The organism is Brevundimonas sp. P7753, from assembly GCF_013386595.1.
Taxonomy (GTDB): Bacteria; Pseudomonadota; Alphaproteobacteria; order Caulobacterales; family Caulobacteraceae; genus Brevundimonas; species Brevundimonas bullata.
The window spans coordinates 1-46,441 of the sequence record NZ_JACARP010000001.1 but is presented as its reverse complement, the minus strand read 5'-3'; the positions used below and the strand labels follow the sequence as shown (position 1 = coordinate 46,441).

Genomic DNA, 46,441 nt, shown 5'->3' with positions numbered 1-46,441 from the left:
GCCCCGCCCCCCACAGGCGACGACGACGGCCCCAAGGTCGTCTCCCTGGACCAATTCCGCAAGAAATAGGCGGCGAAGGCCGGCGCTCGTGCGCCTTGGCTGGACAATGTCGGGATAAGCCCTGGCGCGCCCTGCAGGACTCGAACCTGCAACATCCCGCTTAGAAGGCGGGTGCTCTATCCGGTTGAGCTAAGGGCGCATTGAGCCGGAAAGCGTTGCTCAGTAAGGGGTTTCGCGGCGCCGGGCAAGAGAACCAATGCCCAAGATCAGGTTCGCGTCAGACCGTCCCTTCGGCCACGGTGCACACGGCGCTTTCAGCGCCCCCTTCCTCTCAGCGTTCATCGCCACGCGGCGGTCGTGCGGCAGGATTCGGCTCCGAGCCGAGCCACGAAAAAGCCGCCCGGATCGCTCCGGGCGGCGCTTTTGTCCAAGCCGACGGCTGAGAACCCTTAGTGGGTCCAGGATTGCTTGCGGTTGGTGGCGAAGTTGTCGGCGTAGGCCTTGAGGATCAGCGGCGCGTCTTGCGGCTCGTGCAGGCGGAAGGCGATGCCGTGGCGTTCGGCGTATTCGACCGCCTCTTCCTTGGTCTCAAAGCTCAGCCGCACCTGACCGTTCATGTCGGTGGTGCTGGTCCAGCCCGTCAGCGGGTCCTGGGTCCGCGCCGAGGCCGGTTCGAACTCCAGACGCCAGTCGTGGGTCTTGGCCTTGCCCGACTGCATCGCGGTCTTGGCCGGGCGATAGATGCGAGCGAGCATGGGCGTAATCCTTCGGCGACGTGTCTTGGCCGGGTCCATAACCCGACCTCGCCGCCCGGTCCAGCCGTCCGCCGCGACTTCAGGCGGCGAGCGTGGTCGAACCGGCGTCGATCCAGCGACGCGCGGCGCGCTGCGCCTCGGCGATCTCGTCGTGCTCCATCTCCTGGCTCAGGTCGCGGCGATATTCCCGCGCCTCGATCGAGCCCTTCATGGCCGCCAGATTGAAGATCATGTGAGCCGAGACCCGGTCGATGGGACAGCCGTCCAGACCGGCCGAATAAGCCAGCCCCAGTCGGAACAGGGCGTCCCCGTCCATGTCGACGGTCGGCAGCGGCAGGGCCGCAGTCTCAATAGCCTCAGGCGCGGTTTCGTGCGCGGTCATAGCCAGTCCTCCGGGCGTCGGTCATTCTGACCCTGCCTTTCGAACCCTATTCAAATACCGCCGGTTTGAAATTAGAGTTAACGCCCGCGCTGACCGAACAGAACAGCGCGGGCCGCCTCCGCCGCCTGGCCCGATGCGGCCAGATTGGCGCGCTGTTCCTCGCCCACCGCCCTACCCGCCTGAACCGCCGGTCGCGCCCCGACCCGCTCCATCCAGGCGGCCAGATGCGGAAACTCGGCCAGGTCCTGCCCCTGATGCTTCGGCAGGACCCACGGCCAGATCGCCATGTCGGCGATGGAATAGTCGCCCGCGACATAGTCCCGGTCCGCCAGACGCCGGTTCAACACGCCATACAGCCGATGCGTTTCGTTGGTGTAGCGCTGGACGCCATAGGCGATCTGGCGCTGATCCTTGATCATGGCCGGGGCGTACTGGCGGAAATGGTGCGTCTGGCCCGCCATCGGCCCCAGGCCGCCGACCTGCCAGAACAGCCACTGATCGACCTCGGCCTTGGCGCGCACGTCGGAGGGATAGAAGCGCCCCGACTTGGCGCCCAGATATTGCAGGATGGCGCCGGATTCGAAGATCGACAGCGGTCGGCCGTCCGGGCCTTCCGGATCGACGATGGCGGGCATCCGGCCGTTCGGGCTGATGGCCTGAAAGGCGGATTCGAACTGTTCTCCAGCCCCGATGTTCACGGGCTTGACCACATAGGGCAGCCCCATCTCCTCCAGCGCGATGGAAATCTTCCAGCCGTTCGGCGTGGGCCAGTACCAGAGCTCGATGGGCTGGGTCATCGCTGTCGCCTTTGCTCGTGTCGGGGCCTCAGAGATGGCGCGTGGGCCGGGAACAGACAAGGCTGAAAGCTGACATCGTCATTCAGGAGGAGTTCATGCGCCAGGACCGACCCTGGGCTCCTGTTCAACGGGCCGTCCGAAGCTTCCCTCCGGCGCCCAGACCATGGAGACGTAAGGATGAACCGCCTGACCAAGGCCGCCGTCGTCGCCCTGGCGCTGGCCACCACGGCCGCGCCGCTGGCGGCCCAGGCCCAGAACCGCGATCACCGCGAGTATCGCCAGGAGCGCCGCGAGGACCGACGCGATGATCGCCACGATCGCCGTGAGTGGCGTCAGGATCGACGCGATGATCGTCGTGAATGGCGCCAGGACCGCCGCGATGACCGTCGCGACTATCGCCAGGATCAACGTCGCGCCGACCGCTGGGACCGCAACAACCGCGACTGGTGGCGTGGCCGGCCCGAGTTCCGCGACTATCGCGGCGCCCGCAACGGCTACTGGTACGCGCCGGGTCGCGGCTACTACCGCGTCGATCCGCGCTATCAGAGCTATCGCTGGCGTCAGGGCGCCTATCTGCCCTCGGCCTATCGCGGCTACTACGTGAGCGACCCCTATTATTACAACCTGCGCCCGGCGCCGCGCGGCTATCGCTATGTCCACGCCAACAACGACATTCTGTTGATCGCGGTCGCCACCGGCCTGATCGCCAGCGTTCTGCACGACGTCTACTAGGCCTCGCGCAAGACTTTCAATCAGCCCCGCAGAGCTTGGCTTTGCGGGGCTTCTTCTTGGAATTTTCCTGCTTCCATCGACCGGCGTTCAGCCGTGGTTCATGGCGATCGCGTCAGATTGATGCTCAAGTCGCCAGTCTCGGCGTGCGAGGAACAAGACCATGAAACGTTCCCTGATGGTGTTCACGGCCATCGCCAGCTTTGTCCTACCAGCGCTCGCGCCGGTGGCGACCCTGGCGCAGTCGCGCGAGGTTCAGTCCGACGACAGACCGCGCCAGCGCCCTCAACATCGCGCAGAACGCAGCGAGCCGTCCGCCTCGCCTCAACAGAGGCGTGACAGTCCTCGCCCGGAGGCGCGTCCTGAGCGCCCTGACAGGCCGCGTCCGTCGCGCCCTGCCCGCCCGGATGGCGAACGTCCCGACCGGCCGACGCGCCCCACGGATCAGGGCCGCCCCCAGACGCCCCGTCCCGATCAGCCGCACCGCCCCAGCCGTCCAGAGCGGCCTGATCGTCCGGATCGGCCCGATGTGCGGCCAGACCGTCCCGGTTCGCAGCAGCCTGGTCGTCCGAACCGCCCGGATGGCGACCGGCCCGACCGGCCCAATCGCCCCGATCGACCGAACCGGCCGGACAGGCCGGACAGGCCTGACTGGAATCGTCCCGACCGCCCCGGCAACCATCAGCCCAATCGTCCCAACAGGCCTGATCGCCCGGATTTGAACCGACCGGATCGACCCAACCAACCGAACCGTCCCGACCGGCCCAACCGCCCGGATCGTCCGGATCGTCCGAACTGGAACCATGACCGCGACTATCGCGACTTCCACAATCGCTGGAACCGTGACCAGTGGCGGCGGGACTGGGATCGTCGCCACCGCAGCGACTGGTGGCGCAATGACAGCCGCTTCCGGGGCTGGAACGGCGTGCGGCTCGGCTTCTATTTCGCGCCGGGTTACGGCTACTACAGCGTGCCGCGGACCTACTGGAACCGGCAGTACCATGTCGGCCAGTATCTGCCCGAGGTCTTCTGGCGCTATCAGGTCAACGACTGGCGGACCTATGGCCTGGGCTACCCGCCGCCGGGGACGCGCTGGGTCTATGTCGACAACACCATCTACCTGATCGACGACCGCGACGGCTACATCATCGAAGTCGTCCGCGACGCCTGGAACTGGTAGCCGGGTAAACAGAAAGGCCCCGAGGATCGCACCTCGGGGCCTTTTCCATATCCGTCACCCATATCGCTCAAGCAGCGAGCGACCGCGTCGCGAGCGTTAGCGACCAACGGGGGTCTGGGGGCCAAAGCCCCCAGGTAAGGCTCTTAAATCAAAGCCCGAGCTTTGATTTAAGGATGTCGTTGACCGCCGCCGGGTTGGCCTTGCCGCCCGTCGCCTTCATCACCTGACCGACGAACCAGCCCAGCGCCTGCGGCTTCTCGGCCACGGCGGCAGCCTTGTCCGGGTTGGCGGCGATGATGTCGTCCACGGCCTTCTCGATGGTGCCGGTGTCCGTCACCTGCTTCAGGCCGTGCTTCTCGACAACCTCGGCGGGCGAGCCTTCGCCGTTCCAGACGTAGTCGAACACTTCCTTGGCGATCTTGGACGAGATGACATTGGTCTCGATCAGTTCGACCAGCTGGGCGACATGCGCCGCCGGCAGCGGGTTCTCGCTGAAGTCCTTGCCGTCGGCGGCCAGACGCGCGGAGACCTCGTTCGTCACCCAGTTGGAGACCAGCTTGGCGTCGCGGCCCTTGGCGGCGGCCTCGAAGTAATCGGCCTTGGCCTGCTCCGAGATCAGCACCACGGCGTCGTATTGCGACAGGCCGTAATCGGCCATCAGACGACGGCGCTTCTCGTCCGGCAGCTCGGGCAGGTTGGCCTTGATCTCGTCGATCCAGGCCTGTTCCAGCTCCAGCGGCAGCAGGTCGGGGTCGGGGAAGTAGCGATAGTCCATCGCCTCTTCCTTGGACCGCATCGAGCGCGTTTCGCCCGCCGTCGGATCATACAGACGGGTTTCCTGAATGATCGAGCCGCCGTCCTCGAGGATCTCGATCTGGCGACGCGCCTCGTAATTGATCGCCTGAGAAATGAAGCGGAAGCTGTTGACGTTCTTGATCTCGCAGCGCGTGCCCAGGAAGCCGAAGTCGCCGGTTTCCTTGAACTTGGCGTAGTTGCCGACGCGGCAGACCGAGACGTTGACGTCGGCGCGCAGGTTGCCCTTGTCCATGTCGCCGTCGCAAGTGCCGAGATAGATCAGGATGGTGCGGATCTTCTTGACGTAGGCGACCGCCTCTTCCGGCGTGCGGATGTCGGGACGCGAGACGATCTCCATCAGCGCCGTGCCCGCCCGGTTCAGATCGACGTAGCTTTCGGTCGGCGACAGGTCGTGGATCAGCTTGCCCGCGTCCTGCTCCAGGTGCAGGCGCTCGATGCCGACGTTGAAGAACGAACCGTCCTCAGCCTCCACCTCGACCACGCCCTCGCCCACGATGGGGTGATACAGCTGGCTGATCTGATAGCCGGTCGGCAGATCGGGATAGAAGTAGTTCTTGCGGTCGAACTGGCTCTTCAGATTGATCTGCGCCTTCAGGCCCAGACCCGACTTCACCGCCTGCTCGACGCAGTGCTTGTTCAGGGTCGGCAGCATGCCGGGGAAGCCAGCGTCGACCAGCGACACCTGCTCGTTCGGACCCGCGCCAAAACCGACAGCGGCGCCCGAGAACAGCTTGGCCTTCGACGCCACCTGGGCGTGGATTTCCAGCCCCATGACGATTTCCCAGTCGCCGGTGCGACCTTTAATCAGTGTTTTGTTGTCAGACATGCTCACCACCACTTGGCCGGTTTGGCGACGAAACCGGCGGAGTCTTCCAGTGCGGCCGCGACCTGGAAGACGGTCGCCTCATCAAGGGCCTTGCCGATGACCTGAAGGCCCAGCGGCAGACCATCGCTGCTCAGACCCGCAGGCACCGAGATGCCCGGCAGACCGGCCAGGTTGGTCGTCACCGTGAAGACGTCGTTCAGGTACATGGTCAGCGGGTCGATCTGCTTGTCGCCCAGCTTGAACGCCGCCGTCGGGGTCGACGGGGTCAGGATGGCGTCCACCTTGCCCCAGACATTGTCGAAGTCCTCCGCGATGCGGCGACGCACCTTCAGCGCCTTGACGTAGTAGGCGTCATAGAAGCCCGCCGACAGGACATAGGTGCCGATGGTCAGGCGGCGCTGAACCTCCTTGCCGAAGCCCTCGGCGCGCGAGGCGGCGTAGAGGTCGTCCAGCGACGAGAACTCCTCGGCGCGGTGGCCGAAGCGCATCCCGTCATAGCGGGCCAGGTTCGACGAGGCCTCCGCCGGGGCCACGATGTAATAGGCCGGCAGGGCGTATTGGGTGTGCGGCAGGCTGATCTCGACGATCTCGCAGCCCGCGGCCTTCAGCCACGCAACGCCCTGTTGCCACAGCGCCTTGATCTCTTCGGACATGCCGTCGATCAGGTATTCCGCCGGGACGCCGATGCGCCGGCCCTTGACCGACTGGCCGACCGACTGGGCCCAGTCAGGCGTCGGGATGTCGAGGCTGGTCGAGTCCTTGGCGTCGAACGAGCACATGGACTTCAGCAGGATGGCGGCGTCCGTCACCGTCTTGGTGATCGGGCCGGCCTGGTCCAGCGAGCTGGCGAAGGCCACCATGCCGAAGCGGCTGGCGCGGCCATAGGTGGGCTTGATGCCGACCGTGCCGGTGAAGGCGGCGGGCTGGCGGATCGAGCCGCCGGTGTCCGAGGCCGTCGCGGCCAGGCACAGATCAGAGGCCACAGCCGAAGCCGAACCGCCCGACGATCCGCCCGGCGTCAGCTCGGCGTCCGAACCCTTGGCCTTCCACGGGTTCTTCACCGGACCGAATGCCGAGGTCTCGTTGGCCGAGCCCATGGCGAACTCGTCCATGTTGAGCTTGCCCAGCATGACCGCGCCTTCGCGCCACAGATTGGCGGTGACGGTGGATTCATAGGGCGGCACGAAGCCGCGCAGCATGTTGGAGCCGGCGGTCGTCTGCACGCCCTCGGTGCAGAACAGGTCCTTGATGCCCAGCGGCGCGCCTTCCAGGTCGCCGCCCTCGCCCTTGGCCAGCTTGGCGTCGGAGGCGCGCGCCTTTTCCAGCGCCTTGTCCGCCGTCACCTCGACATAGGCGTTCAGCGCCGGGTTCGAGGCTTCGATATTGGTCAGGAAGGCGCGGGTCAGCTCTTCCGACGAGAAGGTCTTGGCCTTCAGACCGTCGACGGCGTCCTTGAGGGTAAGCTTGGTCAGATCGCTCATGACTTAATCCACGACCTTGGGCACGACGAAGAAGCCGTCCGCCGACTTCGGGGCGTTCGACAGGACCGCATCCACCTTGGCGCCGTCGGTGACGACGTCTTCACGCAGACGCAGGGGCTGGGCGACGTTGGAGGTCATCGGCTCGACACCCTGCACGTCGACCTCGTTTAGCTGCTCGATCCAGTTCAGGATGCCGTTCAGCTCCTGGGCCAGCGGCTCCAGGCGGTCCTCGGGGGTCTTGATGCGGGCGAGGTGGGCGACCTTGCGCACCGTCGCGGCGTCGATAGCCATGGAAATCTCCGAAATTCATCCAGCCGGGGCGCGCGGGAGTCGCCCGGACTGACTCCTGTCGTGGGTTAACCGCCCGATGCGGCTTCGACAAGCGTTCCGCATTGCAATATGGGGAGGCCGTGCCCGTATTCGACCTGACAGACCTGCCCGCCGCCTGCCCGCCCGACACCCCCTGGATGGGGCTCGATCTGGGCGAGAACACCATTGGCGTGGCCGTGTCCGACACCAGCCGCATGATCGCCAGCCCGCTGCAGCTGATCCGCAAGGTGAAATTCAGTCAGGACGCCGAGCAGCTGATCAAGCTGATGAACGGCCGCAACGTCTCGGCCCTGGTCATCGGCCTGCCGCTGAACATGGACGGCTCCGAAGGCCCGCGCGCCCAGTCCTGCCGCGCCTTCGCCCGCAATCTGGAACGCCTGCGTCCCGTCAACGTGGCCTTCCAGGACGAGCGCCTGTCCACCAGCGCCGTCGAACGCTTCCTGATCGAAGAGCTGGACCTGAACCGCAAGCGCCGCGCCAATGTCGTGGACCGCACCGCCGCCGCCTGGATTTTGCAGGGCGCGCTGGATCGCCTGCGTCTCTGATCCCCGCCTGATCTTCCCTACCTGATCTTCCCCTCAGGCAGAGTCGGCTCTATAGCGGCGTCTCGATGACCCATGCCGCTTCCGTCACCGAAACCATCGAGGAGCGACTGACGCCGTTCCCCCGCGATCACTTCCTCGCCGCCGGCGATTTGAACCCGCCCGCCGCCCTGGCGCTGCTGGATCTCGCCGACGCCTTCGTCGATTTCAACCGACAGTCGGCCAAGGGCATCGACCTGATGCGCGGCCAGACGGTCGTGAACCTCTTCTTCGAGAACTCGACCCGCACCAGTTCCTCGTTCGAGATCGCCGCCAAGCGGCTGGGCGCCGATGTGGTGACCATGCCGGTCTCGGCCTCCTCGGTCGCCAAGGGCGAGACCCTGATCGACACGGCGGTGACGCTGAACGCGATGAAGCCCGAGATTCTGGTGGTTCGTCATGCGTCCTCGGGCGCCGTGGACCTGCTGTCTCAGAAGGTCGGCTGCGCGGTCGTCAACGCCGGCGACGGTCGTCACGAACACCCGACGCAAGCCCTGCTCGACCTGCTGTCCTTGCGCCGCGCCTTTGGCGACGTCGGCGGACTGACGGTCGCCATCTGCGGCGACATCGCGCACAGCCGCGTGGCCCGTTCCAACGTCGCCCTGCTGTCGATGATGGGGGCGCGGGTGCGCCTGATCGGCCCGCCGACCCTGGTCCCCGGCGACGCCGACCGCTGGGGCTGCGAGGTCTTCCACGACATGAAGGAAGGCCTGGCCGGCTGCGACGTCGTCATGATGCTGCGCCTGCAACTGGAACGCATGACCGGCGCCCTGATCCCTTCGACGCGCGAGTATTTCCGCTTCTGGGGTCTGGACCGCGAGAAACTGGCCTGGGCCGCGCCGGGCGCCAGGGTCATGCACCCCGGCCCGATGAACCGGGGCGTCGAGATCGATTCCGACGTAGCCGACGACCTGACCGTCTCCCTGATCCAGGATCAGGTTGAGATGGGCGTCGCCGCCCGCATGGCCGTCCTGGCCGCCCTCGCCCACCGCCGCGCGGGAGCCGCCGCATGACCGCCGCTTCCAATACGCTGGCCATCATCAACGCCCGTCTGCTCGATCCCGCCAGCGACTATGACGGTCCTGGCGCGGTCCTGATCCAGAACGGTCGCATCGTCGAGGTCGTCCACGGCCAGGCGACCCAGCGCCCTGACGGCGTCACCGTCATCGACGCCCAGGGCCGCTGCCTGGCCCCCGGCCTGATCGACATCCGGGTCAAGACCGGCGAGCCGGGCAATGAGCCCAAGGAAACCCTGAAGTCGGCCAGCCTGTCGGCGGCGGCGGGCGGCGTCACCACCATCGTGGTCCAGCCCGACACCGACCCGGCTATCGACGACCCCGCCCTGATCGACCACATCCAGCGACGCGGCGCGGCCCTCGACCTGGTCAACGTCCGCGCAGCGGGCGCGGCCACGCAAGGGCGCGACGGCCAGCGCATGGCCGAGATCGGCCTGATGCACGAAGCCGGCGCCCTCTATTTCACCGACGGCGACCGGGTCATCGTCAACACCCGCACCCTGCAAAGGGTGATGAGCTACGCCGCCGCCTTCAACGCCCTGATCGCCTGCCGCCCGGCCGAGCCCTGGCTGTCGGAAGGCGCCGTCGCCACCTCGGGCGAACTGGCCACGCGTCTGGGCCTGTCCGGCGCACCCGCCATCGCTGAGCGTATTCAGCTGGAACGCGACCTGGCCCTGGTCGAACAAACCGGCGCCCGCTTCCTGGTCGATCAGATCTCGACCGAAGGCGCGCTGGAAACCCTGGCCCGCGCCCGCGCTCGCGGCCTGGAAGTCTCGGCCTCGGTCTCGATCAACCACCTCTGCTTCAACGAGATCGACATCGGCGACTACCGGACCTTCTACCGGCTGGACCCGCCGCTGCGCCCCGAGAGCGACCGTCAGGCCCTGGTCGAGGCCGTCCGTGACGGCCTGATCGACGCCATCACCTCGGCCCATGCGCCCGAGCCCGCCGAGAACAAGCGCCGCCCCTTCGCCGAGGCCGCGCCCGGCGCCGTGGGTCTGGAAACCCTGCTCCCCGCCGCCCTGATGCTGCACCACGAACACGGGCTGGACCTGCTGGACGTGCTGCGCCCGCTGACCCATGGCCCCGCCGGTCTGCTGGGTCTGGACGCCGGCGTTCTGTCGGCTGGCGCGCCGGCGGACCTGGTCCTGTTCGACGCGGGCGCTCCGGTTGTGGTCGATGCGGCCACACTGCGTTCCAAATCGAAGAATTCTCCCTTCGATGGCCGCCGTCTGCAAGGGAAGGTCTTGCTCACGGTCGTTGGTGGACGCATCGTCCACGACGCACGCTAAACGGGAGCGAATCACTTGCAGGATCTGACCGCACCGGCGCTTCTCACGCTCGGGCTTGTCGCGATTGGCGGATACCTGCTCGGTTCAATCCCGTTCGGGGTCATCCTGACCCGCGCTGCGGGCGCCGGGGACGTGCGCAACATCGGCTCCGGCAATATCGGCGCGACCAATGTCCTGCGCACGGGCCGCAAGGACCTTGCCATCGCCACCCTGATCCTCGACGCGGGCAAGGGCGCGGTCGCCCTGCTGATCGCCCGCTATCTGTTTGGAGAAGTCGCGGGCGCCATCGCCGGCGGAGCCGCCTTCATGGGCCACCTCTTCCCCGTCTGGCTGGGCTTCAAGGGCGGAAAGGGGGTCGCGACCTTCTTCGGCCTGATCCTGGCCGCCTGCTGGCCCCTGGGCCTGATGGCGGCGGCGACCTGGCTGATCACAGCCTTCGCCCTGCGCTATTCCTCGCTGGCGGCCCTGGTAGCGGCGGCGGCGACGCCCTTCTATGCGCTTCTGCCCCTGGCCATGTTGGGTCTGCCCGCCCCTGCGCCCATCCTGATCCTGGCCGTCTTCACCGCCGTCCTGATCTATATCCGCCACCATGAGAACATCGCCCGGCTGCTGAAAGGCGCCGAGCCCAAGATCGGGGCCAAGAAGGCTTGACCCCGCTGTCCGACGCCGAGCGCTTCGCCCGGCTTCGGCTGGCCCGCACCGACCGCGTCGGTCCCGTGGCCTTTTCCCAACTGTTGCAGCGGTTTGGCTCTGCCGTCCGTGCGGTCGACGCCCTGCCTGATCTGGTCCGCCGCAGCGGTCGCGACGGCTACGCCCTGCCCGCTGTCGAGCGCGTCGAGGCCGAGCTGGCGGCGGGCGAGCGCGTCGGCGCGCGGCTGATCCTGCTGGGCGACGCCGACTATCCCGACCTGCTGGCGGCGGTCGATCCGCCTCCGCCCCTGCTGTGGGCGCGCGGCGACATCGCCCTGCTGTCCCGTCCCTGCATCGGCGTGGTCGGCGCCCGCATCGCCTCGGCGGGCGGCCAGCGCATCGCGCGCGGCCTGTCGCAGCAACTGGGCGAAGCCGGCCGTGTCGTGGTCTCCGGTCTGGCGCGCGGCATCGACGCGGCGGCGCACCTGGGCGCCCTGCCGACTGGCACGGTCGCGGTTCTCGGCGGCGGCGTGGACGACATCTATCCGTCCGAGAACGCCGACCTCTATCGCCAGATCGTCGACCAGGGCTGCATCGTCTCGGAAAGCCCCGTCGGCGCCCGCGCACAGGCCCGCGACTTCCCGCGCCGCAATCGCATTATCTCGGGCCTGTCGCGCGGGGTGATCGTGGTCGAGGCTGAAATCCGCTCCGGCTCCCTGATCACCGCCCGCCTGGCCAATGAACAGGGCCGCGACGTCTTCGCCGTGCCGGGTTCGCCGCTGGACCCCCGCTCCAAGGGCCCCAATGAACTGCTGCGTCAGGGCGCCATTCTGTGTGAGGGGCTGGAGGACGTCGAGCGCGCCTTCACCACCCTGCGAACCCTGCGCGAGCCGCCCGGCGATTCGCCCTTTGACGGCGCGCCCGATGATCTGGACGAGGCCTTGATCGAACAGGTCGCCGCCCTGTTGTCGCCCGTCCCGACCCCGCGCGACGAACTGGCCAGGGCCCTGCACCTGCCCATCGGCGTCGTTGCGGCGGCTCTGCTGGAGCTCAGCCTGTCAAACCGTGCGACCCTCCTGCCCGGCGGCCTGGCCTCGTCCTAGGTCGAGGACGCAGAGGTTTCCTTGCGGGCCATGTCAGCCGCGACTTCCAGCGCAGACGCCAGCGTCTCATCGCCGTCCCAGCGGGCCATGCTCGCCAGTTCTACAGCCATCGCCGCCACATATTCCCGTACCGGGTAGTCGGCGGCATAAGCGCCAGCGCCCGGCTCCTGTGATGCTTCCCTATCCGGCACGCTCAAACCCTCCTGACAATACCGGCAGCAAGCCACAATTTTTGGTTGTACCGCAAGAATCTAAACACGTTAAAAGCGCACCTCTCAATGTGCCGATTGACTTCCCCCTCGGCGCCAACCACGTTCGCGCCCCGATTTCCCGAATAGAGCGCCATGAATCTCGTCATCGTCGAGAGCCCCGCCAAGGCCAAGACCATCAATAAATACCTGGGTTCTGGCTACGAGGTGCTGGCGTCCTACGGCCACATCCGCGACCTGCCGTCCAAGGACGGCTCCGTCCTGCCCGACGACGATTTCGCCATGGTCTGGGAGGTCGACGCCAAGGCGTCCAAGCGCCTGTCCGAGATTGCGGAGGCGGCCAAGCGCGCCGACCGCGTCATCCTCGCGACCGACCCCGACCGTGAGGGAGAGGCGATCAGCTGGCACGTTCTGGAAGTCCTGAACAAGAAGAAGGCGCTGAAGGACACCGAGGTCCAACGCGTCACCTTCAACGCCATCACCAAGGCCGCCGTGCTCGAAGCCATGGCCAATCCGCGTCAGCTGGATATGGAGCTGGTCGAGGCCTATCTGGCCCGCCGCGCGCTGGACTATCTGGTGGGCTTCAACCTGTCGCCCGTCCTGTGGCGCAAGCTGCCCGGCGCCCGTTCGGCGGGCCGGGTGCAATCGGTCGCCCTGCGCATCGTCGTCGATCGCGAGATGGAGATCGAGAAGTTCAAGGCCCAGGAATACTGGTCGGTCGAGGCCGATCTGGTCGCCGACAGCCCGCCCTTCACCACCCGCCTGGTCAAGCACGCCGGAAAGCGCATCCAGCGCCTGGACATCCCGACCGAGGAAATGGCCTTCGCCGCCCGCGACGCCATCAAGGCCGGCGACTTCACCATCAAGTCGGTCGAGAAGAAGCCGGCCAAGCGCTCGCCGGCTCCGCCCTTCACCACCTCGACCCTGCAACAGGAAGCCTCCCGCAAGCTGGGCTTCACCGCCCAGCGCACCATGCAGGCGGCGCAGAAGCTGTATGAAGGCGTCGACGACACCGGCGGCCTGATCACCTACATGCGGACCGACGGCCTGTTCGTCAGCCCCGAGGGCATCGCCCAGGCGCGCGAGGTCATCGCCGACCGCTTCGGCCCCGCCTATGTCCCGGCCGAGCCTCGCTACTACAAGACCAAGGCCAAGAACGCTCAGGAAGCGCACGAAGCCATCCGTCCGACCAATCTGACGCGCCATCCTGACAGCCTGCGCATCGATTCCGACCTGCAACGCCTCTATGAGCTGATCTGGAAACGGATGATCGCCTCGCAGATGGAGAGCGCCCGTCTGGACCGCACCACGGTCGAGATCGAGACGCCCGACGGCCAGACCGGCCTGCGCGCCACGGGCCAGGTCGTCGCCTTCGACGGCTTCATCGCCGCCTACGAAGAAGGCCGCGACGAGAAGCAGAAGGGCTCCGAGGACGAAGACGACGACGGCGGCCGCCTGCCCGCGCTGAAGGAAGGCGCCAAGGCCAAGGTTGAAGCCATCCGCACCGACCAGCACTTCACCGAGCCGCCGCCGCGCTTCTCGGAAGCCACCCTGGTCAAGAAGCTGGAAGAGCTGGGCATCGGCCGTCCCTCGACCTACGCCTCGATCCTGACGACCCTGCGCGACCGTGAATACGTCCGCATGGACAAGAACCGCTTCTATCCCGAGGACAAGGGACGGCTGGTCACGGCCTTCCTCGAACAGTTCTTCAGCCGCTGGGTCGAATACGACTTCACCGCCGCGCTCGAGACACAGCTCGACGAGGTGTCCGCGGGCGAACTGGACTGGAAGGCGCTGCTGCGCAGCTTCTGGACCGACTTCCACGCCGCGACGCAAGCCGCCGGCGAGCTGCGCACCACGGCCATCCTGGATCACCTGAACGACGCCCTGGGCGCCCACATCTTCCCGGACAAGGGCGATGGTTCTGATCCGCGCGAATGCCCGCTCTGCCATCAGGGCCAGCTCAGCCTGAAGACCAGCCGCTTCGGCGCCTTCATCGGCTGCTCGCGCTATCCCGACTGCAAATACACCCGTCCGGTCGCCTCGCCTGACGGCGCCGAAGGCGGCGCGGACGGCGGCGACCGCGAACTGGGCGTCGATCCGGCGACCGGCCAGCCGGTGCAGCTCAAGATCGGCCGCTTCGGTCCCTATGTCGAAACCACGCCTCCCGGCGAGGAAAAGCCCAAGCGCTCTTCCCTGCCCAAGGGCTGGAGCCCCGCGTCCCTGACGCTGGAGCAGGCCCTGCGTCTGTTGGCCCTGCCGCGCGAAGTCGGCCCTCACCCCGAGGACGGCAAGATGATCACGGCGGGTCTGGGCCGCTACGGCCCGTTCGTCCTGCACGCCGGCACCTACGCCAATGTCTCGGACATCGACGAGGTTTTCGAGGTCGGCATCAACCGCGCGGTCGCCCTGCTGGCTGAAAAGCGCGCCGGTCGCCCCGGTCGCGGCTCGGCCACGGCCCCGCTCAAGGAACTGGGCGCCCACCCGGAAGACGAAGCCCCCGTTCAGGTCATGGCCGGTCGCTTCGGCCCCTACGTCAAATGGGGCAAGGTCAACGCCACCCTGCCCAAGGGCATGGCGCCCGAAGACCTGACGCTGGAAGACGCGCTGCCCCTGCTGGCCGCCAAGGCCGGCGCGGCGCCGAAGAAGAAGGCGGCTGCGGCCAAGAAACCTGCGGCGAAGAAGGCCCCGGCCAAGACCGCTGCTGAGAAGAAGCCTACAGCGACCAAGAAGCCCGCCGCCAAGAAGCCGGCCGCAAAGAAGGCCGCGCCCAAGAAGGCGGCTGACGTCGAGTAGATCGCTACGGCCCTCCCGGTTCGCTCAGCGAACCGGGAGACGGCTAGCGCCCGGCCACCAGTTCGTTGCGAACGCGGCGCCCCAGCGGATCACGCCCCGGCCAGGTCTGACCCACAGACGCCTCGACCAGGGTCGTGCAGAACCGTGACAGCAGCATTCTTGGCCTGATCCCGTTGAGGCAGACGCGCTCACCCTCGACAGCCCAGCGCGCCGTCAGTCGGCGTCCGTCCGAAAAGACCGCTCGATAACTGCCGTCGCGATCAAACAGATGTTTGACCCAGCTCCCATCCGGGTAGTGCGACACCACAGTATTTCCGAAGGCCGATTCCATCTCCGCCTGGGCCGGCAGCGCCGTCGCGCAGCAAGCCGCCAAGGCGAACGCAAGCGTTTTCAACCGCATACGACAACCCTTCCCTACCCCAAGGTGAGATTACAGACCTGTAAGGCTTTGCCAAGCGCCTGGTTCCCGAACGGAAATACTTGACTGAGACGTAGGGGTTTCCATATACCGCCGCAGGCTCGGGATAGGACTGGCGATGCGCGCCGCCCACTCGCCCACCAGGGGCGGTTCCGTAAGCTGAAGACGTTACGACGTTTCCTCCGTCCTCAAGGTTGCATGACAGAATTCACTAAGCTGGGCCTTTCGGCCACGACCCTGCAAGCGGTCGCCGATACAGGCTATACCGTGGCGACGCCCATTCAGGCCGCCGCCATCCCCGTGGCCCTCGCTGGCCGCGATGTTCTGGGCATCGCCCAGACCGGCACCGGCAAGACCGCCGCCTTCACCCTGCCGATGATCGACCGCCTCGGCTCGGGCCGCGCCCGCGCTCGTATGCCGCGCGCCCTGGTCCTGGCCCCGACCCGCGAACTGGCCGACCAGGTCGCCGAGAGCTTCGCCAAATACGCCAAGGGCACCAAGCTGACCTGGGTGCTGCTGATCGGCGGCGTGTCGATGGGCGACCAGGTGGCCATGCTGAACAAGGGCGTCGACGTCCTGATCGCCACGCCGGGCCGTCTGCTCGATCTGTTCGAACGCGGCAAGATCTTGCTGACCGGCGTCGAGATGATGGTCATCGACGAAGCCGACCGTATGCTCGACATGGGCTTCATCCCCGACATCGAGCGCATCTTCAAACTGACGCCGCCCAAGCGCCAGACCCTGTTCTTCTCGGCCACCATGCCGCCCGAGATCACGCGCCTGACCACGCAGTTCCTCAAGGACCCGACCCGGGTCGAGGCCTCGCGCCCGGCCATGACCGCCGACACCATCACCCAGTACGTCGTCCGCATTCCGTCCTCGGACCCCAAGGCCAAGCGCACCGCCCTGCGCGCCCTGGTCGGCCGCGAGGACGTCAAGAACGGCATCGTCTTCTGCAACCGCAAATCGGAAGTCGATATCGTCGCCAAGTCACTGAAGACGCACGGCTTCGACGCCGCGCCGATCCACGGCGACCTGGACCAGTCGCTGCGCACCAAGACCCTGGCCGACTTCCGCTCGGGCGCGTTGAAGATCCTGGTGGCCTCGGACGTCGCCGCGCGCGGTCTGGACATCCCGGACGTCAGCCACGTCTTCAACTACGACGTCTCCCACCACGCCGACGACTACGTCCACCGCATCGGCCGCACCGGCCGCGCCGGCAAGCTGGGTCAGGCCTTCATGATCGTCACCCCGTCCGACGACAAGGCGTTGGACAAGGTGCTGAAGCTGATCAAGATGGACCCGCAGGAGTTGACGCTGGAAGGCATCGATTTCACCGCCATCAAGGATCGCCCCCGCACCGACGACGCCAAGGGCCGCAGCCGCAGCCGCAGCGACCGCCCGCGTCCGGTCCCCAAGAGCGACAACGTCGCCTCGATGGAGCCGATCACGTCGCCGCTTCCCCGAGCTGAAAAGGCCGAGGAGACCCGCGAAGAGGCGCCGCGCCGTTCGCGCAGCCGTCGCTCGACCAAGCCGGAAACCGCGCCCGAAACCGTTGACCTCGCTGTCGATGCAACCCCTGAAATCGCCGTCGAGACCGAGACGGCTCCGGCCAAGGCCGCCCCCCAGCGTCGCGACCGCAACCGTGATCGGGATCGGGATCAGACGCGCGAAGCCAAGAAGCCCGAGCCCCAAAAAGAACCGCGTCTCCAGGCCGCGCCCGGCGGTTTTGGCGACGACATCCCGGCCTTCCTGCGTCGGCCCGTCGTTTTCTCCGACTAATCCGCAACCATGCTGATGGCCAGCTTAACTGGTCATTACGGTTCCCCGTTCTAGTATCTACGTAACATTACTGGGGTCGCGAGAATCAGAATGACGGCGCAGGTCGAGACCTCCCTTCGGGGACCAGAGGCTTATGCCTTGGCGCATCGCGTCATCGACGCGATGCAGCAGGCCTCGATCTGGCCGACGCCGCTGAATTTCGAGCTGTGGGTGCACTACGTCAGCGATCCGGAAGGACCGCTGGGACGCGAGCTGCACCGACTGCTGGCCGGCGACACGCCCTTTACCGATGCGACGGCGGAAATGCTGGCGGCGGAATTCCTGCCCCGCGGCCGCCTGTCCGAAGAAATCCGCGACGTCGGCGCCGTGCTGAACCGCGAACTCGCCGCCGTGGCGGAAGCCATCGACAACGCCCGCAAGACCCAGACAGCCTATGGCGAGACCCTCAGCACCGCCTCCGCCCGGATGCAGGTGGCCGAGGGACCGACCGATCTGACCGCCATCGTCAGCACCCTCTCCAGCGCCACGCGCAAGGTCCAGCGTCACACCTCGGCTCTGGAAAAGCGCCTGGAATCCTCGAATCGCGAAGTTGTCCGCCTGCGCGAGCATCTGGAGCAGGTCCGTCGCGACGCCATGACCGACGCCCTGACCAATCTGGCCAACCGCAAGACCTTCGACGAACAGCTGGCGCGTCTCTGCGACGAGGCGGAAGCGGAAGACAAGAGCCTGACCCTGGCCATCGTCGATATCGACCACTTCAAGCGCTTCAACGACACCTGGGGCCACCAGACCGGGGATCAGGTGCTTCGCTACGTCGCCAGCGTCCTGGGCCGGATCGCCCGCAATCCGCGCATAGCCGCCCGCTATGGCGGCGAAGAGTTCGCGGTCATCTTCCCCGGCGAGACGCCCGGCACGGTCGAGGCGGCGCTGAACGCCGTCCGCGAAGAAATCGGCTCGCGCTCGCTGCGCCGCCGCTCCACCAACGACGACCTGGGCGCCGTGACCATCTCGGTCGGCTTCGCCGAGCGCCGCCCCGGCGAAACCGCCCTGAGCGTACTGGAGCGCGCCGACGAGGCCCTCTACGCCTCCAAGCGCGGCGGTCGGAACTGCGTCACCAACGCCGAACTGATGGCTCAAGCCGCAGCCTGAGCACGACCGCCGCTTAAGCGCTTGCTGACCTGCCCCCGCATCATGTCATAACGGCGGAATGAGAAGCTTCGCGTTCAACGTCGCCTACTGGGCCCTGTCCATCGTCTATTGCCTGGCGGCGGCCTTCGCCGCCCTCGCGCCCGGCCGACGCGCGACCAGTTGGATCATTCGTCGCTATGTTCGCCGGATGGTGCAGGCCATGGCCCTTTTCGCCGGCATCCGGTTGCAGGTGCGCGGCAAGGAGCGCCTGCCGCAGGGCGGCTTCATCGTCGCCTCCAAGCATCAGAGCTGGGGCGACGGTTTCGCCACCTATGACCAGTTCGACGACCTGGCCTTCGTCACCGGCGACCACCTCGAAAAATTCCCGCTGCTCGGCACGGTGCTGACCAAGCTCGGCGCCATTGTCGTCAACAGCTGCGGCGGCCACACCGCCCGCGCCGCGCTCAAGGAACGCGCCGCCGACGCCCACCGCGAAGGCCGCAAGATCCTGATCTACCCCGAAGGCCATCTGGCCAAGGTGGGCGAGAAGTTCCGTTACCGTTCGGGCGTCTGGCACATGTACCGCGACTTCGACATGCCGGTCGTGCCCCTGGCCACCAACCTCGGCCTGTTCTGGCCTCAGGAATCCTCGCGCAAGACACCAGGGACCGCCACCCTGGAATTCCTCGAACCCCTTCCGACCGGCCTGCCCAAGGACGAGTTCCTGGCGCGCCTGGAAGCCGCCATCGAAGGCAAGACCGCCGAACTGATCGCCGAGGCCACGGGGCGCCCTGTCTCGCCCGCCGTTCAGGTTCCGACGCCCCACGAAGTCGTGCTCGCCGCCGCATCAGCCTGACGGCCCACTTTGTTTTGGGCCGCGATCGTTGCCGCCCATTTTGTTCTTGATTTGTTCCAATCCTGTGCCATCCTCTGGGCATGAGAACGGCGATGAAAGGACGCGGCGCACGCTCCAACGACTCGGGCCGGTATGAAGCCGACCGGCGCGAGGAATTCGACGACGGCTGGACGGATCAGGACGAAGCGGCCGCCCCGCTGCGCACCACCCTCTCGCCGGAACACGCGCGCACCATCATCGCCAAGAATACGAGTCCCGACGTCGGCTTCGATCGCTCCATCAACCCGTACAAAGGTTGCGAACATGGCTGCATCTACTGCTACGCCCGTCCGTCCCATGCCTGGATGGGCCTATCCCCGGGCCTGGATTTCGAGAGCCGGATCTTCTTCAAGCCCGAAGCCGCGCGTCTGCTGGAACAGGAACTCGCCAAGCCCCGATACGTCTGCAAACGCATCCACATAGGCGGCAACACCGATCCCTATCAGCCGGTCGAGCGCGAGACTCTGTCGACCCGCTCGATCCTGCAGGTCATGCAGCGGTTCCATCAGCCGTTCAGCATCATCACCAAGTCGGTCCTGATCACCCGCGACGCCGACATCCTGGGGCCCATGGGGCGTGATGGCCTGGCCTCGGCCATGATCTCCATCACCACTCTGGATCGCGGCCTGGCCCGCGCGATGGAACCGCGCGCCTCCACGCCCGCCAAGCGGCTGGAGGCCATCAGCCGTCTGGCCGACGCCGGCGTTCCCGTCAGCGTCGGTTTCGCCCCGGTCATCCCCGCCCTGAACGACCACGAGCTGGAATCCATCCTTGAGGCGGCTCAAAAGGCGGGCGCGACCTCGGCCATGTATGTGACCCTGCGCCTGCCGCTGGAGATCAAGGACCTGTTCCGCGAGTGGCTGGCCGACGCCCGGCCCGAGCGCGCGGCCCGCGTCATGTCCCTGATCCGCCAGACGCGCGGGGGCAAGGACTACGATCCCGACTGGGCCCAGCGCATGAAGGGGACCGGCCCCGTCGCCGAACTGATCGCCGCCCGCTTCAAGGCGGCGATCAAGCGCTACGGACTCGATGGCCCGCGCACGCCGCTGGACATGACCCGGTTCCGCGTGCCGCCCGACATGCGACCTCAACTGGACCTCTTCGACTAGGACCGGCATCCATAAAGGGATGTTCCCAGCCTGGGCGGGCTGTCAGGGGCGCGCCCCTATGCGAAGGTCGCCAGCCGCGCCTCCAGGCCCCGCCGAACCTCGGGCCAGTCCTCGTCCAGAACTGCAAACTGCGCCGTATCGCGCATTCGCCCCGTCCAGGTGATCTTGTGCTTGCGCAGCACGCCCTCAAAACGCGCGCCCAGCTTGCGGATGGCGGAGCCGCTGGCGGCGTTCAGGGCGTCGGTGATGATCTCCACCCGCACAGCGCCCGCGTCGAAGGCATGGCCCAGCAACAGCCGCTTGCACGCCGGATTGACCGGCCCGCCCCGCGCATCCGGCCGATAGAAGGTCGAACCCAACTCGCAGCGACGATGCTCGGGCCTGATCTCATACAGGCTGGTCGTGCCCACCACCGTCCCGTCGCTCAGACGCCGCACGGCGAAGGCGATGCGCGAGCCGCTCGCCATCGCCTTCAGCGCCGCCGCCCACCAGCCGTCGAAATGCTCGCCATAGGCCGCGCTGACCATGCCGTTCCAGGCCTCGGGATCGCAGTCCAGCGCCGCCCTCACCTCGCCCTCCAGCCCCGCCGTGATCGGCTCCAGCCGAACAAAGCGGTCCTGCAGCACGACAGGGCTCAGCTTCACGCCGCGCCCTCCTCGATCAGGAAGGCGCGCACCGCTTCGGCGTCCACGGCCTTGTCGGTGAAGACCTCGCCGATGGCCCGCGCCAGGATCAGCGTCAACCGCCCGCCTTCGGCCTTCTTGTCCCCGGCCATGCGCCCGATCAGGGCCTCGGCGCTGAAGGCCTGATCCACCTCCGCCAGGCGCGTGGGCAGACCCGCCGCCCTGATCCCCGCCTCGGCCTTCCGGGCGTCCGCCGCCGTACACAGCCCCAGACGGGCCGAGAACCGAAACGCCATGGCGCAGCCCAGCGCCACCGCCTCGCCGTGGGTCAGGGCGTCGCCAAAGCCCAGCTCAGCCTCCAGCGCGTGCCCGAATGTATGCCCCAGGTTCAGCAGGGCGCGTCGTCCCGCCTCCTTCTCGTCCTCGCCGACGATCTGGGACTTGATCTCGACCGAACGGATCACCGCCCGCTCCAAGGCGTCGGGGTCGCCCTCGGCGCCCGCCTTCCCTTCTCCGCCCAGCCAGTCGAAGAAGGCCGCGTCGCAGATCAGCCCATGTTTCAGCACCTCGGCCCAGCCCGACCGCACCTGCCGCACCGGCAGGGTGGCCAGGGCCTCGATGTCGGCCAGCACCAATCGCGGCTGATGGAAGGCGCCGATCAGGTTCTTGCCGCGCGGCGTGTCGATGGCCGTCTTGCCGCCGACCGAGGAATCCACCTGGGCCAGCAGGGTCGTCGGAACCTGGACAAAGTCGACGCCGCGCATGAACAGGGCCGCCGCCAGCCCGGCCAGATCACCCACGACCCCGCCGCCCAGCGCCACGACCATGCTCTTGCGGTCCAGCCCCTCGGCCAGCAGCCGGTCCAGCACGGCCTCAAGCTGCTCGAACGACTTGGACGCCTCGCCCGCCGGAACCGTCACGATCCCGGTCTTCAGCCCCGCACCTTCCAGCCCCGCGCGCACCGTCTCGCCGTGGATGGCCGCCACCGTCTCGTCGCTGACGATAAAGGCCCGCGTCGGCGCCAGGGCCGCGACCCGCGCGCCCGCCTCTTTCAGCAGCCCCCGCCCGACCACGACCTCATAGGCGGCGAAGCCTTCGCCACCGACCGGGATCGTCGTCGTCATCGCTTGCTCTCCTCGCGGGCGTGCCGCCGCAGTTCTCGATAGATCGCCTCGACCGCCTGGCCGTGCGAACCGCCGCCGACGTCCACCGTCAGGTCGGCCTCGGCATAGATGGGATAGCGGGCCTCGGCCAACTGGCTCAGGGCCTCCAGAGGATCGCGCCCGCGCAGCAGGGGCCGGGTGTCGCGCCGCTGCACCCGCTCGGTGATCACCTTCAGGTCTGCGCGCATCCAGACGCTGACCGAGTGGGTCTTCATCAGGGCGCGCGTCTCGGGGTTCAGCATGGCCCCGCCGCCGGTCGCCAGGACGATGGGCGGCCCTTCCAGCAGACGGCGCATGATTCGCGCCTCGCCCGCCCGGAACTCGGCCTCGCCCCGGCTGGCGAAGATTTCGCTGACGCTCATGCCGGCGGCGGCTTCGATCTCATGGTCGCCGTCAAAGAAGGGCAGACCCAGCCGCTGCGCCAGTCTGCGCCCCACGGTCGATTTGCCCACGCCCATCAGCCCCACCAGGGTTATGGTGCGGTCAAGCGCCAGGTTAGGCGACAAGGGCGAGGAATCGGGCGAGGCGTCGGCAGGCATGGTTCCCATATCCTCTACACGACCCAGCCGTTCGCTCCACACCTCTGTTGAGCCTGCCGCATGACGCCTCAGGTGGAGGCCTTTCTGGAGATGATGGCGGTCGAGCGCGACGCCTCGCCCCACACCCTGTCCGCCTATGGCCGCGACCTGGCCGACGCCGAGGCCTGGCTGAGCGATGCGGGCGGCCTGATGGGCGCAGACGAAGCGGCGCTGGAGGCCTGGTTCGCCGACCTGTCCCGACGCGGCCTGTCCGCCGCCACCGCCGCGCGCCACAGGTCCTCGGTGCGCCAGTTCTACCGCTTCGCCCTGGGCGAAGGTTGGCGGAGCGACGACCCATCCCGCCGCATCGACGCCCCCAAACAGGGCCGCAGCCTGCCCAAGACCCTCAGCCGCGACGAGATCGAGGCGCTTCTCACCGCCGCCGGCGCCGCCGACAGCGCGGCGGGTCTGCGCCTGGTCGCCTTGGTGGAAATGGCCTACGCCTCGGGCCTGCGCGTCTCCGAACTGCTTGGGCTCAAGGTCGAAGCCGTGCGCCGCGATCCCGCCTATCTGATCGTGCGCGGCAAGGGCGGCAAGGAGCGCCTGGCCCCGCTCAACACCGCCGCCCGCGAAGCCATCAAGGCCTGGCTGACGGCGCGCGACGCCGCGCGTCCGCCCAAGGCCCCCGACAGCGTCTGGCTGTTTCCGTCGCACGGCAAGACCGGCCATCTGACGCCCCGCCGCTTCGCCCAACTTCTGGATCAGGCGGCCATCGCGGCCAATATCGACCCCGCCCGCGTCAGCCCCCACGTCCTGCGCCACGCCTTCGCCACGCACCTGCTGGAAGGCGGCGCCGACCTGCGCGTGGTCCAGACACTTCTGGGCCACGCCGACATCTCGACCACCCAGATCTACACCCACGTCGCCACCGACCGCCTGTCCCAGGTCGTCCACTCCAAGCACCCCTTGGCGAAGGACGACTGAACCCCGCTTGCCCCGCGGCGTTCACCGCTCTAGTTTCCGCCGCTTTCCGTAGCGCCAACCGCGCTTCCTCCACACGGACGCCTTATGGCCACGCACTACCTCGAATTCGAAAAGCCCATCGCCGAGCTGGAAGCCAAGATCGCGGAGCTGTCCCTGCTCGCGCCGACCAGCGGCTCGTTCGAGAGCGAGATCGCCGCCCTGCGCAAGAAGGCCGACGCCCTGCGGGTCAAGACCTACGCCAACCTTGACGCCTGGATGCGTACCCAGGTCGCGCGTCACCCGCAACGCCCGCACTTTGTCGATTACGTCGAGGGCCTGTTCACCGACTTCGTCGAACTGCACGGCGACCGTCAGTTCGGCGACGATCAAGCCATCATCGGCGGCCTGGCCCGCTTCCGCGGCCAGCCGGTCGTGGTCATGGGCCACGAAAAGGGTCACGACACCCAGACCCGCATCACCCACAACTTCGGCATGGCCCGCCCCGAGGGCTATCGCAAGGCGGTCCGCCTGATGGACATGGCCGAGCAGTTCGGCCTGCCGGTCCTGACCTTCGTGGACACCGCCGGCGCCTATCCCGGCATCGGCGCCGAAGAACGCGGCCAGGCCGAGGCCATCGCCCGCTCGACCGAGCGCGGACTGACCCTGGGCGTGCCCTCCATCGCCACGGTGACGGGCGAAGGCGGATCGGGCGGCGCCATCGCCATCGCCGCCGCCAGCCGCGTGCTGATGCTGGAACACTCCATCTATTCGGTCATCTCGCCCGAGGGCGCGGCCGGCATCCTGTGGCGCGACGGCAAGCGCGCCAAGGACGCCGCCATGGCCATGAAGATCACCGCCCCTGACCTGATCGCCATGAAGATCGTCGATCGCGTCATCCCCGAACCCCTGGGCGGCGCCCACACGGCGCGCGAGACGGCCATTCAATCGGTCGGCGACGTGCTGGAAGACGAACTGAAATCGCTGTCGTCGCTGTCGGCGGATGAAATCCGCAAGGCCCGCGCCGAGCGCTTTTACGCCATCGGTCGTCTGGGCTGATCCACGCATTGCGCGACGGCCTCGCGCCGTCGAAGGTGACGCCATGCGATTCGCGCTTGCCTCCTCCATTCTGAAACGGCCCCCGTCATGCGCGGCATGAACGGGGTCGGCGAATCTCTGCGCGAAAGCGCGGTGTTCAACTTCGCCGGCGCGGTGACGATGGTCATCGATGATTCGCCCTTCGCGCTGGAACTGACGGCCCAGGCCGTGCTCGGCTTCGGCATCAAGGTCCGCCACGCCTGCAGCAGCGCCGCCGAGGCCATCGCCGTCCTGCGCGACCACCCCGTCGATCTGATCCTGGTCGACTGCGAGATGCCGGGCATGAGCGGCTATGAGTTCGTGCGCTGGCTGCGGCGTTCGGGGCTGGAACCCAACGCCTTCGCCCCCGTCATCATGACTGCCGCCCACGTCCGTCGCTCAAAGGTGTCCGAGGCGCGCGACTGCGGCGCCAACTTCCTGATCACCAAGCCCTTCAGCGCGAGCGTCCTGCTGGAACGCATCGTCTGGGTCGCCCGCGACGCCCGCCCCTTCCTAGAGGTCGGCGACTATTTCGGCCCCGACCGACGCTTCCGCTCGGAACCCTGGGAGGGCCTGGAGCGTCGTTCAGAAGAAATCCGCAAGGCTGAATTCGAAGCCCAACGCAGAGCGTCGATCGAGCTATGACCGTCATCACGCACAACCGCCGCCGTTCCCGCCTGTCGACCCTGATCGATCAGCCCGGCGGCGTCAGCGCCGGCGTCGCCCTGGCCCAGGCCAAGGCCAACCTGGCCGAGATGGAGGGCCGCAGCCGCGCCGTCATCGAGGAACAGGTCGCGGCCCTCGCTCTGCTCCAACCCGCCGCCTCGCTGGAAGAAACAGCACGCGTGCTGGATCAGGCTTACAACCACTCCAGCGCCGTCATCGACGCCGCCGGTCCGTTCGAGCTGAAGGACCTGTGCGCCGCCGCCGCCAACCTGTGCGACCTGATCGACGCCGCGCCCGAGGAGAAGCCCTTCGACTGGCGCATCGTCACCGTCCATGCCCAGGCCCTGCGTCTGCTGCTGACGCTTCCGGCCGACGCCGCCGAAGTCCGCACCCAGGTTCTGGCCAGCCTCAAGGACGTGCTGAAGGCCAAGGTTCCCGGCATAGCGGGCCCGTCCGACTGAATCAGTCCGACTGAACCTGGCTCTTGGCGCCCCGCGTCTGCTTGCGCCACAGGCTGGCGTACTCGCCGCTTTGACGCGCCACCAGTTCATGATGAGCCCCGCGCTCGATAATCCGCCCGGCCTTCAACACCAGGATCTGATCGGCGTCGGCCACAGTCGACAGGCGGTGGGCCACCACCAGGGTCGTACGGCCCGCGCGCGCCTTCCTCAGCGTCTTCTGAATCGCGGCTTCAGTGCGGCTGTCCAGAGCGCTGGTCGCCTCGTCCAGGATCAGGATGCAGGGATCGGCCAACAGGGCCCGGGCGATGCCCACGCGCTGACGCTCGCCGCCTGACAGCTTCAGCCCTCGCTCGCCGACCCGCGTCTCCATGCCTTCGGGCAGGTTGCGGATGAAGTCGGCCAGCTCCGCCGCCTCCGCCGCCGCCCAGATCGCCGCCTCATCCGCATCGGGGCGGGCGAAGGCGATGTTGGCGCGGATGCTGTCATTGAACAGGGCCACGTCCTGCGGCACCAGGGCCACCGCCGCCCGCAACGACGCCTGCGTCAGCGATCGCGCATCATGGCCATCGATCAGCACCCGGCCCTCCTGCGGGTCCAGCAGACGCAAGGCCAGCTTGACGATCGTGGACTTGCCCGCCCCCGACGTCCCCACCAGGGCCGTCGTCGTGCCCGCGGGGGTGACGAAGCTGACGTCGTCCAGTCCCGCCGCGCGCGCGTCGTGGCGGAAGCCGACGTGATCAAACACGATCTCGGCCCCGCAGCCGCTGGCCGGACGCGGCAGGTCGATGGCGTCGGGCGCATCGGCCACCTGCGGCGCCTGACGAGTCACCTTCAGCATCTCTTCCATGTCGATGAAAGATTGACGGATTTCCCGATAGGCGAAGCCCAGGATATTCAGCGGCGCATACAGCGAGATCATGATCAACACCGCCGCCGTCACGTCGCCCGGCCCCATCCGCCCCGCTGCGGCCTCGAACCCGGCCATGACGGCCATGATCCCCAGGCCGATGTTCATGATCAGGCCCTGGATCATGTTCAGGGCCGCCAGCGACGTATTGGCCTTCAGCGCCGCGTCCACATAGGTCGACAGCGACTGGTCATAGGCCTCGGCCGCGCGCGTCTCGGCGCCGAACGACTTGACGGTCTCATAGTTCAGCAGGGCGTCGACGCTCAGGCCCGCCGCCTCGCTGTCGGCGGCGTTCATGGCGCGGCGATGCTCCAACCGCCAGTTGGCCATGGAGAAGGTCGCGGCCCCATAAACCAGCACCACCCCCACCGCGACCGCGCCGAACCGCCAGTCGTACCGGGCCCCCAGCACCGCCGCCGCCAGCACCAGCTCGATCGCCGTCGGACCCAGGTTGAACACCAGAATCCGCAGCAGGAAGTCCACGGCCCGCGAGCCGCGATCCATCGTCCGCGACAAGGCTCCGGACCGCTTGGTCTGGTGGAAGTCCAGCGACAGGCTCAGGGCGTGCGCAAAGGTCCCTGCCGCCGTCTTACGCTGGGCTGCGGCCCGCACCGGCGCGAACACCACGTCCGACAGCTGCGGAGTCGCCGCCGACAGGAAGCGCACCACGGCCCAGCCCACGGCGAAGGCGGCAAAGCCCCAGCCGACCGCCGCCGCTGCGCCCTGCCCCGCCGCCAGATGGTTGACCGCCGCGCCGAGGATCAGGGGCGCCAGCACGCCCAGACCCTTGCCCGCCAGGGTCAGGGCGACGGCCCCGGTGATGCGCAGACGCAGTTGCGGCGCGCCCGAACGCCCGACCACGCGCAGCAGATCGCCCAAGGCCTGCAGCGTCGGCGGCGCCTCCTGCTTCACTTCGGCCTGCCCCGCGGCCATCGCCTTGACGGTCGAGTCGCCGCGTCGGCCGGATCGTTCACCGCGCATCGTCATGCTCCAGCATATGGGCCGCGACTGGCCGGAGCGAAACCGGCATTCAGTTCAGGCTCGCGATGGCTTCGAGCAGTTCGTCCACCGCGCCTTCGGTCGTCGCCCAGGAGCAGACGAACCGCACCGACCCGTCGTCGAACTGATAACAGGCCCAGCCCAGGGCGTTCAGACGCTGATGCGCCTCGTCCGGCATCCGCACAAAGACCGCGTTGGACTCGACCGGGTGCGCCAGGACGAAGGGCGAACGCTCTTCAATGCCGTCGGCCAGACGCTGGGCCATCAGGTTGGCGTGCGCCGCGCCGGTCTCCCAAGCGTTCGATTCCAGCAACCCCAGGATCGGCCCCGCCAGGAACCGCGCCTTGGACGCGGTCTGCCCGGCCTGCTTCAGTCGGTTGTCGATGCGCCGCGTCAGGCTCTTGTTGAAGATGACCAGGGCCTCGGCGCTGTTGGCGCCCGCCTTGGCCCCGCCGAACACCAGAACATCGACGCCCAGACGCGGAATGTCCTTCAGGTCGAACCCCGCCGCCGCCGCATTGGCCAGCCGCGCCCCGTCCATGTGGACGCCCAGGCCCGCCTGCTTGGCCGGCTCGATCAGGTGGCGCAGTTCCTCCTCGGAATAGACCGCGCCGTATTCCGTCGCCTGGGTGACGCTCAAGGCCGCCGCCGGCTGGCGGTGCCCCACGACCGGCTCGTCCAGCGCGGCTTGCAGAGCCATGCCGTCGATCTTGCCCGAATAGCCCGGCAGGCCGATCAGGCCGACGCCCTGGCCAAAGAAGCCCGGCGCACCCGTCTCATCGGTGCAGATGTGGGCCGCGTGATGCGTCAGCACCGCCTCATAGGGCTGGGCCAGCATGGAGACGGCGATGGCGTTGGCCGCCGTGCCGCTGAAGACGAAGCGCACCTCGGCGTCGGCGTCCAGACGCTGACGGATCTGGTCGGCGGCCCGCGCGGTCGTCTCGTCTGCGCCATAGGCCCGCGCGAAACCGCTGTTGGCGGCGACCAAGCCGTTCAGGGCGTCCGGCGCCATGCCGGCGGTGTTGTCCGATCCGAAGTCGTAGCGCACGCGTCATTCTTCCTGTTCTGCCGGCGCCATGACGACGCGGGCGAATTGGGCGTCCTTGGCCGGCACCTCGACCTGGTGCGGGAAGGGTATTTCGATCCCGGCGGCGTCCAGCGCCTCCTTGCCGCTCTGCATCAGGTCGGCCTGGCCTTGCCACCAGTCGCCGACGTTGACCCAGGCGTGGAGCGTAATCTCCACCGCGCTGTCCAGCAGGGCCGTCACCCCGGTCCAGGGCGTCGGGTCTTTGAGCACCTTGGCATGGGCCACGGCCACGCCGGCCAGCACGTCGCAGGCGTCTTTCAGATTCTCACCGTACCCGACGGTGAACTTGATCTCGATCCGACGCGTCCGCTGACCCGTCAGGTTGATGATGACGTCGCTCAGGACCTTGGAATTGGGGATGACGATCTTGTGGTTGTTGGCGTTCGACAGCTGGGTCGTGAACAGGTCCAGCTTCTGCACCGTGCCCGAGGCCCCGCCGACGTCGATCACCTCGCCCACGCGATAGGGCCTCAGCATCAGCAGCATGACCCCCGCCGCCACGTTCGACAGCGTGCCCTGCAAGGCCAGACCGACCGCCAGCGAGGCGGCGCCCAGAACCGCGATGATCGAGGTCGTCTGCACGCCCAGGCGTTGCAGCACGGCGATCAGGCCGATGATGATGACAACCACCCGCACGACCTGGGCGGCGAAGCTCAGCACCGTCTGATCGTGACGGAAGGCCCGCAACCGTCCCAGCACCCGCCGCGTCACCCCCGACGCCCAGCGGGCGATGAACAGGGTGGCGGCGAAGATCAGCGCCGCAATCGTCAGGTTGATCGCCAGATCGCCGGCCATGTCCGCCAGCTTGGCCAGAATGGCGGCGTCGACCGTCAGCCGCTTTTCACCGGCGGCGACCGTCTGCGTCAGGGTTTCATGCAGGAAAGACATGCCCTTGGGTCTAGCGCCTGCCCCCGCGAATGGAAGCCCCGCGCGTCAGGCTTTCACCGAAAGACCCCGATCCGGCGCTGAAAAAACAGCCCGCTTCGACAGGCTGGCGCGTTCGGCGACCGATCAGGCCGCGGCCGCCGGTTCCTCCACCGTCTCGGCGGCCTGATGCAGGGCCGACCGCCCTCCCGGAACCTGAGCCATCAGATTGGCCAGGCTGCGGAAGTCGATCGGCTTGTTCAGATAGGCGTCCGCCCCCGCGGCCAGCCCCGCCTCGTGATCCTCGATTCGCGCCGAGGCCGACAGGACGACGATGGGCGTATCGGCATTGACGCCTCGCCCCTCACGGATCAGACGCGTCGCCGTCAACCCGTCCATGACCGGCATGTTGACGTCCATGATGATCAGGTCGAAGCGCTGGCTGCGGGCCAAATCGACGGCCAGCTGCCCGTTTTCAGCCGTGCTTGTGCGGTGTCCCGCCGACCCCATCCAGGCCTCCAGGATCATGCGGTTGACGGGGTGATCCTCGACCACCAGCACATCCATGTGGTCGCCGCCGTCTATGGCGGCGTCGATGATCTCGGCTGGCTCCGCGTGACTCCATTCGACCACTTCGCCCTCGATCGACAGGGTGAAGGTCGACCCCTCGCCCAGACGCGACGCCACAGTGATGTCGCCCCCCATGATCTGCGCCATGCGTCGCGCAATGGTCAGACCCAGTCCCGTGCCGCCGAAACGGCGCGTGGAAGAGTTGTCGACCTGGGTGAAGGGCTGGAACAGCCGATCCAGATCTTCGCGCGAGATGCCCGAACCGGAATCCGTGACGGAGAAGTCGAACCGAACCCGGCGATCGGAAATACGGGTGCCGCGCACGATGTAGCGAATTTCGCCCTGATCCGTGAACTTGACCGCATTCGACAACAGATTCTGCACCACCTGGCACACCCGCAAAGGGTCGCCGCGCACGACCGCCGGCAGTTCGCCCTCGAAGGCCGAGGTCAGCGTCAGCCCCTTGGCCTCGGCCTGCGCCTCGAACGGCCCGAGAATCCGACGATGCAGGTCGTCGACCTGCACATCCACGACATCGAAGCTCATCTTGCCGGCCTCGATCTTGGTCATGTCGAGAATGTCGTTCAGCAGGCTCAGCAGATTGTCGCCCGAGTTGCGGATGATCGACAGATATTCGCGTTGCGTACCTTCCAACCGGGTGGCGCTCAGCAGTTGGGCCGCGCCCAGCACCCCGTTCATCGGCGTGCGCAGTTCATGCGAGATGACGCCCAAGAAGCTGGACTTGGCCTCATTGGCCGCATCCGCCTTGTCGCGCGCCGTCTCCAGTTCCTCGATCAGATGGGCCTGATGCTCCTGGAAGGCGCGGATACGCTCTTCCCGCAGCACCGTCATCGTCACCAGGACAAACAGGCTGGCCGCCGTAAACGGCACCACGGCCACGAAAGGCCAGAACAATGGCCCGCCCACCAGACTGACGGCGATGATCGCTGCAACCAGACCATAGGGCGATGAAATCATGATCGCCTGTCGCGGCGAGCTGCGCAGCTGGGCGAAGACCAGCACATAGCCCGACACCAGCAGGGCGATGGCCAGCTCATGACCAAAGGGAGCGCGCGAGAACCAGGCCATCAGCGGCGCCACGGCCCAGACCGCCGTCGTGACGGTGGCCACGGCTGGGAAGACCATGCCCCACCCGGCGCCGACCTGCTGGCTGACGCGCTTTTCAACCTCGCCGCGCAGAGCGCCGGCGGCCAGGGTGGCGGCGAACCACAGCAGGCCAGGGACCAGACCGACGGTGGCGATGACGCCGACCGCCCAGCTGACGATGATCAGATAGCGCAGATAGTGGGTCTGCAGGATCGCGGTCAGCGCCTGTGCAGCCTCGCCGGGCGCCTGCCCGTCCAGCCCCTTGATCCCATCCCCCACCATTCGCACGCCCCCGCCATTGCAAATCAGTCCGGGCGGACGCTAGGCCGAAGTCTCTAAGACGAGATGAATACGTTTTTTTACGTATCAGGACGAAAAAGGCGTCAAACGCGCTCCGCTTCCGCGACCGTCAGGGCGCGCACCGCCAGGGCGTGAACCGGTCCGGCCAGCTCCTCTTTCAAAGCCGCGTTGATCGCCCTTTGCCTGGCCACACGCCCCTGCCCTTCAAAAGCGTCAGACACGATGGTCAGCTGGAAATGGCTCTCGCCGCCGTCCTTGGCGTCCATGCCGCCTTCGTGATGGTGTCCGGCGTGTTTCCAGCTATCGTCTTCCAGATCGATCCGTTGCGGAGCGAACGCCGCCGTCAGTTTTTCGCGGATAAGTGTGGCAATCGGGCCGTCTGACATCGGTCGTTCCTTGAAGCTGTCCAAATCAAGCTTACACTTGGGCCGATGTCCGCGTCATTTGAATACAAACCCCGCTTCACCGACATCCGCGTGAAGCCGCCCAAGTCCGATGAGGAGAAGGCGGCTGCGGCTGACGTCCTGCATCGCAAGAAGGGCGAGAAGTCGTGCGAGTGGCCGGACTGCACCCGTCCCGCAACCGCCAAGGCGCCGAAGTCGCGCGAGCAGCTCGCCGACTTCTATGATTTCTGCCAGACGCACGCCGGCCAGTACAACAAGAGCTGGAACTTCTACGCCGGCATGAACGAGGCTCAGGTCCGCGCCGCTCAGGAGAACGAGGCCATGACCGGCGGTCGCCCGACCTGGGAGATGAAAGCCGGCAAGAACACGCGCGAAGCCGCCGCCTTCGCCGCCAAGATGGGCACGGCCAACACCGAGGGCGCGGGTTCCTGGCGCGACAGCTTCGGCCTGTTCGGTCGCCGCACCCAGGATCAGGCCGGTCCTGCCGCGCCCGAAGTCCACCGTATCGGCAAGATCGAGCTGGCGGCCCTGACCGACCTCGACCTGAAGCCCGGGGCTGACAAGGCGGCCATCAAGGCCCGCTATCACGAGATGCTGAAACGCTTCCACCCGGACACCAACGGCGGCGACCGCGGCGCTGAAGCCAAGCTTCAGGCCGTCATCAAGGCCTGGAAAGTCTTGAAAAAGGCCGGGCACGCCTGAGCGAGCGCAACAGGCCGCCTGCCCCTGACCGGGACGCGCCGTCGATGCGCGTCACCACGTTCTCGCCGGTCCCGTCCCAGATTTCCGCAAAGGCGCTGTCCGCGTTTTCGCCCAGCATCATGCGGCGCGTTTCGCTGACGGCTTCAGGCAGGCTGTCCGCATCCAGCGCGAGCATCAGGGGCGTGCCTTCTGGCGCGTCATAGACATAGCAAAAGTACTGCGTGTACGTATTCATTGCTCTTCCCCGACGGAAGTTATGGACAAATTGTTAACACCCCCTTGTGGATCACACGAATCACAGAACCGTTGTTTCTGAACGACTGAGCCCCATATCCGACTCCTTGGATCCCCAAAGGAGTCACCTGATGGAAGTCTTGTACCGCGCCCACGCCACAGCTTCGGGAGGCGGCCGCGACGAAGGCCGCTCCGCCACCGACGACGGCAAGATCGACGTCCGCTTGTCCGTCCCGACCGAGATGGGCGGCAAGGGCGGCGACGGGACCAATCCCGAACAGCTCTTCGCCACCGGCTACGCCGCCTGCTACCTCGGCGCCCTGCGGCTGGTTTCCGGCAAGGCGGGCACCCCGGTCGGCCCGGACACGAAAGTCACCGCCGGCGTCGGCTTCGGCAAGAACACGCGCGGCGAAGGCTTCAACCTCGACGTCTCGCTCAAGATCACCGACCACGGCCTCGATCCGGCGGTCATCGACGACCTGATCCAGAAGGCGCACCAGGTCTGCCCCTACTCCAACGCCACGCGCGGCAACGTGGATGTGGCCCTGTCGGCGGAATAACCGCTCAGTTTCCTCGCGCGCGTGTTGAGCCGCGCGCGCGAGGGCACTAGATGGGTGCCATGACCTCTCCCCTCGACGCCTCGCCCGATCCCCTGGTCACGCTGGAGCCGCACCGCAAGGTGACGGTCAGGGAGGCGTTCGGCGTCGATTCCGACATGATCGTGCCCGCCTTCGACACGCGCGACAGCCACGTGCCCGAAATCGACCCGTCCTATCGCTTCGATCCGCAGACCACCCTGGCCATCTGCGCCGGCTTCGCCTTTGACCGCCGCGTCATGGTTCAGGGCTATCACGGCACCGGCAAGTCGACCCACATCGAACAGGTCGCCGCCCGCCTGAACTGGCCTCTGGTCCGCGTGAACCTGGACAGCCACATCAGCCGCATCGACCTGATCGGCAAGGACGCCATCGTCCTGAAGGACGGCAAGCAGATCACCGAGTTCCGCGAAGGCATCCTGCCCTGGTCGCTGCAACGCCCGGTCGCCCTAGTCTTCGACGAATACGACGCAGGCCGTCCCGACGTCATGTTCGTGATCCAGCGCGTGCTGGAAGCGCAAGGCCGCCTGACCCTGCTGGACCAGAACCGCGTGATCCGCCCGAACCGCTGGTTCCGCCTGTTCTCGACCACCAACACCATCGGCCTCGGCGACACCTCGGGCCTCTATCACGGCACCCAGCAGATCAACCAGGGTCAGATGGACCGCTGGAACATCGTCACCACGCTGAACTACCTCGACCACGACGTCGAAGCCGAGATCGTCGCCGCCAAGATCCCCGAGTGGAACGACGCCGAGGGCAAGCGCCGTATCGCCGCCATGGTCCGCGTCGCCGACATGACCCGCAACGCCTTCATGAACGGCGACATCTCCACCGTCATGTCGCCGCGAACGGTCATCACCTGGGCCCAGAACGCCATCATCTTCGGCGGCGACCTGGCCCTCAGCTTCCGCCTGACCTTCCTGAACAAGTGCGACGAACTGGAACGCCCCACCATCGCCGAGTTCTACCAGCGCGCCTTCGGCGAGGACCTGCCCGAAGCCGCCACGCGGGTGAAGGTGGGGTAGTTGGGCAGCGTCCCAGACTATTCTGATTACAGACTTACTCTGGGCTGCCTCTACTGCGGCGGCGAAAAGACCACACGCGACCACGCCCCTTCCAAGGTGCTGCTCGACACACCTTTGCCCGCAGACCTTCCGGTCGTAGGTGCTTGCCAACCGTGCAACGAAGGCTTCTCACAGGATGAGGAGTACCTCGCCTGCCTGCTGGACTGCGCAATCAGTGGAACGACGGAGCCAGACAAACTGCGCCGTTCAAACGTTGCTCGAAAACTTCGAGAGCAACCAGCTCTTCGCGCCCGAATCGAGAAAAGCCGCCTAGAGGCAGATGGCTACATTACGTTTTCCGTCGAGACGGGCCGCATCGAAAACGTCGTAAAGAAGCTCGCCCAAGGACACATCCTATACGAACTGTCCGAAGTATTTCGGGATGAGCCGAGTTCTATTTGGTTTAAACCACTTCATACCCTCCACCTGAGCGAGAGGGAGGCTTTCGAGACGATCTCCTTGCCGCCCATTTGGCCTGAGATGGGCTGCCGGATGATGACTCGCCTTGCCACCGGAAATCCCGGTTGGCAGGTAATCCAACCACATCGGTATCGCTATGCGACGATATTTGGCGGGCCTACCGTCGCGCGGATAGTGCTAAGCGAATACCTCGCTTGTGAAGTTGCTTGGGACGATTGAAAACTCCGGCTCCGCCTAGCCCTTGAGCAGCCGATCCCGCGCCGCGTTGACCCGCGCCGCCAGCCCCTCCGTCCCGCCCTGATCAGGATGCGCCCGTGCCATCAGGCGGCGCCAGGCGGCCTGCACAGCCTCGGGCGTCGCATCGGCGGACACGCCCAAAATGGCCCGCGCCTCGGCCTCAGATAGCCGCTCAGCCACAGGCGCACGCGGCGGCACGGTCCGAACCCGCGACTGCACCGCCAGCCATAGCCCCGCTCCCGCCAGTCCTATCGTCGCCAGCCAGACCCCGCGCGACGCAGCCAGAACCGCCCCCGCGAACAGGGCTGTGCTGAGGATGGTCGCAGAGATGCGCCAGTGCCCCCGTCCCGCACGCTCGGTCTGCCGTCCCAGACGGGCCAGCGCCCAGACCGCCACGGCGGCCAGCGTCAGCCAGATCAGGCCCATGCGACGATCAGGCCGCGGCCGCGTCCAGCGGGGCCAGCGAACCGCCCTGGGCGTCGTCCAGACCCAGGGACTGCATCAGATTGCGCAGTTCCTGACGCGCCGCCACGTGGGCCAGCGACACGGACACCGGGCGGATGTCGTTCGACAGGTCGGCCACCGTCAGGCCGAAGGGGAACAGCTCGCGATAGATGACCCGGTCGCGCAGACCCGGCCCGACGCGGAAGCCGACGCGCTTGGCCAGCTTCATCATCTTCTCTTCCAGACGACGACGGTTGCGCGCCTCGGCCACGGCCAGGCGATTGGTGACGACGACCCAGTCGATCGTCACCTGACGCCCCTCGGTGATGGCGCGGTGCTTGCGCGCCTCCCACACGCTCTCGGAATAGATGGAGGGTTTTTTCAGATCCAGCGTCACCGGATCGACCTCGCCCAACAGGTCGAAGTCGACGAAGCTGTCGTTCATCGGTGTGACGATCTGGTCGGCGCGGCCATGCGCGGCGCGCGACAGGGCCGTGTCGCCGCCGGGCGTGTCGATCAGGATGATGTCCGCCACGCCTTGCGCCTCGGCATAGGCGGCGTCAAAGCGCGCCAGCTGCTCGGCCTCGTCGGCCTTGGCCAGGGCCTTGCCGTCGCCCATGTCCGGCACGATCGGCATGGGCAGGGGCTGTTCGTTGGCCGCCGTCCACGCCCCACGGTTGGAGAAGAAGCGCTCCATTGACCGCTGACGCAGGTCCAGGTCGATGATGGCGACCTTCTTGCCCGCGTGCAGCAGGCCGGTGACGATGTGAATGGCCAGGGTGGACTTGCCCGCCCCGCCCTTTTCATTGCCGATGACGATGACCTGAGGCTGCGCCATGATGAGTCCCGATGTTTCGACGGTCGCGACTCAACCGTTCGCAGCCCGCCCCTGGACCCCTAGATCGGGCCAAGGACGTCAGTCGTCAACGAAACCTTAAGCCGCGCCTGTGGACGACGCCGCCTCTGCGGCCCGGACGCACCAGGGATCGGACGCCGCCGCGCGTTCGCACAGCGCCTTGGCCTGTGCCGATCCGGCCCGGACCTTCAGCCGAACCAGGCGCTGCCCCTTGACCTCGACCGGCTCGAACACCGGGCTCAGGCCGTGGCTGCCCTGCCCCAGACGCTCCCATGCCGCCTGGGCCGAGGCCTGGCTGGCATAGGCGCCCAGCTGGATCAGCACGGCGGGCGCAGCGGCGGCGACCGCGACGGCCCGTGGCGACTTGGATGTCTGCTGTTGCTGCGCCGCCTGCACGGCGGGCGGCGCTTCAGGGTCAATAAACACCGGCGGCAGGGCCGGCAGGACAGCCGCCGCCTTGCTCGTCAGCCCGTCGCGGGCGTCCCACAGCTGATGCGGGGTCAGAAGCTCGACCTTGAGCGGACGCCGCGCCGGCTCATCGTCCTTGCGCGAAGCGGCAGTTGCCCTCGCTGGCTCAGCCTCGCTTGTCAGAGGAATAGCCGCGATCTGGTCCGCCACGCCCTCGAAACGGTGGGGATCGGCCTCCGCCATGCCGCAGCCGGACAGCAGCGCCGCGAGGGCGCCGACCGATCCGAACCGCAGGATGACGGAAGCGTTCATGCCTCCACAGTGGACGCCGCTCTTTGAGACAGGGTTGAGGAACAGGCTTAACGCCCGTTCACACCTTCCCTTTTGTGGCGATCAGCCGATGGCGCCGACGCAGCCTTCCACGTCGCCCGGCGCCACGTCGGCGTCGGTCAGGGCCAGGGTCCAGCCGTGGTTGGTGTTCAGGCCCCAGCGCCGCGCGCCCGAACCGTCGCCGGCGTCGCCGCCGACCGTCACCACCACGCGGCGGCCCGTCGGCAAGGCCGGCGGATCGATCTTGCCCACGGCCAGCGAGGTCGGGGTGTCGCCGCCGTAGCCGTCGAAGACGCTCAGCATAGACCATTCGCGACGAAGACCCATCCACCAGGCGTCGTCAGTATTGATCGACAACACCGCCACGCCATGCCCCTCGGCAGCGTGCGCCAGCGCGGCCTGCGGGTCGCGGACCAGCTTGATGTCGGCGGCGGCGCCGAAACGCAGACGGGCGCCGTCCACGGCCTTGGCCGGGTCGATGGGAGCCCAGACGTGGACCTGCAGCCGACCCTGACGGGCCAGGCCCCAGCCGACGATCTCGCGCCACAGGTGCTCGACCGCTTCGCGGTTCTCGGGTTCGCACTGCTTCAGCACGCGGGCCTGAACGGCCTGTTCGCGGTCGGGACGCAGCTTGGTGTGCGGGCCGGTCGGCGCGTCCTTGGCCTTGCCCACCTGGGCGGCGACGGCCAGACGGCGCTCGAACAGTTCAAGGATCTGGTCGTCCAGGCTGTCGATCTCGGCGCGCAGAGCGGCCAGCGCCTTCTGCTCGGGGCTCAGCTCGGCGGATTCAGCGGGCCAGACTTGCTGGATATTGGAATTGGGCATGGGATTGGGCTTTCGGCATGGAATTTCGATGGGGAGATCGCGTCCGCCGAACATCAGGCAGGAACGCGTGCAGAGGCCGCTCGGGAGAAGCGGTCGCCAGCGAGACTGTCAGGGTTGGTTAGAAGCCCGACGCCTCAGCCGGCGTATCGAAAGCCGTAATAGCCGTAGCCAAAATAGAAGCCGGCCACCGCGCGCGTGGTGGTTTCAAGGGTCAGTTGTGCGCGCAGCGAGGACATGAATCCGGTCCGGTTTCAGGATCAGGGTCGATCCGATCCCTTCTTAAGCGCGCAAACTCTGTGCGCGGTCAAGCCCCAGGCGCACTGAGGAGGACAAATCGCGTCCGATTGTCGCTGAAATCCTGCAAATCGTTGCGCAGAACCGACAGGCCATAGACCTCGGCGGCGCGTGCAGGCGCGACCGCCGCGCGGGTCAGATCGCCGGCTTCGGCCACGGCAGCGGCGGCGCCGCCCGTGTCGAAAACCTCGACCGAGGTGATCTTCAGCTCGCCCAGCGCCTTGGAGCATTGCTGCAAGGCCACGGGATGGCTCTCGGCCGTCCTGATGTCCGACAGCCGCGCTTCGGGCAGACCCAGCAAGGCCAGCCGGATCGGTCGCCAGGCCTCGCTGACCACGACCAGCCCCGCCTCACGCACCAGACTGGCGGCGGGCTCGACCGTGCCGACGGTCGAGTTCTCGACCGGGATCAGCGCAAACTGGCACTGGCCGGACAACAGGGCGTCAATCGCCCCCTGGAAGGTCTCGAACCCGACCGCCTCGTCCCACGGGCGCAGGTCGAGGCAGGCTTCATGGCTGAAGGCGCCGGGCGCGCCCTGATAGGCGACGCAGCCCGAGCCTTCGTTTTCGACCGCCGAGGTCACGCGGCCTCGGCGCGGGCCTGACGCCCGGCCTTGAGGCGTTCCGCCACCAGGAAGGCCAGCTCCAGCGCCTGATCCGCATTCAGACGCGGATCGCAGTGGGTGTGATAGCGGCTCGACAGCTCGTCCTCTGTCACAGGCTGGGCGCCGCCGATGCACTCGGTGACGTTCTGGCCGGTCATTTCCAGGTGAACGCCGCCGGGGTGAACGCCCTCGGCCTCCGCCACGTCGATGAAGGTGCGGACCTCGCCCATGACGCGGTCGAACGGCCGGGTCTTGTAGCCGTTTGCGGCCTTCAGCGTATTGCCGTGCATCGGGTCGATCGACCAGATGACGCGCTTGCCCTCGGCCTTCACCGCCCGCATCAGGGCCGGCAGACGGTCGCCGACCTTGTCGTGGCCGAAACGGCCGATCAGGGTCAGACGGCCCGGAATATTGTTCGGGTTCAGGGCGTCGATCAGCGGCAGGATATCCTCCGCCGTCATCGTCGGCCCACACTTGACGCCGATCGGGTTCGAGATGCCGCGCATGAATTCGATATGCGCCCCGTCCAGCTGACGGGTGCGCTCGCCGATCCACAGCATGTGAGCCGAGGTGTCGAACCATTCGCCGGTCGAACCTTCCAGACGCGTCAGGGCGCTCTCGACGTTCAGCAGCAAAGCTTCGTGGCTGGTGAAGACCTCGACGCGCGACAGGTCGGGATGCGTCTCGGGCGTGACGCCGACCGCCTCCATGAAGGCCAGGGCCTCGGTGATCTTGTCAGCCAACTCGCGATAGGCCGCGCCCGCGCCATTGTCGGCGAAGCCCAGGGTCCAGCGGTGGATATTGTACAGGTCGGCATAGCCCCCGCCCGCAAAGGCGCGCAGCAGGTTCAGCGTCGAGGCCGACTGGTTATAGGCCTTCAGCAGGCGCTGCGGATCGGGCACGCGCTCTTCGGGCGTGAAGCCCATGCCGTTGATGATGTCGCCGCGATAGGACGGCAGCTCGACGCCGCCGATCTCTTCCAGCGGCGACGAGCGCGGCTTGGCGAACTGACCAGCGATACGGCCCACCTTCACCACCGGCTTGCGCCCGGCGAAGGTCAGGACCACCGCCATCTGCAGGATCAGGCGGAAGGTGTCGCGGATGTTGTCCGTCGAGAACTCCTTGAAGCTCTCGGCGCAGTCGCCGCCCTGAAGCAGGAAGGCGTTCCCCGCCTCCACCTGCGCGAGGTGCTGGGTCAGTTTGCGGGCCTCGCCGGCAAACACCAGGGGCGGCATGGCCCGCAGCTCGTCTTCGACACGGGCCAGTTCGGCCATGTCAGGATAGTCCGTCGGCATATGCACGACGGGCTTGTTTCTCCAGGATTCAGGGGTCCAGCGCTTACTCATTTCGCCTAGATAGCTCTCAAGGCGACTTGGAACAACAAATGTTGCGCCGCAGCGCCGTTTTCAGAGCGTCGACCAGGCCTCGTCGGCGGGCAAGGGCGCAAACAGCGCGTCCAGCGTCGCGTCGCTGACGCCCGACAGGTCGGCGGGCGACCACTGCGGCGCATTGTCCTTGTCGACGATGACGGCGCGCACGCCTTCCTGGAAGTCGTGGGTGCGCACCACCCGGCCGCCCAGCGCATATTCCATCGCCATGTTATCGGCGAAGGAGGACAGGCCCGCCCCCGTGCGGATCTGGCGCAGCGAAATCTTCAGCGACTGCGGCGACTTGGTCTTCAGCGTCTCAATCTGCTTCAGCGCCCACTCCGAGCCATCGCCTTCCAGCGCGGCGAAGATGTCCTCGACCGTGTCAAAGGCGAACAGCCGGTCGATGGCCTCGCGGTGCGCGTCCAGCGGCGCCGGGCCTGGCTCGCCCGACACGCGGTCAGCCACGGCCTTGGGGTCAGACGGATTGGCGAGAAGTTCGTCCTTCAAGGCCGCCGTCGCGCCGCTCTCGACGAAATGGGTGTGGATGCCCAGGGCCACCGTATCCGCCGCCTTCAGCCGCGCCCCGGTCAGCGCCAGCCAGACCCCCGTCTGCCCCGGCAGCCGCGACAGGAACCAGCCCCCGCCCACGTCGGGGAACAGGCCGATGCCCGTCTCCGGCATGGCGTAGGTGGTGCGCTCGGTGGCGATGCGAACATCCGCCGGCTCGCTGATCCCCACGCCGCCGCCCATGACGATGCCGTCGACGATGGCCGAGATCGGCTTGGGGTATTCGAACATCAGATGGTTCAGCTGATACTCGGTCTTGAAGAAGGCCCTGGCCTCCGACGCATCCCCCGCCCCGCTCTCGGCGATCATGCGAATGTCGCCCCCGGCGCAGAAACCGCGCTCGCCTGCATGGTCGATCAGCACCGAGCGCACAGCCTCATCGCCGCGCCACGCCAGCAACGCCTCGATTATCGCTTCGCACATGCCCCGGTTCAGCGCATGGATCGCCTTGGGCCGGTTTAGAGTGATGCGGCCGACACCGCTCTCGATACGGGTGATGACTTCGGGTTCGCTCACTTGACCGTTCATCGCGCCAGCTCCCGCGCGATGATGACACGCATAATCTCGTTGGTGCCTTCCAGGATGCGGTGAACCCGCAGGTCGCGCACGATCCGCTCCAGCGGATAGTCCTTCAGATAGCCATAGCCGCCGTGCAGTTGCAGCGCCTCGTCGGCGATCTGGAAACAGGCGTCTGTGGCCAGTCGCTTGGCCATGGCGCACCACTTGGTTTTTTCCGGGTGATCGTTGTCGATGGCCCAGGCCCCGCGCAGCACCATCAGGCGCGCCGCCTCCAGGTCCGTCGCCATGTCGGCCAGTCGGAATTGCAGCGCCTGGAACTGGCCGATGGCCTGACCGAACTGCTTGCGCGTGGCGACATAGTCCTGCGCCGTCTCCAGCGCCAACCGCGCCCCGCCCAGCGAACAGGCGGCGATGTTCAGGCGCCCGCCGTCCAGACCAGCCATGGCGTATTTGAAGCCCGCGCCTTCTTCGCCCAGCAGGTTGGCGACCGGGATGCGGCAATCGTCGAAGCTGACGATGGCGGTCGGCTGGGCGTTCCAGCCCATCTTCTTTTCCTGCGCCCCGAACGACAGGCCGGGCGTCCCCGCCTCGACCACCACGGCGCTGATCCCCTTGGCCCCTTCGCCGCCCGTGCGGACCATGACGACATAGACGTCCGACGTCCCCGCGCCCGAGATAAAAGCCTTGGACCCGTTCAGCACATAATGGTCGCCGTCACGCACTGCCGTCGTCCGCAGCGCCGCCGCGTCAGAGCCCGAACCCGGCTCGGTCAGGCAGTAGCTGGCGATCTTGTCCATTGTCGTCAGCGACGGCACGAAGCGCGAGCGCAGGTCGTCAGACCCGAACTTGTCGATCATCCACGTCGCCATGTTGTGGATCGAGATGAAGGCCGCCGTCGCCACGTCGCCGCGCGACAGCTCCTCAAAGATCACCGCCGCCTCGACCCGGCCCAGGGCCATGCCGCCGTGCTCCTCGCCGGTATAGATGCCGCAGAAGCCCATCTCCGCCGCCGACTTCATTACATCGACGGGGAAATGCTTGTCCTCGTCCCACCGGGCCGAATGCGGCGCCAACTCAGCGTCGGCGAAGGCCCGCGCCGCGTCCTGAATCGCGCGCTGGTCGTCGTTGAGGGCGAAGTCCATGATCTATGCTCCCGACTCTGGCCCTCTGACGGGGCGTTCGGGGCGCTTCTAGCGGCTGGCCGCCCGCGCGTCACCTTGGTGATGCCTCAGCGCCCCACATTCCGCTCATCCCGGCGGACGCCGGGATCCAGTAAGAGCTACGCGCGCATCGCTAATGTCCAGAGAGTGCAACAGTGCGAACTTCAAACGACCAATCCGAAGCCAAAGCACTGGATCCCGGCGTCCGCCGGGATGAGCGGTTGGGTGGGGCGACCACGGGTGGACAGTTCGCCTTTTGCCTCGCTCCCCGCTTTGTTCTAAGCCGCCCTTCATGACCCTGCCCCTCGCCCCCGCCGCCTTCCCCTACGCCCGCCCGCGTCGCCTGCGTTCGCAACCCTGGGTGCGCCGGCTGGTCGCCGAGACGACCCTGACGCCGGCCGACCTCATCTGGCCGATCATCGTCCACGACGGGGCCGAAGATCGCGTTCCGGTCGCCTCCATGCCGGGCGTCTTCCGCCTGTCCCCGAAAGAAGCCGCCAAGGCCGCCGTCGAGGCCCGCGACCTGGGCATCCCCATGATCGCCCTGTTCCCGAACGTGGACGGCGCCATCAAGGACAGCGTCGGCACCGCCGCCAGCGACCCCGACGGCCTGATCCCCGACTGCATCAAGGCCATCAAGGACGCCGCGCCCGAGATCGGCGTCATGACCGACGTGGCGCTCGACTGCTACACCGACCACGGCCACGACGGCGTCATGGAGAACGGCCGCATCCTCAACGACGCCAGCATCGAACGTCTGGTGGAACAGGCCTTCATCCACGCCCACGCCGGCGCCGACGCCGTGGCCCCCTCCGACATGATGGACGGCCGGGTCCAGGCCATCCGCGAGGCGCTGGAGGCCAACAGCCTGCCCGACACCCTGATCATCAGCTATGCGGCCAAGTACGCCTCGGCCTTCTACGGCCCCTATCGCGACGCGGTGGGCTCGTCCAAGTCCCTGACCGGCGACAAGAAGACCTATCAGATGGACTACGCCAACGCCGACGAGGCGCTGCGCGAGGTGGCGATGGACATTTCCGAGGGCGCCGACGCCCTGATCGTCAAGCCGGGCCTGCCCTATCTCGACATCGTCCGGCTGGTCTCCGAGACCTTCAAGATCCCAACCTTCGCCTATCAGGTGTCCGGCGAGTACGCGATGATGCAGGCCTCCATCGCCAACGGCTGGCTGGAGGAAGACCGCGCCATCCTGGAAACCCTGCACGCCTTCAAGCGTGCCGGCGCCTCCGGCGTCCTCACCTACTTCGCGCCCAAGGCGGCAAGACTGCTGGGGGCGTAAATCCCACTTCCGTCATCCTCCGGCGAGCGCAGCGAGACCGGGGGACCCAGCGGCGCCCGGAGGGCGAAAGCCCACGCGCCGCACTTGCAGTAGAGATCGCCTTCGGCGCCGCTGGGTCCCCCGGTTAGCGCCGCTGCGCGGCTTGCCGGAGGATGACGAACAGAAGGTTCACGCCCCCGGATCGACCGCCTGCCCGTACTTGCCGCGGAAATAGGTCAGGGCGTCGCCTGGATGGGTGTCGAACGCCGCCACCCGGCCCACGATCACCAGATGGTCCCCCATGACGATGCGGTCATGGGTGGTGCAGTCCAGCCGCGTCACGGCGTTGCGCAGACGCGGCGGGGCCGGATCGCCGACCTCGAACTCGTCGTCCGACAGGGTGCAGACGCCCCAGGCGAAGCGATCCGACATGGCCTGATCCTCGACCGGCAAGACATGAACCGCGAACCGCTCGGCCCCGGCGAAGGCGTCATGGCGATCCGACTTCACATCCATGCACCACAGCACCAGCGGCGGGTCCAGCGACACCGAGGTGAAGCTGTTGACCGTGATGCCCAGCGGCCCCTCGGCCGTATGGGCCGTCACCACGCAGACGCCGGTGGCGAAACCGCCCAGCGCCTTGCGATAGGCCTTGGCGTCGAATTCAGAAGAAGATGAGGTCATGGTCACAGGCCTGACCTAAGCCGTGGGTCGCTGCGCGGCAAGGTCGCACCCGGAAACGTTCGCGCCGCAACCGCTTCTTAACGGGCGGCGTGGGATTCACGGCTAACAGACGACGTTAAGATTGGCCTGCCCATGTCCGTGAGCGATCGCCCGATCCTCATCAAGAAGGTGAAAAAGGTGGTCGCCGGCGGCCACCACGGCGGCGCGTGGAAAGTCGCCTACGCCGACTTCGTGACCGCCATGATGGCCTTCTTCCTGCTGATGTGGCTGATCAACACGACCGACCCGGAGCAGAAGCGCGGCATCGCCGAGTATTTCGCCCCGGCCAACGTCTCGGCCTCGACCTCCGGCTCCGGCGGCATCCTGGGCGGCACCGCCCTGGGCGACGACGGCGCCAAGAGCTCCGGCTCCATGGCCATGGTCGAGCAACTGGCGCCCGAGGCCCCGGAATCGCCCGAAGAAGCTGGCCAGAGCACCAACCTGTCCGCCGCCAGCGAATCCGCCCTGCGCGCCGAGATCGCCCGGCGCGAGGCCGCCGACTTCGCCAGCGCCGCCGAATCCCTGCGTCAGGCCATGCAGGCCATGCCCGAACTGGCCGAGCTGTCGAAACAGCTGATCATCGACCAGACGCCCGAGGGTCTGCGCATCCAGCTGGTCGATCAGGAAGGCCGCTCAATGTTCGAGAACGGCTCCTCGCGCCCCAACCCGCGCGCCCAGATGCTGCTGCGGGCCATCGCCAAGGTCATCAACCAGCTGCCCAACCGCATCTCGATCACCGGCCACACCAGCGCCGTCGCCGGCTCCAGCCGCGCCAGCGGCGCCGGCGATTGGTCGCTGTCCTCCGCCCGCGCCGACGCCTCGCGCCTGACGCTGCAAGGCGCGGGCGTGAACGCCGACCGGGTCTATTCGGTGGCGGGCAAGGCCGGCTCAGACCCCCTCTATCCCGACGATCCTTCACTGGCCGGCAACCGCCGCATCGCCATCGTCCTGCTGCGCGAGGCGCCGGTCCTGCCCACGGACACCAGCCTGTGACCGCAAGCGCCGCTCTCACGGCGCTTGCGAAATCCCTCGGTTGCGCGCCAAATCGGCGGATGAAGATCAGCCCGGCGAGCACCGAAACGGACCTGACGCCGTGACCCAGCATTTCCCGACCCGACAGCTGCGGTTCTTCATGACCGCCAACGCCCCCTGCCCCTATCTGCCTGGTCAGTACGAGCGGAAGGTCTTCGCCAACCTGCCCTTCAGCGACGGCGCCGACGTCAACGACGCCCTGACCCAGGCCGGTTTCCGTCGCAGCCAGAACATCGCCTACCGTCCGGCCTGCGAGGCCTGCGCCGCCTGCGTCTCGGTGCGCATCCCGGTGGCCGAATTCGCCTTCTCCCGGTCCCAGCGCAAGATCCTGAACCGCAACGCCGACCTGTCGCGCGACCTGGTCGAGGCCGAGGCGACGATGGAGCAGTTCGACCTGCTGCGCCGCTACCTGACCGCCCGCCACCCCGGTGGCGGCATGAGCGACATGGGCTGGTCCGATTATGTCTCGATGGTCGAGGATACGGCGGTTCGCACCCACCTGATCGAATACCGTATGCCCGCCGACGACGACGGCCCCGGCGATCTGGTCGGCGTCTGCCTGACCGACCTGCTGCACGACGGCCTGTCGATGGTCTACAGCTTCTTCGACCCCGATCTGGAGCGCCGCAGCCTGGGCCAGTTCGCCATCATGGACCACCTGCGCCAGGCCGCCATGGTCGGCCTGCCGTACGTCTATCTGGGCTACTGGGTGCAGGGTTCGCCCAAGATGGACTACAAGGCGAAGTTCCGCCCGATGGAAGCCCTGCGCCCTCTGGGCTGGGAACGGCTCGCCTGATTCTCTCCCTCCCCTTCATG

The 46,441-nt window shown here is 67.2% G+C and carries 49 protein-coding genes and 1 tRNA gene; 23 read left to right on the top strand and 27 right to left on the bottom strand.

Annotated features, from left to right (window positions below):
- Positions 1-122 precede the first annotated feature (122 nt).
- The 4 genes from HX774_RS00250 to HX774_RS00235 form a co-directional block, all read right to left on the bottom strand.
- A tRNA-Arg gene (locus HX774_RS00250) sits at positions 123-199 on the bottom strand.
- A gap of 250 nt (positions 200-449) precedes the next feature.
- A complete protein-coding gene (locus tag HX774_RS00245; protein ID WP_105563558.1) occupies positions 450-755 on the bottom strand; it encodes an ETC complex I subunit in 306 nt (101 codons plus the stop codon).
- Between the two features lie 79 nt (positions 756-834).
- Positions 835-1,137 (bottom strand): sel1 repeat family protein, encoded by a 303-nt coding sequence (locus tag HX774_RS00240; protein WP_114816983.1) that lies wholly within the window; start codon positions 1,135-1,137, stop codon positions 835-837.
- Positions 1,138-1,214: 77 nt separating this feature from the next.
- A complete protein-coding gene (locus tag HX774_RS00235) occupies positions 1,215-1,934 on the bottom strand; it encodes a glutathione S-transferase family protein (RefSeq protein ID WP_178823197.1) in 720 nt (239 codons plus the stop codon).
- Between the two features lie 177 nt (positions 1,935-2,111).
- On the opposite strand from HX774_RS00235, the gene HX774_RS00230 reads away from it, so the two are divergent.
- Entirely contained in the window at positions 2,112-2,666 is a 555-nt protein-coding gene (locus tag HX774_RS00230) for an RcnB family protein (protein WP_178823195.1), read from the top strand.
- Between the two features lie 160 nt (positions 2,667-2,826).
- Complete coding sequence (locus tag HX774_RS19890; RefSeq protein ID WP_255499793.1) at positions 2,827-3,843, top strand: RcnB family protein; 1,017 nt, start codon at positions 2,827-2,829, stop codon at positions 3,841-3,843.
- A 148-nt stretch (positions 3,844-3,991) separates the two neighbouring features.
- Here the strand turns inward: HX774_RS19890 and gatB are convergent, their stop codons facing one another.
- Genes gatB through gatC form a run of 3 tightly spaced genes read right to left on the bottom strand, consistent with a single transcriptional unit; the run spans position 3,992 to position 7,257 of the window.
- Positions 3,992-5,485 carry an Asp-tRNA(Asn)/Glu-tRNA(Gln) amidotransferase subunit GatB gene (gene gatB / locus HX774_RS00220; protein WP_178823193.1) on the bottom strand — a complete coding sequence of 498 codons (1,494 nt, stop codon included), beginning with the start codon at positions 5,483-5,485 and terminating at the stop codon, positions 3,992-3,994.
- Positions 5,486-5,487: 2 nt separating this feature from the next.
- Entirely contained in the window at positions 5,488-6,966 is a 1,479-nt protein-coding gene (gatA, locus tag HX774_RS00215) for an Asp-tRNA(Asn)/Glu-tRNA(Gln) amidotransferase subunit GatA (RefSeq protein WP_178823191.1), read from the bottom strand.
- Positions 6,967-6,969: 3 nt separating this feature from the next.
- Positions 6,970-7,257, bottom strand: coding sequence for an Asp-tRNA(Asn)/Glu-tRNA(Gln) amidotransferase subunit GatC (gatC, locus tag HX774_RS00210; RefSeq protein ID WP_105563565.1), 288 nt, complete (start codon positions 7,255-7,257; stop codon positions 6,970-6,972).
- 119 nt (positions 7,258-7,376) lie between these two features.
- Between gatC and ruvX the strand changes: the two genes are divergently transcribed.
- From ruvX to dprA, 5 genes are all read left to right on the top strand, one after another.
- Positions 7,377-7,841, top strand: a complete 465-nt coding sequence (ruvX, locus tag HX774_RS00205) for a Holliday junction resolvase RuvX (protein WP_178823189.1) — start codon at positions 7,377-7,379, stop codon at positions 7,839-7,841.
- Positions 7,842-7,906: 65 nt separating this feature from the next.
- Complete coding sequence (locus HX774_RS00200) at positions 7,907-8,890, top strand: aspartate carbamoyltransferase catalytic subunit (protein ID WP_178823187.1); 984 nt, start codon at positions 7,907-7,909, stop codon at positions 8,888-8,890.
- Positions 8,887-10,185 (top strand): dihydroorotase, encoded by a 1,299-nt coding sequence (gene pyrC, locus HX774_RS00195; RefSeq protein ID WP_178823185.1) that lies wholly within the window; start codon positions 8,887-8,889, stop codon positions 10,183-10,185. The genes HX774_RS00200 and pyrC overlap by 4 nt, the downstream gene beginning before the upstream one ends.
- A gap of 15 nt (positions 10,186-10,200) precedes the next feature.
- Positions 10,201-10,836 (top strand): glycerol-3-phosphate 1-O-acyltransferase PlsY, encoded by a 636-nt coding sequence (gene plsY / locus HX774_RS00190; RefSeq protein ID WP_178823183.1) that lies wholly within the window; start codon positions 10,201-10,203, stop codon positions 10,834-10,836.
- On the top strand, positions 10,833-11,918 hold the full coding sequence (gene dprA, locus HX774_RS00185) for a DNA-processing protein DprA (protein WP_178823181.1): 1,086 nt from the start codon (positions 10,833-10,835) through the stop codon (positions 11,916-11,918). The genes plsY and dprA overlap by 4 nt, the downstream gene beginning before the upstream one ends.
- Here dprA and HX774_RS00180 read toward each other — a convergent pair.
- The gene (locus HX774_RS00180) at positions 11,915-12,109 is read right to left on the bottom strand and encodes a hypothetical protein (protein ID WP_178823179.1); all 195 of its coding nucleotides are present in this window, start codon (positions 12,107-12,109) and stop codon (positions 11,915-11,917) included. The two genes, dprA and HX774_RS00180, sit on opposite strands and share 4 nt — an antisense overlap.
- 153 nt (positions 12,110-12,262) lie before the next feature.
- On the opposite strand from HX774_RS00180, the gene topA reads away from it, so the two are divergent.
- Positions 12,263-14,923, top strand: coding sequence for a type I DNA topoisomerase (gene topA / locus HX774_RS00175; RefSeq protein WP_178823177.1), 2,661 nt, complete (start codon positions 12,263-12,265; stop codon positions 14,921-14,923).
- A 43-nt stretch (positions 14,924-14,966) separates the two neighbouring features.
- Here topA and HX774_RS00170 read toward each other — a convergent pair whose 3' ends face one another.
- On the bottom strand, positions 14,967-15,323 hold the full coding sequence (locus HX774_RS00170) for a hypothetical protein (RefSeq protein WP_178823175.1): 357 nt from the start codon (positions 15,321-15,323) through the stop codon (positions 14,967-14,969).
- Between the two features lie 216 nt (positions 15,324-15,539).
- On the opposite strand from HX774_RS00170, the gene HX774_RS00165 reads away from it, so the two are divergent.
- From HX774_RS00165 to HX774_RS00150, 4 genes are all read left to right on the top strand, one after another.
- Positions 15,540-17,123 (top strand): DEAD/DEAH box helicase, encoded by a 1,584-nt coding sequence (locus HX774_RS00165; protein ID WP_178823173.1) that lies wholly within the window; start codon positions 15,540-15,542, stop codon positions 17,121-17,123.
- Between the two features lie 90 nt (positions 17,124-17,213).
- Entirely contained in the window at positions 17,214-18,272 is a 1,059-nt protein-coding gene (locus tag HX774_RS00160; protein WP_178823171.1) for a GGDEF domain-containing protein, read from the top strand.
- Positions 18,273-18,330: 58 nt separating this feature from the next.
- Positions 18,331-19,107: a 1-acyl-sn-glycerol-3-phosphate acyltransferase gene (locus HX774_RS00155; RefSeq protein WP_178823169.1), complete on the top strand. Its 777-nt coding sequence runs from the start codon at positions 18,331-18,333 to the stop codon at positions 19,105-19,107.
- 80 nt (positions 19,108-19,187) lie between these two features.
- Positions 19,188-20,255 (top strand): PA0069 family radical SAM protein, encoded by a 1,068-nt coding sequence (locus tag HX774_RS00150; protein WP_178823167.1) that lies wholly within the window; start codon positions 19,188-19,190, stop codon positions 20,253-20,255.
- 56 nt (positions 20,256-20,311) lie between these two features.
- Here the strand turns inward: HX774_RS00150 and HX774_RS00145 are convergent, their stop codons facing one another.
- Genes HX774_RS00145 through HX774_RS00135 form a run of 3 tightly spaced genes read right to left on the bottom strand, consistent with a single transcriptional unit; the run spans position 20,312 to position 22,580 of the window.
- The gene (locus HX774_RS00145; protein ID WP_178823165.1) at positions 20,312-20,899 is read right to left on the bottom strand and encodes a GNAT family N-acetyltransferase; all 588 of its coding nucleotides are present in this window, start codon (positions 20,897-20,899) and stop codon (positions 20,312-20,314) included.
- Complete coding sequence (gene aroB, locus HX774_RS00140; protein WP_178823163.1) at positions 20,896-22,002, bottom strand: 3-dehydroquinate synthase; 1,107 nt, start codon at positions 22,000-22,002, stop codon at positions 20,896-20,898. The genes HX774_RS00145 and aroB overlap by 4 nt, the downstream gene beginning before the upstream one ends.
- Positions 21,999-22,580 carry a shikimate kinase gene (locus HX774_RS00135; RefSeq protein ID WP_178823161.1) on the bottom strand — a complete coding sequence of 194 codons (582 nt, stop codon included), beginning with the start codon at positions 22,578-22,580 and terminating at the stop codon, positions 21,999-22,001. The genes aroB and HX774_RS00135 overlap by 4 nt, the downstream gene beginning before the upstream one ends.
- 60 nt (positions 22,581-22,640) lie before the next feature.
- On the opposite strand from HX774_RS00135, the gene HX774_RS00130 reads away from it, so the two are divergent.
- The 4 genes from HX774_RS00130 (at position 22,641) to HX774_RS00115 (ending at position 25,723) form a co-directional block, all read left to right on the top strand.
- Positions 22,641-23,543: a site-specific tyrosine recombinase XerD gene (locus HX774_RS00130; protein ID WP_178823159.1), complete on the top strand. Its 903-nt coding sequence runs from the start codon at positions 22,641-22,643 to the stop codon at positions 23,541-23,543.
- 84 nt (positions 23,544-23,627) lie between these two features.
- On the top strand, positions 23,628-24,578 hold the full coding sequence (locus HX774_RS00125; protein WP_178823157.1) for an acetyl-CoA carboxylase carboxyltransferase subunit alpha: 951 nt from the start codon (positions 23,628-23,630) through the stop codon (positions 24,576-24,578).
- 87 nt (positions 24,579-24,665) lie between these two features.
- Positions 24,666-25,241 (top strand): response regulator, encoded by a 576-nt coding sequence (locus HX774_RS00120; protein WP_178823156.1) that lies wholly within the window; start codon positions 24,666-24,668, stop codon positions 25,239-25,241.
- On the top strand, positions 25,238-25,723 hold the full coding sequence (locus HX774_RS00115; protein WP_178823154.1) for a chemotaxis protein CheE: 486 nt from the start codon (positions 25,238-25,240) through the stop codon (positions 25,721-25,723). Before HX774_RS00120 ends, HX774_RS00115 begins: the two co-directional genes overlap by 4 nt.
- A 1-nt stretch (position 25,724) precedes the next feature.
- On the opposite strand, the gene HX774_RS00110 is transcribed toward HX774_RS00115, so the two are convergent.
- From HX774_RS00110 to HX774_RS00090, 5 genes are all read right to left on the bottom strand, one after another.
- Positions 25,725-27,611: an ABC transporter ATP-binding protein/permease gene (locus HX774_RS00110; protein ID WP_178823152.1), complete on the bottom strand. Its 1,887-nt coding sequence runs from the start codon at positions 27,609-27,611 to the stop codon at positions 25,725-25,727.
- A gap of 49 nt (positions 27,612-27,660) precedes the next feature.
- A complete protein-coding gene (locus tag HX774_RS00105; RefSeq protein ID WP_178823150.1) occupies positions 27,661-28,677 on the bottom strand; it encodes a beta-eliminating lyase-related protein in 1,017 nt (338 codons plus the stop codon).
- 3 nt (positions 28,678-28,680) lie between these two features.
- Positions 28,681-29,604, bottom strand: a complete 924-nt coding sequence (locus tag HX774_RS00100) for a mechanosensitive ion channel family protein (RefSeq protein ID WP_178823148.1) — start codon at positions 29,602-29,604, stop codon at positions 28,681-28,683.
- A 123-nt stretch (positions 29,605-29,727) separates the two neighbouring features.
- Complete coding sequence (locus HX774_RS00095) at positions 29,728-31,539, bottom strand: ATP-binding protein (RefSeq protein ID WP_178823146.1); 1,812 nt, start codon at positions 31,537-31,539, stop codon at positions 29,728-29,730.
- A 101-nt stretch (positions 31,540-31,640) separates the two neighbouring features.
- On the bottom strand, positions 31,641-31,943 hold the full coding sequence (locus HX774_RS00090; protein WP_178823144.1) for a BolA family transcriptional regulator: 303 nt from the start codon (positions 31,941-31,943) through the stop codon (positions 31,641-31,643).
- A gap of 45 nt (positions 31,944-31,988) precedes the next feature.
- On the opposite strand from HX774_RS00090, the gene HX774_RS00085 reads away from it, so the two are divergent.
- Complete coding sequence (locus tag HX774_RS00085) at positions 31,989-32,663, top strand: J domain-containing protein (RefSeq protein WP_114816958.1); 675 nt, start codon at positions 31,989-31,991, stop codon at positions 32,661-32,663.
- Here the strand turns inward: HX774_RS00085 and HX774_RS00080 are convergent.
- Positions 32,623-32,838, bottom strand: coding sequence for a hypothetical protein (locus tag HX774_RS00080; RefSeq protein WP_178823142.1), 216 nt, complete (start codon positions 32,836-32,838; stop codon positions 32,623-32,625). The genes HX774_RS00085 and HX774_RS00080 overlap by 41 nt on opposite strands.
- 190 nt (positions 32,839-33,028) lie before the next feature.
- Here HX774_RS00080 and HX774_RS00075 point away from each other — a divergent pair, with 190 nt between their 5' ends.
- Genes HX774_RS00075 through HX774_RS00065 form a run of 3 tightly spaced genes read left to right on the top strand, consistent with a single transcriptional unit; the run spans position 33,029 to position 35,199 of the window.
- Positions 33,029-33,457, top strand: coding sequence for an organic hydroperoxide resistance protein (locus HX774_RS00075; RefSeq protein WP_178823140.1), 429 nt, complete (start codon positions 33,029-33,031; stop codon positions 33,455-33,457).
- A gap of 59 nt (positions 33,458-33,516) precedes the next feature.
- Positions 33,517-34,521, top strand: coding sequence for a cobaltochelatase subunit CobS (cobS, locus tag HX774_RS00070; protein WP_370523192.1), 1,005 nt, complete (start codon positions 33,517-33,519; stop codon positions 34,519-34,521).
- Positions 34,522-35,199, top strand: a complete 678-nt coding sequence (locus HX774_RS00065) for a hypothetical protein (RefSeq protein WP_178823136.1) — start codon at positions 34,522-34,524, stop codon at positions 35,197-35,199.
- A 15-nt stretch (positions 35,200-35,214) separates the two neighbouring features.
- Here HX774_RS00065 and HX774_RS00060 read toward each other — a convergent pair whose 3' ends face one another.
- From HX774_RS00060 to HX774_RS00025, 8 genes are all read right to left on the bottom strand, one after another.
- The gene (locus HX774_RS00060; RefSeq protein ID WP_178823134.1) at positions 35,215-35,643 is read right to left on the bottom strand and encodes a molecular chaperone DnaJ; all 429 of its coding nucleotides are present in this window, start codon (positions 35,641-35,643) and stop codon (positions 35,215-35,217) included.
- Between the two features lie 7 nt (positions 35,644-35,650).
- On the bottom strand, positions 35,651-36,499 hold the full coding sequence (locus HX774_RS00055) for a division plane positioning ATPase MipZ (protein WP_114816952.1): 849 nt from the start codon (positions 36,497-36,499) through the stop codon (positions 35,651-35,653).
- 96 nt (positions 36,500-36,595) lie between these two features.
- On the bottom strand, positions 36,596-37,237 hold the full coding sequence (locus HX774_RS00050) for an SPOR domain-containing protein (RefSeq protein ID WP_178823132.1): 642 nt from the start codon (positions 37,235-37,237) through the stop codon (positions 36,596-36,598).
- A gap of 81 nt (positions 37,238-37,318) precedes the next feature.
- Positions 37,319-38,080, bottom strand: coding sequence for a chorismate mutase (locus tag HX774_RS00045; RefSeq protein ID WP_178823130.1), 762 nt, complete (start codon positions 38,078-38,080; stop codon positions 37,319-37,321).
- 304 nt (positions 38,081-38,384) lie between these two features.
- On the bottom strand, positions 38,385-38,957 hold the full coding sequence (locus HX774_RS00040; RefSeq protein WP_178823128.1) for a prephenate dehydratase domain-containing protein: 573 nt from the start codon (positions 38,955-38,957) through the stop codon (positions 38,385-38,387).
- The gene (locus HX774_RS00035) at positions 38,954-40,324 is read right to left on the bottom strand and encodes a class II 3-deoxy-7-phosphoheptulonate synthase (RefSeq protein WP_114816948.1); all 1,371 of its coding nucleotides are present in this window, start codon (positions 40,322-40,324) and stop codon (positions 38,954-38,956) included. Before HX774_RS00035 ends, HX774_RS00040 begins: the two co-directional genes overlap by 4 nt.
- A 60-nt stretch (positions 40,325-40,384) precedes the next feature.
- Positions 40,385-41,443 carry an enoyl-CoA hydratase/isomerase family protein gene (locus HX774_RS00030; protein ID WP_218650180.1) on the bottom strand — a complete coding sequence of 353 codons (1,059 nt, stop codon included), beginning with the start codon at positions 41,441-41,443 and terminating at the stop codon, positions 40,385-40,387.
- A complete protein-coding gene (locus tag HX774_RS00025; protein ID WP_178823126.1) occupies positions 41,440-42,576 on the bottom strand; it encodes an isobutyryl-CoA dehydrogenase in 1,137 nt (378 codons plus the stop codon). The genes HX774_RS00030 and HX774_RS00025 overlap by 4 nt, the downstream gene beginning before the upstream one ends.
- Positions 42,577-42,886: 310 nt before the next feature.
- Here HX774_RS00025 and hemB point away from each other — a divergent pair, with 310 nt between their 5' ends.
- Entirely contained in the window at positions 42,887-43,891 is a 1,005-nt protein-coding gene (gene hemB / locus HX774_RS00020; RefSeq protein ID WP_178823124.1) for a porphobilinogen synthase, read from the top strand.
- 168 nt (positions 43,892-44,059) lie between these two features.
- Here hemB and HX774_RS00015 read toward each other — a convergent pair whose 3' ends face one another.
- Entirely contained in the window at positions 44,060-44,554 is a 495-nt protein-coding gene (locus HX774_RS00015; RefSeq protein WP_178823122.1) for a flavin reductase family protein, read from the bottom strand.
- A 132-nt stretch (positions 44,555-44,686) separates the two neighbouring features.
- On the opposite strand from HX774_RS00015, the gene HX774_RS00010 reads away from it, so the two are divergent.
- Both HX774_RS00010 and HX774_RS00005 read left to right on the top strand, forming a co-directional pair.
- On the top strand, positions 44,687-45,586 hold the full coding sequence (locus HX774_RS00010; RefSeq protein WP_178823120.1) for a flagellar motor protein MotB: 900 nt from the start codon (positions 44,687-44,689) through the stop codon (positions 45,584-45,586).
- Between the two features lie 100 nt (positions 45,587-45,686).
- Positions 45,687-46,421 carry an arginyltransferase gene (locus HX774_RS00005; protein WP_178823118.1) on the top strand — a complete coding sequence of 245 codons (735 nt, stop codon included), beginning with the start codon at positions 45,687-45,689 and terminating at the stop codon, positions 46,419-46,421.
- Positions 46,422-46,441: the final 20 nt, after the last annotated feature.

Coding starts and splice junctions, on each gene's coding strand:
- HX774_RS00245 (WP_105563558.1), bottom strand. CDS start 755: ATGCTCGCTCGCATCTATCGCCCGGCCAAGACCGCGATGCAGTCGGGC.
- HX774_RS00240 (WP_114816983.1), bottom strand. CDS start 1,137: ATGACCGCGCACGAAACCGCGCCTGAGGCTATTGAGACTGCGGCCCTG.
- HX774_RS00235 (WP_178823197.1), bottom strand. CDS start 1,934: ATGACCCAGCCCATCGAGCTCTGGTACTGGCCCACGCCGAACGGCTGG.
- HX774_RS00230 (WP_178823195.1), top strand. CDS start 2,112: ATGAACCGCCTGACCAAGGCCGCCGTCGTCGCCCTGGCGCTGGCCACC.
- HX774_RS19890 (WP_255499793.1), top strand. CDS start 2,827: ATGAAACGTTCCCTGATGGTGTTCACGGCCATCGCCAGCTTTGTCCTA.
- gatB (WP_178823193.1), bottom strand. CDS start 5,485: ATGTCTGACAACAAAACACTGATTAAAGGTCGCACCGGCGACTGGGAA.
- gatA (WP_178823191.1), bottom strand. CDS start 6,966: ATGAGCGATCTGACCAAGCTTACCCTCAAGGACGCCGTCGACGGTCTG.
- gatC (WP_105563565.1), bottom strand. CDS start 7,257: ATGGCTATCGACGCCGCGACGGTGCGCAAGGTCGCCCACCTCGCCCGC.
- HX774_RS00200 (WP_178823187.1), top strand. CDS start 7,907: ATGACCCATGCCGCTTCCGTCACCGAAACCATCGAGGAGCGACTGACG.
- pyrC (WP_178823185.1), top strand. CDS start 8,887: ATGACCGCCGCTTCCAATACGCTGGCCATCATCAACGCCCGTCTGCTC.
- topA (WP_178823177.1), top strand. CDS start 12,263: ATGAATCTCGTCATCGTCGAGAGCCCCGCCAAGGCCAAGACCATCAAT.
- HX774_RS00170 (WP_178823175.1), bottom strand. CDS start 15,323: ATGCGGTTGAAAACGCTTGCGTTCGCCTTGGCGGCTTGCTGCGCGACG.
- HX774_RS00165 (WP_178823173.1), top strand. CDS start 15,540: ATGACAGAATTCACTAAGCTGGGCCTTTCGGCCACGACCCTGCAAGCG.
- HX774_RS00160 (WP_178823171.1), top strand. CDS start 17,214: ATGACGGCGCAGGTCGAGACCTCCCTTCGGGGACCAGAGGCTTATGCC.
- HX774_RS00155 (WP_178823169.1), top strand. CDS start 18,331: ATGAGAAGCTTCGCGTTCAACGTCGCCTACTGGGCCCTGTCCATCGTC.
- HX774_RS00150 (WP_178823167.1), top strand. CDS start 19,188: ATGAGAACGGCGATGAAAGGACGCGGCGCACGCTCCAACGACTCGGGC.
- aroB (WP_178823163.1), bottom strand. CDS start 22,002: ATGACGACGACGATCCCGGTCGGTGGCGAAGGCTTCGCCGCCTATGAG.
- HX774_RS00135 (WP_178823161.1), bottom strand. CDS start 22,580: ATGCCTGCCGACGCCTCGCCCGATTCCTCGCCCTTGTCGCCTAACCTG.
- HX774_RS00130 (WP_178823159.1), top strand. CDS start 22,641: ATGACGCCTCAGGTGGAGGCCTTTCTGGAGATGATGGCGGTCGAGCGC.
- HX774_RS00125 (WP_178823157.1), top strand. CDS start 23,628: ATGGCCACGCACTACCTCGAATTCGAAAAGCCCATCGCCGAGCTGGAA.
- HX774_RS00120 (WP_178823156.1), top strand. CDS start 24,666: ATGCGCGGCATGAACGGGGTCGGCGAATCTCTGCGCGAAAGCGCGGTG.
- HX774_RS00115 (WP_178823154.1), top strand. CDS start 25,238: ATGACCGTCATCACGCACAACCGCCGCCGTTCCCGCCTGTCGACCCTG.
- HX774_RS00110 (WP_178823152.1), bottom strand. CDS start 27,611: ATGCGCGGTGAACGATCCGGCCGACGCGGCGACTCGACCGTCAAGGCG.
- HX774_RS00100 (WP_178823148.1), bottom strand. CDS start 29,604: ATGTCTTTCCTGCATGAAACCCTGACGCAGACGGTCGCCGCCGGTGAA.
- HX774_RS00095 (WP_178823146.1), bottom strand. CDS start 31,539: ATGGTGGGGGATGGGATCAAGGGGCTGGACGGGCAGGCGCCCGGCGAG.
- HX774_RS00090 (WP_178823144.1), bottom strand. CDS start 31,943: ATGTCAGACGGCCCGATTGCCACACTTATCCGCGAAAAACTGACGGCG.
- HX774_RS00085 (WP_114816958.1), top strand. CDS start 31,989: ATGTCCGCGTCATTTGAATACAAACCCCGCTTCACCGACATCCGCGTG.
- HX774_RS00080 (WP_178823142.1), bottom strand. CDS start 32,838: ATGCTCGCGCTGGATGCGGACAGCCTGCCTGAAGCCGTCAGCGAAACG.
- HX774_RS00075 (WP_178823140.1), top strand. CDS start 33,029: ATGGAAGTCTTGTACCGCGCCCACGCCACAGCTTCGGGAGGCGGCCGC.
- cobS (WP_370523192.1), top strand. CDS start 33,517: ATGACCTCTCCCCTCGACGCCTCGCCCGATCCCCTGGTCACGCTGGAG.
- HX774_RS00060 (WP_178823134.1), bottom strand. CDS start 35,643: ATGGGCCTGATCTGGCTGACGCTGGCCGCCGTGGCGGTCTGGGCGCTG.
- HX774_RS00055 (WP_114816952.1), bottom strand. CDS start 36,499: ATGGCGCAGCCTCAGGTCATCGTCATCGGCAATGAAAAGGGCGGGGCG.
- HX774_RS00050 (WP_178823132.1), bottom strand. CDS start 37,237: ATGAACGCTTCCGTCATCCTGCGGTTCGGATCGGTCGGCGCCCTCGCG.
- HX774_RS00045 (WP_178823130.1), bottom strand. CDS start 38,080: ATGCCCAATTCCAATATCCAGCAAGTCTGGCCCGCTGAATCCGCCGAG.
- HX774_RS00035 (WP_114816948.1), bottom strand. CDS start 40,324: ATGAGTAAGCGCTGGACCCCTGAATCCTGGAGAAACAAGCCCGTCGTG.
- HX774_RS00030 (WP_218650180.1), bottom strand. CDS start 41,443: ATGAACGGTCAAGTGAGCGAACCCGAAGTCATCACCCGTATCGAGAGC.
- HX774_RS00025 (WP_178823126.1), bottom strand. CDS start 42,576: ATGGACTTCGCCCTCAACGACGACCAGCGCGCGATTCAGGACGCGGCG.
- hemB (WP_178823124.1), top strand. CDS start 42,887: ATGACCCTGCCCCTCGCCCCCGCCGCCTTCCCCTACGCCCGCCCGCGT.
- HX774_RS00015 (WP_178823122.1), bottom strand. CDS start 44,554: ATGACCTCATCTTCTTCTGAATTCGACGCCAAGGCCTATCGCAAGGCG.
- HX774_RS00010 (WP_178823120.1), top strand. CDS start 44,687: ATGTCCGTGAGCGATCGCCCGATCCTCATCAAGAAGGTGAAAAAGGTG.